Here is a 56,306-nt window from a genome sequence, read left to right on the forward strand (position 1 = left end):
CTCGTAGTGGCCGATGTCGAGGTCCGTCTCGGCGCCGTCGTCGGTGACGAACACCTCGCCGTGCTGGAAGGGGTTCATCGTGCCGGGGTCGACGTTCAGGTAGGGATCGAGCTTCTGCATCGTGACGCGGAGGCCGCGAAGCTTGAGGAGACGACCGAGGCTGGAGGCCGTGAGTCCCTTGCCGAGACTGGAGGCGACGCCGCCGGTGACGAACAGATGCTTGGTTTGTGCGGCGCTGCGCAAGAAGAGCTCCCGTGGTCGATGTCGATCCGGCCGTCCGGTTTGGACGCCGCGATGCCCACGGGCTCTCAGAATATCAAACGCTGGGCAACATTGGGCTTGCCACGTGCACTAACCCGCCATAGCGGACAAGCCGACCTAACGGTAACTTGTCGCGTTATGTCGTTCGTGAAGCGCACCGTCGGCCGTCTGGTCCACCTGGGGTGGGCCTACGTGCGGGAGGCCGCAGCGATCAGCCCGGCCGCCCCGGGCGGTTACCGGTTCCGCAGCATGGGCGAGGGAGTGTGCCTGTCCTTCCCGCAGGGCGCCATCTTCGGGGAGCAGTGGATCGAGATCGGCCCGCACACGCTCGTCGGAGAGCGGGTGTCGATCTCGGCGGGCATGGGTCCCGGCGTGGATCTCGGGCCCGACTCGATCGTGCGGATCGGCCGGGGCTGCTCGATCGGCAGGGGCAGCCACATCGTCGGCCACCAGTCCATCGACATCGGCGACGACGTCTTCACCGGCCCCTACGTCTACATCACCGACCAGAACCACGTGTACGACGACCCCGAGACGCCCATCGGACGGCAGTGGCCGCGCAACAGGCCGGTCTCCATCGGTTCGGGGTCCTGGATCGGGACGGGGGCGATCATCCTGCCGGGGACGCGGATCGGCCGCCAGTCGGTGGTCGCCGGCGGCGCCGTGGTGCGCGGCGAGTTCCCCGACCACTCGGTCATCGCCGGCGTCCCGGCCCAGGTCGTCCGCCGGCACTCCCCCGATCTCGGCTGGCACAGCCCTTCGGCCGCCCGCCGCACCTCCCCGCTGCCCGCCGACCCCCGCCCCCGCGCCGAGCACGAGTCACGTACGGCCTGACCGAGCGCCGGCGACCTTCCGGAGAACGAGTCGCCCATGACGACGGTGGGTGGCAGGACTGTCATGTCGAGTGATCGCTCCAGGGAGAGGAGGACACCGGATGACTACGGCTTTCCCCGAGTGGTTCTATCCCGGTCCGCCGGGCGGATGGACCGCCGACATGCTCGATCACCTTCCCCCCGACGCCCCCGCGCACGTCGAGCTGATCGACGGGTCTCTCATCATGGTGTCTCCCCGGACCGCATTTCACATGTTCGCGCTGAGGCTTCTGGAGAGAGAGCTCTCGCCTCCCCAGGGCTTGTGCGTCGTGCGCGAGATGAGCGTCACTCTGGGCCTGCGGCAGCGGCCCGAGCCCGATCTCATGATCGTGCAGCGCAGCGCCCTGCCCAACCTCACGACGACGTCCTTCAAACCTGAGGACGTTCACCTTGTCGTCGAAGTGGTGTCGCCCGAATCGGCGGACCGGGACAGAGTGACGAAGCCAATCAAGTATTCCAATGCCGGCATCAAATACCTATGGCGGGTGGAGCCGGAAGACGAGCAGGCGGTCGCGTACACGTTCGAGCTGGAGCCAAGCGTGAAGGCGTACGTGCCGACCGGGATCCACCGCGAGCGCCTCGCGACCTGCGTCGGCTTCGACGTGGACATCGACCTGGACCTGAGCCGCTTTCTCGGCTGATCCGGCCTGTGCGGCGCCGGCGCGAGACGCGGGTGCCGTGCCCCGCCGTCAGCCGGGCGACGCGGCGGCACGGGCGCGGCGGGCCGCCCGGAAGCGCCGCACCCTGCGGATGAGCCGCCAGGCCACGAACGCCAGCAGCGCCAGCGCCACCACCACCAGGACGGGCAGGAAGATCGCGATCAGGCTCATGCCGAGTGAGCCGACGTCTTCGGCCGTGCTGACGACCGGCGCGCCCACACCCGCCGTGGTGGCGTTCACCACCGGCCGCGCGGTGGCCTTGATCGCGTGCACGGCGAGGGCGACCGCGATCCCCAGCACCCAGCCGACCGCCGGGTGTTCGGCCATCCACGCCGACTCGTCCAGCCGCTCCGCCGCGGCGGTGGCGCTGAACACCACGCCGCCCGCGGCGGGCCGCACCGCCGTCTGGATCAAGTCGTTGACGTGGTCGACCACCGGCACCTTGTCGAGCACGAACTCGGCGACCAGCAGCACGGCGATGATCGCGAGGACCCATGTGTCGGACAGCCAGGCGTACTCGTGCGGCAGCCGTACGGCGTCGGTGAGCCGCGCGAGCACGCCGACGAGCAGCAACGGGATGTACGCGTTGAGCCCGGCCGCGGTCGACAGCCCGAGCCCCGTGAGCGCCGCGAACATCGGCAACCTCCTCCGGCGGGCGGGACGATCCCGCCTTCCCGTCAACGGACGGCCCCGGCTCCGTGTCCCCGTCCACTACCGCGAATCGCGCCCCCGGAACCTCTGCCGGCACGTGACGGGCGCCTGCCGTGTCAGGCGCGGGCGGCCACGGCGTCTAGCCCTCCGCCCGGGAGTCACTCTTCACCGGCCCGCTGGAGCACCAACAGGGCGCTGTCGCCCTCCACCCGGGTGAGTCGCAGTCCGACGTCGCCGATGCGGCCCGGCCTGCTCGTGCTGATCGTCAACGCCCCTCGGACCCGGCAGCGGTCGTTGTAACAGCTCCGGCTGATGCTGGTGTTCGCGCCGTCGACGACCGTCGAGGTGCCGGTGAAGGCGATTCTGGCGGCGTCTCCCCGCAGGCCCACCACGGAGATCTCGTCCACGCCCAGCGCCGGGTCGATGGGGATGCTGTCCCCCACACGCACCCGCGCCTCGCAGTCGCCGTCCCGGCAGCCGGCGAAGTCGCCCGGCGTCGCCGACGGGCTGGGCGACGGCGACGACGATGGTGCGGCCGTCACGAAAGGTTCGGCGGAGGCCGAAGCGAACGTGACCGGCCGGCTCACCGGCTCCGCCGCGAACGAGTGCGCGGGAGCCTCGCCGCAACCGGCGAGGAGCGCGGTCACCGACCCGGCGGCGAGTGCGAGGCGAACGGCAGGCCCTGACGCGTTGGTCGTCGAACGCATGATTTCCCCGATTTGTCACAAATGGATTCGCTTAGTCGGGAGCCGCTTCAATCGAGCCACTCCCATCACGCGTGGATCCACGCGGCAGCGAATGCCTTCCCCGCAACGAACCAGGTCAACCGCGTTCGGAGCCCGTACCCCGCCCGTCTCCTCGCAACCGGCGGCGGTTCCGTCACGTCGCCGAAACGGCGAATTCCGTCCCTCACACAGCGAGGGTGCCAATGCACAATCCACTGCGCTCGGCCGAATTTCGAATTCGGTCGCATCGGCGCCGGCCCGGGGAGGTGCCGACGCCGCGCCGTCACTTAACGCCGGCCTCGCGCATGTCGCGGACCTCCCGCTTGAGCTCCTTGATCTCGTCGCGCAGCCGGGCCGCCACCTCGAACTGCAGATCGGCGGCGGCGGTGTGCATCTGCTCGGTCAGCGACTCGATCAGCGATTCGAGCTGGGCGCGGGGCATCTCCCCCGCGATCGCCTTCGCGTGCTGGCCCGCGCCCCGGGACGCGAGACCCGGCACCGGCGACTTGCCGCGCGACTGCTGACGCCCGGCGCCGCCGAGAAGCTGCGCGGTGTCGGCGTCCTCACGGACGAGGCTGTCCAGGATGTCGGCGATCTTCTTGCGCAGCGGCTGCGGGTCGATGCCGTGCGCCTCGTTGTAGGCGATCTGCTTGGCCCGGCGCCGGTTGGTCTCCTCGATCGCCCGCTCCATGCTGGGCGTGATCTTGTCGGCGTACATGTGGACCTGGCCGGACACGTTTCGGGCCGCTCGGCCGATCGTCTGGATGAGCGAGGTCTCCGAGCGCAGGAAGCCCTCCTTGTCGGCGTCGAGGATCGCCACCAGCGAGACCTCGGGCAGGTCGAGGCCCTCACGCAGCAGGTTGATGCCAACGAGCACGTCGAACTCGCCCATGCGCAGCTCGCGCAGCAGCTCGATGCGGCGCAGCGTGTCGACCTCGCTGTGCAGGTAGCGGACCCGGATGCCGTTGTCGAGCAGGTAGTCGGTGAGGTCCTCGGCCATCTTCTTGGTCAGGGTGGTGACCAGGACCCGCTCGTCCCGCTCCGCCCGGGCGCGGATCTCCTCCATGAGGTCGTCGATCTGGCCCTTGGTGGGCTTGATGATCACCTCGGGGTCGATCAGACCGGTGGGGCGGATGACCTGCTCCACCACCTCGCCCTTGCTGCGGCCCAGCTCGTACGGCCCGGGCGTCGCGGACAGGTAGACGGTCTGGCCGATGCGCTCCAGGAACTCCTCCCACTTGAGCGGGCGGTTGTCCATCGCGGACGGCAGGCGGAACCCGTGGTCGACCAGCGTCCGCTTGCGCGAGGCGTCACCCTCGTACATCGCGCCGATCTGGGGGACGGTCTGGTGCGACTCGTCCAGCACCAGCAGGAAGTCGTCGGGGAAGAAGTCGAGCAGCGTGTGCGGCGCGGTGCCGGCCTCGCGGCCGTCGATGTGCCGCGAGTAGTTCTCGATGCCGGCGCAGGTGCCGACCTGCCGCATCATCTCGATGTCGTAGGTGGTGCGCATGCGCAGCCGCTGGGCCTCCAGCAGCTTGCCCTGCCGCTCCAGGTCGGCGAGCCGCTCGGCGAGCTCCGCCTCGATGCCGGCGATGGCCCGCTCCATCCGCTCGGGGCCGGCCACGTAGTGGGAGGCGGGGAAGATGTGCAGTTCGTCGTCCTCGCCGACGACCTCGCCGGTCAGCGGGTGCAGCGTCGCGAGCTTCTCGATCTCGTCGCCGAACATCTCGATGCGGACGGCCAGCTCCTGGTAGACCGGGATGACCTCGACCGTGTCGCCGCGCACCCGGAACGTGCCCCGGGTGAAGGCCAGGTCGTTGCGGGTGTACTGCATGTCGACCAGCCGCCGCAGCAGCTGGTCGCGCTCGATCTGCTGGCCGACCTTGAGCCCGACCATCCGGTCGACGTACTCCTGCGGCGTGCCCAGGCCGTAGATGCAGGAGACGGAGGCGACCACGACCACGTCGCGGCGCGACACCAGCGACCAGGTCGCCGAGTGACGCAGCCGCTCGACCTCCTCGTTGATCGAGGAGTCCTTCTCGATGTAGGTGTCGCTCTGCGGGACGTACGCCTCGGGCTGGTAGTAGTCGTAGTACGACACGAAGTACTCGACCGCGTTGTTCGGCAGCATCTCGCGCAGCTCGTTGGCGAACTGGGCGGCGAGCGTCTTGTTCGGCTGCATGACCAGCGTCGGGCGCTGCACCCGCTCGATCAGCCAGGCGACCGTCGCGGTCTTGCCGGTGCCGGTCGCGCCGAGCAGGACGCTGTCCTTCTCCCCGGCCCTGACCCGGCGCTCCAGCTCCGCGATCGCCGTGGGCTGGTCGCCGGACGGCGTCATGTCGGTGACGACCTCGAAGGGCGCGACCTTGCGCTTCAGGTCCATCATGGATGTCATCGCCCGCTCAGCTCCTCACTCGCCCCGTCCACCGGCGCGGGGCGGCACAGAGGTGCGCGACGCCCGCTCCGGTTCACCTCCATAACCTACGCGCGGCGACCGACAATTCCGGTCCCGATACCCGCACCGCCTCTCGCCCGCGACGCCTCCGGCCCGCCCACGGCCGACCCTTGGCCGGACCATGACCCTGTCGTTACGATTCCAGTCGGGGGCCGACACTGACGGGATGGCGGGGCTGACCATGGCGGGGTTGCGGAATGCCGTCGGCCAGTCGCTCGCGTGGGCGGCCAAGAACGTCGACGGGGCCATCGCCCTCGTGCTGGCCGTGGCCGTGGGCGTGCTGGGCGTGCTGCCCGACGACGTGATCTCCGACAAGGTGAAGTCGCAGCTCGTCAGCGGCACCACCCTCGTCGTCCTGGCCCTGGTCGCGACCGCGCTGCTGCGCGACCGGGCCCGGCAGGAGCCGGTCGAGGAGGCCATGCACGCGACCTCCGGCGTCCTCACGCGGCTCCCCGAGCGCCTGGACCGCCTCGACGAGCTGGAGGACCTCGTCGCGGGCACCCGCCGGGCCCTCGAGGACATGGCGGTCATCCGCATCCTGGGCAGTCAGCACGAGATCGCGCAGGCGCACGCGGACGCGCGGCGGGGCACCGACCGCTGGGCGTTCAAGGGCGGCACCGGCACCTATATGCGCGCCGTCACGCTGCCCGAGTGCGTGGCCGCCGCGCGGCGCGAGAAGCGGCACCTCACGGTCCGCCTGGAGATCATCGACCCGACGGACGAGGCGGTGTGCGAGAGCTACGCGCACTACCGCAGGTCGCTGTCGGACCGGCCCGACGGCACCGGCGAGGTGTGGACGACCGACCGCGCGAGGAAGGAGTCCTACGCGAGCGTCCTGGCCGCGTTCTGGTATCGCCAGCGGTACGGCCTGCTCGACATCGCGGTGGGGCTGTCGCCGGTCATGACGACCTTCCGCTGGGACATGTCGGGCCGCGCCCTGATCATGACGTCCGAGGACCCCAACCGGGCCATCATCGCCTTCAGCGGCTCGTTCTTCTACGAAAGCTGCGGCACCGAGCTGCGCACGAGCTTCGAGCAGGCCCGGCGCGTGGCGATCGACCGGTACCGGTCGGTGCCGCTGAGCGAGGAGCCGACCGTCGAGGAGGTCCGCAGGCTGTTCGACCGCGTCGATCTCCCGCTGCCCAAGTCGTTCACCGACCGGGACGTCGTCGAGGTCACCCGTAAGGCGCTGCGCGCCAAGGACCCGTACGCGCAATGAGGTACGGGGACGTGACCGACGCGCTCGCCGGAGGGAAGGCCCGCGAGTGGGCTCTCGGCGTGCTCGGGGGCATCGCCGCGGGCGGCTCGGACGTGCGGGGCGTGCGGCACCCGCTCGGGTTCCTCTGCCTGCCGCTGGTCCGCGAGGGAGACCTCGGGGTGTGCGTGCACGTCTGGACCGCCGCCGCGCGGCGCGCCCGCAGCACCACCTCGCAGGTCCACTGCCACAGCTGGGACCTGGTCAGCCACGTCCTGTACGGCCAGGTGCGCAACGTCCACGCGGTCGTGACCGACACCTCGCGCTCTCCCACCCACCGCGTCTTCGAGGTGGTCAGCACGCCGTCGGGCGACGTCGTCCGCCCCACTTCCAGGACCGTCGCGTACGCACCGGGACGCGCGGAGCTGTTCGGCGCCGGGGAGACCTACACGCTCGCCGCGGGCGCCTTCCACAGCAGCGTCATCCCCGAGGACGGCGAGGCCGCCACCGTGGCGCTCGGCCGCGGCCGGCCGGGCCTGGGCGATCTGTCGCTCGGGCCGCTCGCCACGCCCCTCCACCACGTCAGGCGGGAACGCCTCGACGCCACCGAGACCGCACGTGCCGCCGAGCTGGCCAGGAGGAGCCTGTGGACCTCGAACACGCCAGGCGGGTAGCCGTCGAGGCCGCCCTGTCCGCCGGCGCCGTGCTGCGCGAGAGCGCGCCGGGAACGGTCGCCGTCCACGCCAAGGGCGGGTCGGGCGACGTCGTCACCGACCTCGACCTGGCCGCCGAGAAGCTGATCCTCGACCGCATCCGGGCCGAGTTCCCCACCCACCGGATCGTGGCAGAGGAGTCGGGCGTCCACGACGGCGACCTGGCGGACGGCGGGTGGACCTGGCTCGTCGATCCCCTCGACGGTACGAACAACGTGGCGATCGGTCTCCCGGCGTACGTCGTGGGCCTGGCGCTGTGCGCGGGCGGCCGCCCGGTGCTCGGGGTGGTCCACGAGCCGCTGTCCGGCCGCACCTGGTCGGCCGTCACCGGGTCGGGGGCCCGCGGGCCGGCGGGGCCGCTGACCGGGCCGCCGCGGCGGAAGCTCCCGCACGGGCCGGTGCTGGCCTGGACGCAGGGCCACGGGGTCTCCCGGCTGGACCCGGCCGCGCGGTCGCTGAAGATGACGATGGACGCCCGCGCCCGGCGGGTGCTCCAGCTCTGGGCCCCGCTGCTGTGCTGGGCGATGCTCGCCCGCGGCGACATCGACGGCATGATCGGCTACCGCGCGGAAGGGCTCGACCTGCCCGCCGGGGCCCTGATCGCGCGGGAGGCCGGCGTGGAGATCCGGCGGCTGGACGGCGGGCCGTTCGAGGCGTCCGCCGAGGGCCCGTCCGAGGACCGCAGCTTCGTCGCCGCGCCGCCCGGACTGATCGATGAGCTGCTCGACCTGGTCGCCGAGGCCCGCCGCCTGGCGTCCGCGCTTCCGCCGCTCTGAATGGGGCGTCAGTCGTCGAGGCCGCGCGCGGCGAGCGCCTCGCCCAGCGCGTCGGCGTGCCGCAGGGCGCCGACCACCAGCGGGACGGCGAAGGCGCGCGCGCTGCGCTCGACTCCTCTGGCGCGCTGGGCGTCCCGCACCCGGGTGACCAGGTCCGCCATCACCGGCACGCTGCGCAGCGTGAGGGACAGCAGCAGCGACACGCGGAACGGGTCCAGCCCGGCGAACCTGACGGGGGCGAGGCAGCGCTCCAGGCAGGCCATGAGCGCGCCGGTGCGCGTCGTGAGCGTGACCAGTCCGGCCAGGGCGACGGCGAGCACGACGCGCAGCGTGGAGGACGCCGCCGCGGGCAGGTCGGCGAAGACCAGCTGCACGCAGAACAGGGCCACGGCGAACCAGCGGACGGGCCGCACCTGCGCCCAGGCCGCCGCGGCGCCGACCCCGGACACGGCGTACAGCAGCACCACGGCGCCCGCGGCGGCCGCCAGCGCGGCGGGCGAGCGCAGCAGCAGTAGCGCGGTGCAGGACACGGCGAGCCCGGCGAGCTTGGCGCCCGCGGGCAGCCGGTGCAGGAGCGATCCGCCCGGCACGTAGGCGCCGGTGAGCCCGGTCACGCCATCGTCTTCCGGTAGTGGCCGATCGCGGTGACGGGATCGGCGTCGGCGACGATCCGGCCCTCGTCGATCACGAGCACACGGTCGAAGTCCTCCAGCAGCGCGAGGTCGTGGGTGACCACGACCACCTGCTGCGGCAGGTCCCGCAGCAGCGCCGCGACCTGCCGGGAGTGGCGCAGGTCGAGCAGCGTGGTCGGCTCGTCCATGACCAGGATCTCCGGTTCGAGCACCAGCACCGAGCAGAGGGCGAGCAGTTGCTTCTGACCGCCGGACAGGTGGTGGGCGGGATGGTCGGCGTGCTCCGCGAGGCCGTACCTCTCCAGGACCTCCCGCACCCGGCGCTCGACCTCCGCGCGCGCCAGCCCCTTGCGGCGCAGCGAAAAGGCCACGTCCTCGGCCACCGTGGGCATCACGATCTGCGCGTCCGGGTCGGTGAACAGGAACCCCACGCCGCGCCGGATGCGGGCCGCGTGGCGGCGGGTGTCGAGCCCGGACACCGTCACGGTGCCCGAGGACGGCAGGACCAGCCCGTTGACCAGGCGGGCGAGCGTGCTCTTGCCCGAGCCGTTGGCCCCGACCACGCCCACGCGGCGCTCGCTCAGCGAGGCCGTGACGCCGCGCAGCACCTCCCGCTGCCCGAGCCGCACATGGACGTCCTCCAGCCGGATCACTCACACCACCTCGAACAGGGCGGCGATCCCCAGACCGCCGCCGACCGCGACCGCCGCCAGGCCCAGTGTCCCCTTCGGCGCCCCGGCCAGCCGGCTGAACAGCCGGGTCACCACCACGGCGCCGCTCGCGCCCCAGGGGTGGCCGAGGGCGAGCGCGCCGCCGTCGGCGCACACGCGCTCGGAGTCCGCGCCGAGGGGATCGAGGCCGAGCGCGTCGGTGACCGCGAGCACCTGCGCCGCGAACGCCTCCACGATCTCCACCGCCGCCACCCTCTCCAGGTCCGCTCCGGCCCGCCGCAGCACCCGCCGTACGGCGGGCACCGGTCCCCACCCGGGCAGCGCGGGGTCGCAGCCGGCGACGGCGCCCGCTAGCAGGCGCAGACCGGGCAGACCGGCCGCCGCGCGCAGCCGCTCGGGCACGACCGCGACCGCCGCGGCCCCGTCGCTGACCGGGGAGGAGTTGCCGGCCGTCACCGTACCCCCCGGCACGAACGCGGCGGGCAGCCGGGCCAGCGACTCCGGCCGCAGCACGCGCGGGCGCTGGTCGTCCACGCGGCCGCCGATCGGGACGATCTCGCGCGCGAACCGGCCGGCCTCCCGCCCGGCCAGCGCCCGCGCGTGGCTCCGGCAGGCGTACGCGTCCTGGCGCTCCCTGGTCACGCCGCGCGCGGCGGCGAGCGCCTCGGCGGCCGGGCCCATGTCCGGGTCGGGGTGCCCCTCGGGGGCGAACGGCGCCCGCTCGTACGGCACGGCCGGCTCACCCTCGTGCCGGTGCGCCCGCAGCGGCGCGGTCGAGGCGCTCTCGACGCCCCCGGCGACGACCAGGTCCGCGTCGCCGCAGCGGACCGCCTGGGCGGCCAGCAGGATCGCCGCGAGCCCACTGCCGCACTGCCGGTCGACGGTGACGCCGGGCACCTCGTGGCCCATCCCGGCGGCGAGCGCGCTGACCCGCGCCAGGTTGCCCCCGGGTCCCGTGCAGTTGCCCAGCACCACGTCGTCGACCGGGACGCCGAGGTGCGCCACGTCGCGGGCGACCGCTCCGATGACGGGCGCGGCGAGCCGGTCGGCCGTCAGGGCCCGGTACGCGTGGCCGGCGGTGCCGATGGGAGTGCGGCGGGCCGCCACGACGACCGCCTGCTCGTCCATGTCAGCCGAGCCTTCGCAGGCCGGGGTCGCCGCCGGCGGCGAGACGGGCGGCGACGAGGCCGCGGGCCGGCTTGCCGGTGGGGGTGCGGGGCAGGGACCGGGTCGCGTACCAGCGGCGGGGGCGCTGCGCCGGGTCGAGCTCGGCGCGCGCCGTCGCCTCCAGCGCCGCCCGTGACGCGTCCTCGCCCTCGACGACCGCGGTGACCACGGCGCCCAGATGCGGGTGCGGCGTGCCGACCACGACCACGTCGTCCACTCCCGGCACCTTCCGCAGCACCTCCTCGACGTCCTCGGGCACCACAGTGGCGCCGCCGGTCTGGATCGCGCCGTCGCCCCGGCCGCGCAGCCGCAGGACCTCGCCCGGCCGGTACGGCTCCGCCAGGTCGCCGACCGTCATCCAGCCGCCGGCGTCCCGCCGGAGGGGGCCCGTCGCCCCGGCCAGGTAGCCCGCGCAGAGCCACGGGGAGCGCACCCACACCTCGCCGAGGGCCTGCCCGGGCAGCGCCCTGACGTCGACCTCGACGCCCGGGAAGGGCCGCAGCCCGGATCCGTCGGCGTCCACGGCGACGAACGACAGCTCGGTGGCGCCGTAATAGGACACCACACGCACTCCGGCCGCCGTCGCCCGGGTCCGGGCGGCGGCGTCCATCGCCGCACCGCCGACCACGGCGGTGCGCAGCGGGCCCCCGGCCGCGGCCAGGGCGTCCAGCACGGCGGGCAGCCGGTGCGGCACCACATGCACCACGGTGGCCCGCCGCAACTGCCCCGCCAGCGCGCCCGGCGACCACCGGCCGGGCACCACGGCCGTCGCGCCCGCCGCCAGCGTGTGCACGGCGGCGAAGCCGTACAGAGAGGAGACCAGCGGGCCGGGGATCAGCACGACGTCGCCGGGGCCGATCCCGGTCAGCTCGTCCAGGTGGGCGAACGACCCGGTCCACGAGGCGCGGCCGCGCACCACGGCGCGTGGCCTGCCGGTGCTGCCGGAGCTGAAGCAGGCCCAGGTGAGGTCGTCCGGCCCGGGGCGGTGCCGTACGGGCGGGCCGTCCGCCTCGGGGAGCGGGTCGTCGAAGCGGGCGGCGACCGGCACCGCGGCCATGACCTGCGCCCGTCGTTCCTCGTTCCACGCGTGGGCGCACAACAGCGGCGTGACCCCCGCCAGGTCGGCGGCGAGCACGGCGACGAGCAGGGCCGCCGGATCGGCCTGACCGGCAGCGACGAGCGCGTCGCGCCCGATCCCGTCGTCGGCGAGGCGGCGAGCGGCACGGGCTGCCCGGGCCGCGAGCTCGGCATAGGTCAGGTCTCCCCCGGGACCGGACACCGCGAGCCGCCGGGGGCGGACGGCGGCGTGCCGCATGACCTGCGCGGCTACCGGCACGGGCAGGTCACCCCCCTGCCTTGAGCCGCTCGCGGTGCACCGCCGGGACCGCGTCCGGGTAGGCCCGCTGGGTGCCCCGCGCCACGATCGACGCCAGCACGGCCTTGGCCAGGTCGCCCGGCAGGAATGTGGCGCTGAGCAGCGCGGTCTTGCCCAGGGACAGCCCGGTGACCAGGGCCTGCACGGGGATGCCGAACAGGTAGACCACGCCGACGCCGCCGGCCAGGCAGGCGGTCACCAGCCGGAGCGTGCCCGGCGCGCGTCCGCCGCGTTCGACGATCCACCCGGTCAGGGCCGCGCCGGGGAGCCAGCCGAGCAGGAAGCCGGCCGAGGGACCGGTGAAGACGCCGAGCCCGCCGCGTCCGCCGGCCAGCAGGGGCAGCCCCGCGGCGACCAGCACGAGCAGGACCGCCACGGCGAGGGCGGAGCGCCACGTCCCCAGGATCGCCCCGGCGAGCATGACGCCGAGTGTCTGCAGCGTGATCGGCACCGCGTCGCCGAAGACGTTCAGCGCGCCCGGCAGGCCGAGCACGGCGATCAGCGCGGCGAACACACTGACTCTGGCGATGTCCGCCGCGGGGAAGCGTCGCTTCGGCGTGCTCTGTTCATCTGTCACGAATCGATCCCATACCAAGACCCTCCATCCGGCGAATGAGGAAACCCACAACTTTTCGCCGTGTCGTTCTCAGCGGCGGCCATAGCCGTGGGCCGGCTCCCCGCCGGGCGGCGGCTCAGGCGGTGAGGACCAGAACGGTGACCGTGGCGGCGAGGCCGGCCAGGGCGAGGCCCGCGCCGGTGGCGACGAACTTGGCCAGCGGCACCCGCACGTCTCCCCGCCGGCACCACTCGAACCACAGCAGCGTCGCGAGCGAGCCCCAGGGCGTGATCACGGGGCCCAGGTTGGTGCCCGCGAGCAGCGACAGCAACTGCGTGTGGTTGGCCGCGGGGATGACCTGCTCGCCCGCGACGTACGCCGGGAGGTTGTTGAGCACGTTGGACAGCGCGGCTCCGGCGGCGGCCGCGCGGTAGGCGCCGTCCCCGTCGCCGCCCGCGCCGACGAGCGCGCGCATGACGTCGGCCAGGCCGAGGCGGCTGAGCGTCGGGACCACGAGGAACAGCCCGGTGACGAAGACCAGCAGCCGCCAGGGGATCAGGCCCCACACGAGCTTGGCCCGGTCGCGCCAGGCGAAGGCGGCGACCACCGCGACCGCCGCGACGAGGGCCGCGACACCGATCTCCACCCCCGCCAGGATCGCGGCGATGAACAGCAGGCACGCCACCCCGGCGACGCCGAACAGCACCCGGTCGGCCACGGGAACCGGTGGCGGCGGCTCGTAGCGGTCCTCGCCCCGCTCTCCCCGCCGCCAGTAGAACGCCCACAGGAACGCCATCGTCACCGCGATCGACGCGGCCTGCGGGGCCCACATGCGCGCGGCGAACTCCTGCGTGGTCAGCGCGACCCGGTTCATGGCGAGCAGGTTGGTGAGGTTGGAGACCGGCAGCAGCAGGCTCGCGGTGTTGGCCAGCCAGACCGTGGTCATCACGAGCGGCAGCGGCGCGATCTTCGCGCGCGGCGCCAGGGCCAGCATGACCGGCGTCAGCAGGACGGCCGTCGTGTCCAGGTTCAGGAAGATCGTGACGAGCGAGGCGAAAGCCGTACAGAACAGGAAGAGAACGGCGTAGCTGCCCCGGCCGACGATCGCGATGCGGGTCGCGATGACGTCGAAGACCTGCGCCTCTTTGGTCAGCTCCGCCAGCACGATCACCGCGCCGAGGAACAGCAGCAGAGGGGCGATGCGTTCGATGCTGTCCCTGGCCTCCTCGGCCGGCAGCAGGCCGGTGGCCACGAAGACCAGGCCCGCCGCGAGCAGCCCGAACCTGATCCAGTCGAGAACGCTCAGTCGCCGCAGCCCGGTCGCCACGCGCACACCCTATATCGGCTGCCGGATGATGATCGAACCCCCTCCAAACCGTCGGCGGCAGCGGTAATACTGGGCCTCATGACGCACAGCGGGCGGGGGGACGCGCGGACCGAGATCTTCGTCAGCTACTCCCCCGCCGACGAGCGGTGGGCGACCTGGATCGCCTGGCAGCTCGAAGCCGCCGGCTACCGCACGATGCTGCAGGCGTGGGACTTCGTGCCGGGCACCAACTTCATCGACTTCATGGACCGCGGGGTGAGCGAGGCCGACCTGGTCGTCGCGGTCCTCACCCGCAACTACCTGGGTTCCCGGTACGGCAGGCTCGAATGGCAGGCGGCGCTGCGCGCCGATCCGGACAACCCGTCCAACAAGCTCGTGACGGTCCGGCTGGAGGACTGCCCGCTCGACGGCCTGCTGTCCACGATCACCTGGGTGGACCTCCTCGGCGTGACCGATCCCGCCGAGGCGCGGCGGCTGCTGCTGACCCGGATCCGGCAGGCGCTGGCCGGCCGGGCCAAGCCGGCCGAGCCACCCCGGTTCCCGGCCGGGCCGAACAGGCAGGCCCTCCAGCCCGCCGCCGACCCCGCGCCCCCCGCCGTACGGGTGCCCCGGGCCCGGCGCACCCCGGCCGCCGAACCGTCCTTCCCGACGGCCGAGCGCGCGGGCGGCGCCTCCTCGGTGACCGTGCTGCACGTCGCCGGGCCGCGGTTCGGACGCGGGCTGGCGGAGGCCGACGAGCCGCTCGACGCTAGCGAGCTGCAGGCGAGCGTGTGGGCCGACCTGACCCGCCTCGCCGACGCCGGGGTCCCCCGGCCCGACCTGCTGATGGTGACCGGCGACCTCACCGAGTCGGGCAGCATCCGCGAGTGCGAGCAGGCCCTCGCGTTCCTCACCGGGCTGCGGGTGCTGCTGGGGCTGGAACCCGGACGGCTGGTCGTCGTCCCCGGCCCCCGCGACGTCACCAAGGCGGCCTGCCGGGCCTACTTCGCGACCTGCGAAGCGGACGACGTGCGCCCGCAGCCGCCGTACTGGCCGAAGTGGCGGCACTTCTCCACGCTCTTCGGCGAGCTGTACCAGGGCCTCGACGGCCCGGCCTTCGACAGCGCCCAGCCCTGGACGCTGTTCGATCTGCCCGAGCTGCGCACCGTCGTCGCCGGGATCAACTCCACGATCGCGATGAGCCACCGCGAGGAGGACGACTACGGCTTCGTCGGCGAGGCCCAGGCCGCGTGGTTCGCCGAGCGGCTGCGGCCGTTCGAGGGATGGCTGCGGATCGGCACCGTCGCCCATCCGCCGCGCCCCGGCCTGCGTGACGCCGCCACCCTGGAACGGCTGCTCGGCTCCCGGCTCGACCTGCTCGTCCACGGGCGCGACGCGCGGCGCGGCGGGCCGGAGGAGGTCTGGGAGCTGGAGGGGCTGCCGTGCGTGCCCGCGCTCGCCCCGGGCCGTCACCAGATCCTCCAGCTCACCCCGGAGGGACTGCGCCGGTGGGCCCGGGACCGCCCCGAGCTGCGCGACCCCGAGGTCCTGCCGTACGTCTGGCGCGGCTGGCGGCCCCAAGCCACCGCGGCGGCCGCTCCCGAGCCGGCGCCGGAGCCCGAGGAGCCCGCGGGCCCGGCCGACCTGCTGCTGGACCGGATCGCCGAGGTCTGCGAGACCCGCTTCGAACGGGCCAAGATCCGCCGCGTCGCGGGCGAGCCGCCGCGCCTGCTCGTCACCCACCCCGAGGACGGGTTCGTACGCCAGGTCCTGATCGGCGCGCACGCCGGGGAGCTGAGCCAGGAGCGGGTCGAGGCGTTCCTCGGCCACGTCCACGCGGCGGGGCTGGAACACGCCGCCGAGCTGGTCTACCAGGGACCCCAGGTGCCCCGGGCGTTACGCGACGACGCTCTGCGGCGCGGGCTGCGGCTGCGCAGCTTCACCGAGTTCCAGGGCCTGCTCGACCTGTCGTCCTACGTGGCGGGGCAGACGGCCAGGCTGCGCGGCGACCGCCGCTATCCGCCCGAGCTGTACGTGCCGCAGCGGTTCCGGGAGCTCGACCGGACCGGTGGCGAGGTGCGCGACGACCTGACCGGCGAGCTGATGCGGCTGCTCGCGGCCGACCACGGGCGGTTCGCGCTCGTGCTCGGCGACTTCGGGCGCGGCAAGACGTTCTCGCTGCGTGAGGTGGCCCGGCGCATCCCCGCCGAGCTGCCGCACCTCACGCCGATCCTGATCGAGCTGCGCGCCCTCGACAAGGCGCACTCGGTCGCCGGGCTGGTCGCGGCGCACCTCGCCAACCACGGCGAGGAGCTGATCGACCTCAAGGCGTTCCACTACATGCTGCGCCAGGGCCGCATCGTGCTGCTGTTCGACGGCTTCGACGAACTGGTCACCCGCGTGACGTACGAACGGGCGGCCGACCACCTCGACACGCTGCTGCGCGCGGCGGAGGACAAGGCGAAGATCGTCGTGGCCGGGCGCACCCAGCACTTCAAGTCGCGCAGCCAGGTGATGACCGCCCTCGGGGAGAAGGTCGGCCTGCTGCCCAACCGCCGGGTGCTCAGCATCGAGGAGTTCACCGAGGAGCAGATCCGCGCGTACCTGGTCAACCGGTACGGCTCGCAGCAGGCGGCCGACGAACGGATGGCCCTGCTCACGGGCATCGCCGACCTGCTCGGCCTGGCGCACAACCCGCGCATGCTCAGCTTCATCGCCGACCTGCCCGCCGAACGGCTGCGCGCCGTGGCCCAGGCCGGGGAGGCGATCAGCGCCGCCGGTCTCTACCAGGAGATCCTCGACACGTGGCTCGCCTTCGAGGAGGACCGCGTACGCGGCGTGGCCGGGGCCCCCGGCGGGCTGACCCGCGAGGAGCTGTGGCGGGCCGCGACCACGCTCGCGCTGCGGCTGTGGGAGACCGGCGAGACCTACCTGCGGCCGGCGGAGCTGGCCGAGGCCGCCGACACGCTCACCGGCCTGGCCGCCGACGCGCAGACCCGCGTGCCGTACGGACCGGGTGCGGACCCGGGATCCTCCCGCCCGCCGGACGCGGACGGCGCCGGGACCGCGGGAGGGCAGGCAGTCACGCGGCTGACGCCCGAGCAGGCCGTGCACGCCGTCGGAGCCGGCAGCCTGCTGGTGCGCACGGACGAGGGGTTGTTCGGGTTCATCCACGCCTCGGTCGTGGAATGGCTGGTGGCCCGGCACCTCGCGGACTCGCTCGGCACCGGCCACGCGGGGGGCCTCGGCCTGCGGCCGCTGTCGGCGCTGGCCGTCGACTTCCTGTGCGACCTGGCCGACGCCTCGCGGCTGCAGGCGTGGGCGGCCCGCACGCTCGCTTCCCCCGGCGCGGGCGACGTGGCGCGGGCCAACGCCATCAAGGTGACCACCCGGTTGCGCACCTCGGCCAGGACCGACCTGCGCGGGGCACGGCTCAGCGGCGAGGACCTGTCGTACCGGGAACTGCAGGGCGTGGACCTCACCGGCGCCGACCTGACCGACGCCCGGCTCGTCGGGGCCGACCTGTCCCACGCCGTGCTGCGGGACGCCCGGCTGGCCGGGGCACGCCTCGACGAGGCCGTCCTCGTCGGCGCCGACCTGCGCGGGGCCGATTTCACCCGGGCCCGGCTCGCCCGCGCCGACCTGCGGGACGCCGCCGTCGAGGGCAGCCGCTGGGACCGGGCCGCGCTCATCGACGTGACCGGCGTCCCCCGGGGAGCGCCGGAGCTGCGCGGCGCCGCCGTCGCGCCCGGCGACCCCGGTGCCGCCGGCGGGCGGGTCGGCGCCGAGCCGGCCCCCGCCGTCGTCGGCGTGCCGTACGGCTACCACTTCGAGAGCAGCCGCCTGCCCGAACCGGTCGCCTACCGCCCCGACGGCGGCGTGCTCGCCCTGGGCGGGGAGGACGGCGGCGTCCTGATCTGCGACAGCGTCACCGGGTCCGTCCTGCGCACGCTGCAGGGCCACCGGGGCCGCGTCTACAAGGTCGCCTACGGCGAGGCCGGGCTGGTGACCGGTGCGAGCGACGGAACCGTCCGGGTGTGGGATCCGGCCACCGGCGAGCCGTCGCACGTCCTGCGCGCTCATGCCGAGGGAGTGTGGCCCGTCGTCACCTCCGGTGACCTCGTCGCGGCCGGCGGCGCGGACGGGATCATGCGGGTCTGGAGGTCCGGGGAGCCGGAGTGGGAGCTGCCGGGCCACACCGCCCCGATCTACACGGCCGTGTTCCTGCCGGGGCTGCTGGTGACCGGCGACAGCGCGGGGGCGATCCGCGTGTGGGACCTCGCCACCGGACGGGTGCGGCACCACCTGCACGGCCACAGCGGGGCCGTCTACCGCCTGGCCCCCAGCCCCGACGGCACCCGCCTGGCCGCCGGGGACGGTCAGGGCGTGCTGCGCATCTGGGACCCCCGCACCGGCGCCGCGCTGCACGAGCTGACCGGTCATCCCGGACGGATCTACACCCTCGCCTTCCATCCGGAGGGCCGGCTGCTCGCCTCCGGCGACACCGAGGGAGCCGTACGGCTCTGGGACCCGGTCACCGGCGCGGCGGCCGGCAGCCTGCCCGGGCACCGCGGCGCGGTCTACCAGGTGCTGTTCGATCCCACCGGCGATCTGCTGGCGACCGGTGACAGCGACGGGGTCGTCCGGCTCTGGGACCACCGCACCGGCCAGTCGCGGGCCGAGCTGACCGGGCACCGGGGATCGGTGTGGCCGTTCGCGTTCCGCCCGGACGGCCGGCAGCTCGCGACCGGCAGCAACGACGGCACCGCCCGGCTGTGGGACCCCCACACCGGCCAGTGTGTCCAGACGCTGCGCGGCCACGGCCGCCGTGTCACGTCCGTGCGGTTCTCCGCAGACGGCGGCATGCTCGCCGCCTGCGGCAACGACGGTTACGTACGGCTGTGGGACCCGGTCACGGGCCGCCGCCTGCGCTCGCTCACCGGAACGGCCGACCGGTTGGTGTCGGCCGTCTTCAGCCCGGCCGGGCCGCTGCTCGCCACCGCGAGCAACGACGGCGGCGTCTACCTGTGGAACCCGGTCGCCGGGACGTACGAGCGCGAACTCAACGTGGAGACCGACCATGTGTGGGCGGAGGCGTTCAGCCCCGACGGGCAGCTGCTGGCCACCGCGAACGACGACGACAGCGTCCGGCTGTGGTATCGCCCCTCCGGACGCCAGGTCGCCAACCTCAGCGGGCACCGGGGACGGGTCAGGTCGATCGCGTTCGGTCCCGACGGCCGGCTCGTGGCCACCGGTTGTGACGACCGCAAGGTCCGGCTGTGGGACGTGCCGACCGGTCGATGGGTGGCGACGCTGAGCGGGCACGACGACCGGGTGTACGCGGTGGCCTTCTCCCCGTCGGGCGACCTGCTGGCGAGCGCGAGCAACGACGGCACCGCCCGCCTGTGGGACGCCGCCTCCGGCGAGTGCCTGCGTGCGCTCGACGGGGGCGGGCGGCTGTGGACGGCGGCGTTCAGCCCTTCGGGCGACCTGTTCGCCACCGCCGGGGACGACCTCGCCGTCCACCTGTGGGACCCGGCCTCCGGCGCGCGTGTCGGGTCCCTCGCCGGGCACGGCCGCCGGGTCTGGTCGGTCGCCTTCCACCCCTCCGGCGACCTGCTCGCCAGCGCCGGGGACGACGGCGTGGTGATCGTGTGGGACGTCGCCCGCCGCGAACGCCGCGCCACCCTGCTCGGCCTGTCGGAGGGCTGGGCCGCGTTCTCGCCCGGCGGGCTGTACAAGCTGGAGGGCGACGTGACGGGCCAGTTCTGGTACGTGATCGGCATGTGCCGGTTCGAACCCGGCGAGCTGGACGAGTACCTGCCCGAGGTCAGGCGGCTGGCCCTGGACGAGCCGTTCTAGGAAGGGTCCGGAGCCCGGAGACGACCATGTGCGCCAGCAGGGCGTGGCTCTCGTCGAGGTCCTCGCCCAGTTGGAAGGCGCCCGCCGCCTCCAGGACCGCGAAGCCGTGCATGGCGGCGCGCAGGCAGCGGACCGCGTGGATCGCGGCCGAGCCCTCCAGCCCGTACGCCCGCAGCGCGGCGAGGATGATGCCGATCAGCCGGTCCCCCGCCTCGGCCGTCTCCGGCCGAGGCGCCTGGATCAGGGCCGAGTAACGGTGCGGGTGCCGGGCGGCGTAGGAGCGCCAGCCGTCCATCAGGGCGCGCAGCGCTACGTCGCCGGACCGGCCGAGCACCGCCTCTCCCGCGACCTCCGTCAGCTCGCCCAGCACCCGCCCGGAGACGAGGGTCCGCAACTCGGCGAGGTTGCGCACGTGTTTGTAGAGCGAGGGGGTGGCGACCCCCGCGCGCCCGGCGACCGCGGACAGGGTGAGCGCGTCGGGGCCCTCCTCGTCCACGATCCGCAGCGCGAGGTCGACGACGGCGTCCGGGGACAGCGGCACCCTAGCCACGGGCCCGCTCTCCGAGGAAGGCGAGCATCGCGGCGGCGACCTCGTCGGGGTACTGCGCGTGCGGGTAGTGCCCGGCGCTCTCGATCATCACCACTTTCCCGAGCCCGGCCGGCATGCCGGCGACGATCCCGTCCGCCTCGGCGCGGGGGTCGGCCCAGTCGGGGTCGCGGGTGCCCATCACCACCAGGGCCGGGCACCGGATGCCGTCGAGGTGCGCGCCGGCGTCCGCGGGCGCGGACGCCCCCATGGCGCTGACCACGGCCATGCGGCCGGGCCTGCGCAGGTCCTTGTCCACGGCGGCCAGATAGTCCGTCCAGTCGGCCGGCTTGACGCCCGGGTAGGCGTGGTCGAGGTAGCTCTTCCAGAGCCCGATGCTGCGAAGGAGCGCCACGCCCATGAGCCGCGTCATGCCCGTGCGGTAGCGGCCGTTGCGCAGCAGGGCGCCCAGGTCGGGCTTCTGCGGCCGGGTGAACGGGGCGATCTCCACCAGGGCGGTGACCAGTTCGGGCCGCCGCGCCGCCGCGATCGTGGCCGATCCCCCGGCGAAGGAGTGCCCCACGACGACGGCGGGCCCGCCCAGGTGCTCGATCAGGGCGACGATGTCGTTCGCGGTGTCGGTGCGGGTGTAGGAGTCCCAGCCGAGGCTCGACTCGCCGTGCCCACGCAGGTCGGTGGTCGCCACGCGATACCCGGCGGCGGTCAGCACCGGGGCGAGGAATCGGTAGGTGTTCCGGGTGATCCCCATGCCGGGGACCAGCACGACCAGCGGGCCCTCCCCGGTCACGTCGTACGCGATCTCGCCGCCGTCGATTTTCAAGAACTCCGTCATGCCGCCCTCCAGGCTCAAGTACATAGCCCAAAGGCTAATGCCATTAGCCGACGGCCGTCAAGATCGAGGCGGCGACGATCCGGGCCGACGCCTTTACGTTGTAGATTCGGGGAGCGTCAGCCCTCCGTGGCGACCCGGGCGCTCAGGTCCTGCCAGACCTTGTCGACCCGGGCGTCGAGCTCCTCCAGGGAACCCTCGTTGCCGACGACGATGTCGGCGATCCTCAGCCGTTCCTTCCGGGAGGCCTGAGCGGCGATCCGGGCACGGGCGTCCGCCTCCGGCATGCCGCGGAAACGCCGCAGGCGGTCCAGCCGGACCTCGTCCGGCGTGTCCACCACGACGATCACGTCGTACAGGGGGGCCAAATTGTTCTCCGCGAGCAACGGCACGTCGTAGACGACGACGGCGTCGTCCGGGGCCTCCCGCTGGAGCTGCTGGGTGCGCTCGCCCACCTTCGGGTGGACGATCCCGTTGAGGACCTTCAGCTTCTCCGCGTCGGCGAAGACGATGGCGCCGAGCCGCTCCCGGTCGAGCGTGCCGTCGGGACGGAGCACGTCCTCGCCGAACGCCTCGACGATCTCCGCGAGCCCGGGGGTGCCCGGCTCCACGACCTCCCTGGCGATCTTGTCCGCGTCGATGACGACGGCGCCGCGGGCCGCGAGCCGGCGCGACACCTCGCTCTTGCCCGAACCTATGCCGCCCGTGAGGCCAACCTTCAGCACGTGCCGCAGCCTATCGGGCGGTTCGCGGTATGCCCGACTCGGTCGTGCGGGGGTCGCCGCGGCGCCGGGCACGCTGTCATCGGTGCGCGGGCCGCTCCCCCGGCGTGCGCTTCACGGCCGGCCACACGACCGCCGCCGTGTACGCGCACAACACGGCGAAGCCCGCCCAGCCGGGGAGCGGGAAGTAGCCGGCCGACGGCGCGTAGTGGGCGACCACCTGCGGATATTCCACCGCCGTCTGCTGGACGGCGAAGCCCGCGGCCGGGGTGAGCCGCAGCAGCCATCGCGACACGTCATCGGGCAGGAACGGGAACGCGGTCACCACGTAGGGCACGGCGACGAGCGACAGCGCGAGGGCGATCGCCGCCCGGCCGCGCCGCAGCAGAACGCCCAGCCCGTACGCCAGGACGGCGCAGAGGGCGAGCACCGCCGCGGTCCCGGCGACGACCCGGACGCCGGTCAGCGCGGAGACCGGCTGCACGGGAACGCCGTTGCCGCCGAGGATCGCGACGCCGGCCGGCAGGACCACACCGACGGCGGCGAGCCCGGCCGCGAAGGTCGCGGCGCCGACCACCACGGCCCGGGCGGTCAGGACCCGGCGAGACACCGCCGTGTCCGGCCGGGCGCCGAACCCGGCGGCCAGGACGATCACGACGATCAGCATGATCACCAGACCGGGCGACGTCCGCTCGACGGCGACGGCGCCCTCGCTCCCGATCGGGCCGATGTCGCCGGTCCCGCTCACGGTGACGACGCCGTCCCTCTCGACCGCACCGGAGGCGTTGTGATACTTCTCCCAGTCGGTCTGGTTCATCTCGCCGACCGCCTCGCCGCGCCACGGGCCGGCGGACCCGCCCACCACCGTGACGTGGTCGAAGACGCCGGTGGCCTGCGTGAAGCGGCTCTCCTCGACCGCCCCGCCGAGCCCGACCTCTCGTAGCGTGAGGTCGCCGGGGGACGTGGCGAACAGCCCGGCCTGCGCCGTCGCCGGGAGACCGGCCAGTGTCACCGTTCCCACGGTGTGCCAGCGCCGGCCGTCGGCCGACTCGGAGCCGGTGACGGTGTCGCCGGACCGCGTCAGGCGCAACCAGCGCGGGAACCGCGGCACGAGGGCGGCCTCGCCCGCGGCGATGTCGTGCCGGTAGTCGTACTGCATCCGCACGCCGTGCCCGCCGGTCATCATGAGCGCCGCGTAGGAGGAGCCCTGCCGGACGCCGTCCTTGATGATGATCCCGGCCTTCGCCCACGGCACCAGGCCCGTGACGATCCGGTCATGGTGGGGCGGTGGATAGGTGATCGTGCCGGTCATCGAGGTCATCCGCACGGTGATGGCGCCCTCCCTGCCGAGGTCGCGGTGCAGGAACCAGAACCGGTCGCCGACGTTCGAGCCGTCCGCGGCGGCCGGATCGGCCGGGCACGGCCCTTGGCAGGACACCCTGTTTCCGGCGGCGGACAGCAGGCCGGCGGCGATCACGGCGAGGGCCGCCGCGGCCAGGGCGATCAGCCGGGCGGGGCGCCGGAAGGCCGCCCACTCCCGGTGGAGGAGTTGTCTGGTGAGCATGCCGCCGTTCTACGGGTGCGGGCCTGATACCGCCCGAACCGTCCCTGTCACCCCGTTGTTAGGTCCGGCCCGGCATGCTGGAGGCGTGATCAGGTTGCGCAACGGGACCGTGGGACTCCGGTTCACGATCCTGTACGCCGGGGTGTTTCTCGTCTCCGGAATCGGACTGCTGTCCCTCACCTTCCTGCTCGCCGGCGGGGGAAGGCACAGCGTCCCCGTCGGCCCGCCGCCCCCGTCCGCGGCCGGCCTGGACGAGCTGCACCAGCGCGTTGGCCTTCTGCGGGAGCAACTGGCCGAGGTGCACGCGCAGCACTCCCGGCAGTTGCTGGTCGGTTCCCTGCTCGCGCTGATCGTGATGGCGATCGTGTCCGTGCTGGCCGGCCGGGCGCTCGCCCGCCGGGTGCTGCGCCCGCTGCGGATGATCACCGCGGCGACCCGGCGCATCACGGCCGACAACCTGGACCGGCGGCTGGGCGTCAGCGGCCCGTCGGACGAGGTGAAGGACCTCGCCGACACCATCGACGCCCTGCTGGGACGGCTGGAGGCGTCGTTCGCAGCCCAGCGCCGGTTCGTCGCCAACGCCTCGCACGAGTTGCGGACCCCGTTGGCGACCATGCGCGCGTCGCTGGACGTCGCCGTGGCCAAGCCCGGCGCGGCGCGGCAGACGCTCGTCCTGGGCGACCGGCTGCGTACGCAGCTGGACCGGGTGGATGAACTGCTCGACGGCTTCCTCGTGCTGGCGAGGGCCCAGCACTGCGCGATGACAGGCGCGATGACCGGGCCCGCCGACGTCGATCTGGCCCGGCCGGCCGCGCGGGCGATCGCCGATCGCGCCACCCGGATCGCGGCGAAGCGGCTCGGCGTGACCCAGGATCTGCGGGCGGGCGCGGTCACCCGGGGCGACGCCGCGCTGCTCGCCCGCCTGGTGGAGAACGTGGTCGACAACGCCGTGACGCACAACGAGGACGGCGGCTGGATCCGGCTCGAGACCTTCCGGGAGGACGCCGAGGTCCGGCTCGTCGTGGAGACCGGGGGGCGCGTCCTCGACCAGCGGGATGTGGACCGGCTCGCACAGCCCTTCGAGCGGCTCGGCGCGGATCGCACCGGCTCCGAGAACGGCTCCGGCCTCGGGCTGTCCATCGTCGCGGCGATCGCGGCCGCGCACGGCGGGCGGCTCGAACTGCTCGCGCGGCCGCGGGGAGGCCTGCGTGTCTCGGTCGCGCTGCCGTCCGTCCCGGTCCCGGCCGAGGTCCCCGCCGAGGTGCCGGCGTGAGGGTCCTGGTCGTCGAAGACGCACGTCCGCTCGCCGAGGTGGTCGCCGAGGGCCTGCGCGATCAGGGGATGGCCGTCGACATCAGTCACGACGGGCTGTCCGCCGCCGCCAAGCTCGACCTCACGGCGTACGACGTGGTGGTCCTGGACCGCGATCTGCCCGGCCTGCACGGCGACACGCTGTGTCAGATGATCACCGAGCGGCCCGACCGCCCGATGGTGCTGATGCTGACGGCCGCCGGGACGCCCGGTGACCGCGTCACCGGCCTGACGCTCGGAGCCGACGACTACCTCACCAAGCCGTTCCACTTCCCGGAGCTGATCCTGCGTGTCCAGGCGCTGGCCCGGCGCAAGCCGCACGCGCGCCCGCGGACTCTGCGCGCGGCCGGGATCGAGCTGGACCCGGTACGCCGGACCGTCGTGCGCGACGGCCGGCAGCTCGACCTGTCGGTGAAGGAGTTCGCCCTGCTGCGGGCGCTGATGCGGGCGAGCCCCGGCTTCCTGAGCGCGGAGGCGCTGCTGGAGCAGGTCTGGGACGAGAACGCGGACCCGTTCACCAATACGGTGACGGTGACGATCGGCCGGCTGCGCCGCAAGCTCGGCGAACCACCGGTCATCACCACGCAACCCGGCGTGGGGTATCGGCTCGCCTGAGCACCGTGACGCCCGTGCGCCGGCCGAGCGCAGGACGACCCAGGACGACTCAGGACGTGCTCGTCTCGGGCATCCTGCGCAGGTGGACCAGCGTCAGGTGGTCCTGCACGCGCTCGCGCTGGGTCTCCCGGTAGCCGAGGCGGCGGTAGAGCCGGAGGTTCCCCTCCGACAGGTGCCCGGTGAACAGGTCGAACGCCGCCGCCTCCGGCACGGCCTCGTGCATCGCGGCCAGCAGCGCGGTGCCGATCCCCTGCCCCTGCCGGTCCGGCGCGACCACGAGGCGGCCCACCAGGCAGGTCGAGCCGGACACCTGGCCCCGGACGGCGCCGACCACCCGGCCGCCGTCCGTCGCCTTCAGCACGACCGCCGTCTCGATCACCGTACGCATCTGGTCGAGCGACTCCACCAGCGGCCCGATGAACGGATCGCCGTAGAGCTGCGCCTCGGTCACGTACGCGGCCCGCTGCAGGGTCAGGATCTCGCCGGCGTCCTCGGGCAGGGCCCGCGTGATCTCCACCACGGGGGCCACCCTATCGGCACATCCGCCTCCGTCAGGCGCGAGCCTTCCGGACCTCACTCACCGGCGCGGCCCACGGCGTACCGCAGGACCACGTTCTCCGAGCCGTCCCGGCGACGGGTCCCCAGGAGCCGCAGCGGCGGGACCCGGCCGGCGCCGAAGGCCGGGGTGCCCCCGCCGAGGACGGCGGCGCCGACCATGAGGTGGAGTTCGTCGACGAGCCCGGCGGCCAGCAGGTCGTTCCAGAGCGTTCGGCTTCCGAACATCAGGATGTCCCTGCCCGGCCGTTCCTTCAGCTCCGCGACGACCTTGTGCGCGCCTGCCCGCCGCACGATGGTCGTGGTGCCGGTCCACGGCGCCGTGTCCTCCTCCGTCAGGGAGTCGGACACGACGACCTTCCGTATCTCGTTGTTGCGCCGGCCGATCTCCCGGTGCAGTTCCGCCACGCCGGGGTTGTTCACCACCGCCGGGGACAGCGCGGGGTCGTCCGCCACGGCCGGCCAGTACGCCTTGAGGCCCAGGTACGTCGTCGCGCCGAGCAGCAGCGTGTCGGCCTCCCGCTGCCGCTCGAGGTTGTGCTCGTCGAAGAAGTCGTCCATCGGCAGGGCCATGACGTCGCGGCCCGGCCCCTCGACGTACCCGTCGAGCGACATGACGGCGGAGACGATCAGCTTGCGCATGGTGGGTGTCCTTCGGGTCGGTGGTGGAGAACCGTCACCCGAACAGAGACACCTGCGGCGCCGGATTCATCGCTGCGGCGGAAGAATTTCCACGGGCACGGGAAAACGCCGGGTCACCTGGGGATCGACGAAGCCGGCGATCCACGAGACCCGGCCGTCCCGCAGGCTCAGCACGTTGACCGCGCCCAGGCGGAACCGCTCCCCGTCGTACTGGTAGCAGGCGAACGCGGGCTGCCCGTTGGCCGCGATCGGCACCAGCCGCCACGGCGTGGCGAACACCCGCTCGGCCAGGAACCGGCCGACGTCCTCGCGGCCGTCGAACCAGGCGGGCAGCGGCGGCATGGTGAACCGGGCGTCCTCGGACAGCAGGTCGAGCAGCGCCGGGACGTCGGCCCGCTCCCACGCGGCCATGAACGCGTCGACCAGCGCACGGCGTCCGCCGGGGCCCACCGCGGCCAGCTCGGCCTGCTGGGAGCGCTCCGGCATCCGCTGCCGTACGACCGCCCGGGCGCGCTGGGACGCGCTGTTCACCGACGCGGGCGTGGTGCCGAGCATCTCGGCGACCTCCGCCGCGCTGAAACCGAGCACCTCGCGCAGGATCAGCACCGCGCGCTGGGTGCCCGGCAGGTGTTGCAGCGCGGCGACGAAGGCGAGCTCGACGCTCTCCCGCCGGAGGTAGGCCGCCGCTGGATCGGGCTCGTCGTCCGCGGGCAGGTCGTCGGGCCACGGCTCGAGCCAGACCGGTCCGGTCACCGGCTCCCCGAGATCGCGGGTGCCGGAGCGGGCCGGGCCGTGATCGGACGACAGCATCCGGCGGGGACGCCGCGAGGACAGCCGCAGGCAGACGTTGGTGGCGATACGGAAGAGCCAGGTCCGCGGTGAGCTACGGGCCTCGAATCCGGCCGGGCCCCGCCACGCCGCGAGCAGCGACTCCTGGACCGCGTCCTCGGCGTCCTGGACCGAGCCGAGCATCCGATAGCAGTGGGTGTAGATCTCCCTGCGATGCCGCTGCACCAGCAGTCCGAACGCCGCCTCGTCCCCCGGCGCAACCGTGCCCTCGATCATGGGTTCATCATGCCGTCCGGCCCGCCGCCGCGCCGACGAGACGACGGTGCCGGGAAAGCGGAAAGGCCCCGCCGGAGCGGGGCCTTTCGTCATGCTGTGGAGGCTGGAACACGACCTCCGGTCAGGAGACCGGGGTCAGCTCTGGCCGCCGGCCAGCTTCTCGCGCAGAGCGGCGAGGGCCTCGTCGGAGGCCAGGGCGCCGCCACCACCGCTCGTCTGCGAGGTGGTCTCGCCGCTGTAGGACGACGGAGCGGCCTCGCTGGCCGCCGCCTCCTCCTGGCGGGCCTTCTCGATCTGCGAACGGTGCGCCTCGAAGCGGGCCTGGGCCTCGGCGTACTGCCGCTCCCACTCCTCACGCTGCTTGTCGAAGCCCTCGAGCCACTCGCCGGTCTCCGGGTCGAAGCCCTCGGGGTAGATGTAGTTGCCCTGGTCGTCGTAGGTCGCCGACATGCCGTACAGCGTCGGGTCGAACTCGACCTCGGCGCCGACGCCCTCGTTGGCCTGCTTGAGGGACAGCGAGATGCGGCGGCGGTCCAGGTCGATGTCGATGATCTTCACGAAGATCTCGTCGCCGACCTGCACGACCTGCTCCGGAATCTCCACGTGGCGCTCGGCCAGCTCGGAGATGTGGACCAGGCCCTCGATGCCCTCCTCGACCCGGACGAACGCGCCGAACGGCACCAGCTTGGTGACGCGGCCCGGCACGACCTGGCCGATCTGGTGGGTCCGGGCGAACTGCTGCCACGGGTCCTCCTGCGTCGCCTTGAGCGACAGCGAGACCCGCTCGCGCTCCATGTCGACGTCGAGAACCTCGACGGTGACCTCCTGGCCCACCTCGACGACCTCGGACGGGTGGTCGATGTGCTTCCAGGACAGCTCGGACACGTGCACCAGGCCGTCGACGCCGCCGAGGTCCACGAACGCACCGAAGTTGACGATCGAGGACACGACGCCCTTGCGGACCTGGCCCTTCTGCAGGGTGTTGAGGAACGTCTGGCGAACCTCGGACTGGGTCTGCTCCAGCCAGGCACGGCGGGACAGGACCACGTTGTTGCGGTTCTTGTCCAGCTCTATGATCTTGGCCTCGAGCTCACGGCCGACGTACGGCTGCAGGTCGCGGACGCGGCGCATCTCCACCAGGGAGGCGGGGAGGAAGCCGCGCAGGCCGATGTCGAGGATCAGGCCGCCCTTGACGACCTCGATGACGGTACCGGTGACGATGCCGTCCTCGTCCTTGATCTTCTCGATCGTGCCCCAGGCGCGCTCGTACTGGGCGCGCTTCTTGGAGAGGATGAGGCGGCCTTCCTTGTCCTCCTTCTGGAGAACCAGGGCCTCGACGTGCTCTCCGACCTCGACGACCTCGGCCGGGTCGACATCGTGCTTGATCGAGAGCTCGCGCGAAGGGATGACGCCCTCGGTCTTGTAGCCAATGTCGAGCAAGACCTCGTCTCGATCGACCTTGACAACGGTGCCTTCAACGATGTCGCCGTCGTTGAAGTACTTGATGGTCTCGTCGATCGCGGCGAGGAAGGCCTCCTCGGAACCGATGTCGTTGACCGCTACCTGCGGGGTGCTCGAGGTGGCCTCAGTGCTGCTCGTCATGTGTGGAATTGCTCCGAACCGGACAGATGTCGTTGTGACAGGAGCGCGGCGGGCCGTTTTTCGTTCACCGGATGATGCTGTTTCCTGGTAGCCACCAGATGACCGAGCGCGAGCCCTCTCCGTCCGTGACGCGCGCGAGCCCACAACGCAGCGATCAGCATATGAGACGGAGCGAGCCGGGTCAATCCGAGGCAACCAGACGGGCCTCTAGTACGTGATGACCGACTTCGCCCGGGACGGCGAGAGCGTTACCCGGAGTTTGCGCGGCACAGACACGCGGGCGGGATCCCCGTCCGACGTATAACGCTCCCGTGGGTGTTTGTCGAGCCAGTCGAGCCAGTAGGTCGTGCACCAGCGCCGGCAGTCCCCTTGTTTCCCGTTGGACTGGATCCTCGGGATCGCGAAACGCGGGAAACTTTTCGCGTACGGCGAAACCGCCGGCTCCGCACCGGCCAGGAAGACGCCGTCGAAGTGGTACTCGCCGCCGTCCCACTTCCCGTCGTGGGCCCTGCTCAGCTTCCTCGGCCGCGACCCGTACGGCAGCGCCATGGTCGTCGAGCCCGGCACGCCGATCTTCTTCAGCAGCCGCTCCTGCCGGACGATCTGCTCGCTGACCTTGCTGTTGGAGAGCCGGCGGAGATCGGGGTGGGCGTAGGTGTGGTTGGCCACCTCGAACCCGTGGTCGAGCAGCCACTTCACCGCCTGCCGCTGCCGTTCGCGGTCGCGCAGGCCGAACGGGTCGCGGTTGACCCAGAAGGTGGCCGTGGGCCGGAAGTTCGGGTACTTCGCCGCGATCTCGTAGATGACGCCGACGGCCGTGTCGTTCTTCGGCATGCCGTTCTGGTCCATGGCGAAGTGGCTGGGGTGGCCGTCGTCGAAGGTCAGGACGACGGGATGGGTCCCCGCCGGGATGTCGATCTTCCTGGCGACCAGTTCGGCCGCGGTGATCGGCACGTAGCCGCCCTTGGCCAGGCGCTCCAGTTCCTTGCGCAGCTGGTCGGGGGTCCGGTCGATGGACGCCCTCCGCTTGGGCACGATGCGGTGATACATGATCACGGGCACCAGGCCTGCCTCGTTCGCCTTGACCTTCCTGGCCGATTCGGCGGTCGCCCGGAGCGGGGCGGCGCTGGGCTTGGGCGACGGTGTTCGCGGGTGCGCCGGCGCCTGCGCCCGCTCCTCGCCCGAGGAGCGGGGCAGCAGCACAAGCGCGACAAGTCCGATCACGACAACGACGACATTGGCGATTGCGGTCATCCGGGCAAGATTGCGCACAGTTATTTGACCTTACTGCCCGGCGTGTCCGCATTCGTATGTGTTGCAATTTTCCTGTGGACTGGAGCCTGCGTGCCTGCGGACGGCACGGGCACGTCACCTACGCCCCGGACGAGGAGGCGCTGCGCGGCCGCCTGCGCGCCGAGACCGCGCTGGGCGAGGCGTGGCGCTGCCTGCGCTGCGGCGACTTCACGCTCGGCCCGCCACGGGCGGCCGGACCGGCCGGCGACGCGCCCGTCGTGCTGCGGGGCCGGGCGCTGCGGGACGCCGCCGTGCTACGGCTGATCGCCGTCCTCCGCTGGACCAAGGCCGTGCTCGTGCTCGCCGGAGCGTACGGCGTGTGGCGGTTCCGGGCCCACCACGACGCCGTACGGCGGGCGTTCGACCAGGACCTCCCGCTGGTCAGGCCGCTGGCGCACAAGCTCGGGTGGAACCTCGACCAGTCGGGCGTGGTGCACACGCTGCGGACCGCGCTGGGCGCGCGGACGACGACCCTCACTTGGATCTTCCTCGCCCTGCTCGCCCTCGCGGCCCTGCTGCTGACCGAGGGGATCGGCCTGTGGCTGCTGAAGCGGTGGGGTGAGTACTTCTCGGTGATCATCACCTCGGCGTTCATCCCCGTGGAGATCTACGAGATCGCCGAGAAAGTGAGCCCGCTCCGGATCGCGGTCCTCCTGGTCAACATCGCGGCCGTGCTGTACATCGCGCTGAGCAAGCGCCTGTTCGGCCTGCGCGGCGGGCGGGCGGCCTTCGAGTCGGAGCGGCACGAGGCGAGCCTGCTGGAGGTCGAGGAGGCGGGCCTGGCCGTGCACGGGCGGGACCACCGGGCCGCCCGCTCCACCGGCCACCCCTGACCCCTTCGACCTCTGATCCGGCGCACCCCGCCCAGTCGCCCTGCAAGGCGATGGTCCCCCGGAGCGCGAGCGGGGGCGGCCGGGCCGGCGAGGATCAGTGGCCGGCGTCCTCCCAGGTGGTCCCGACGCCCACGCTGACCTCCAGCGGCACGCTCAGGTCGTAGGCCCGGCACATCTGCGTGCGCACGACCTCGGTCAGCTCCTCCAGCTCGCCCGGCGCGACCTCGAACACCAGCTCGTCGTGGACCTGAAGCAGCATGCGAGAGCGCATGCCCTCGATCGCCTTCTGCACGTTCAGCATGGCGACCTTGATGATGTCGGCGGCCGAGCCCTGGATGGGCGCGTTGAGCGCCATCCGCTCGGCCATCTCCCGGCGTTGCCGGTTGTCGCTGGTCAGGTCGGGCAGGTAGCGGCGACGGCCCAGGATCGTCTCGGTGTAGCCGTCCTTGCGGGCCTGGGCGACGATCGACTCCAGGTAGTCGCGGACGCCGCCGAACTCCTCGAAGTATTCCTCCTTGAGCGCCCTGGCCTCCGCGACGGGGATATTGAGCTGCCCCGACAGGCCGAAGTCGGACAGGCCGTAGGCGAGGCCGTAGTTCATGGCCTTGATCCGGGCGCGCAGGTCGGCGTCCACCTGCTCGGGCGGCAGGTCGAAGACGCGGGACGCGGTGGCCTGGTGGAAGTCGTGGCCGGATTCGAAGGCCTCGATCAGCGACTCGTCCCGGGACAGGTGCGCCATGATCCGCAGCTCGATCTGGCTGTAGTCGGCCGTCAGGAGCGTGTCGAAGCCCTCCCCCACCACGAAGCCCTTGCGGATGCGCCGGCCCTCGACGGTGCGGATCGGGATGTTCTGCAGGTTGGGCTTCTCACTCGACAGCCGCCCGGTGGCCGCCACGATCTGGTTGAACGTGGTGTGGATCCGCCCGTCGTCGGCGATCTCCTTGATCAGGCCTTCGACCGTGGTGCGCAGCTTGGTCTGGTCGCGGTGGCGGAGCAGGATCACCGGCAGCTCGTTGTCGGTCTGCTCGGCCAGCCAGGCGAGCGCGTCGGCGTCGGTCGTGTAGCCCGTCTTGATCTTCTTGGTCTTGGGCAGGCCGAGCTTGCCGAACAGGATCTCCTGCAGCTGCTTGGGCGAGCCGAGGTTGAACTGCTCCCCCACCGCCTGGTGGGCGGCCTCGACCGCCTGCTTGACGGCCGCGCCGAACTCCGCCTCCAGCGCCGCGAAGTACTGCCGGTCGGCGGCGATGCCGTCCCGCTCCAACTCGGCCAGCACCCGCACCAGGGGCAGCTCGACCTCGGTCACCAGCCGGGTGCCGCCGCGCTCGGACAGGTGCGCCTCCAGCGCGTCGGCCAGGTCGCGCACCGCCTGGGCCCGCAAGGCCAGGTCCCGGGCCGCACCCTCGTCGGCGTCCTCGAACAGGGAGGTCTGCCCGCCGGGCGCGGACTCCGCCCGCAGCTCGCGATGGAGGTAGCGCAGGACCAGGTCCTCCAGCGGGAACGACCGCTGGCCCGGCATCGCCAGATAGGCGGCGAGCGCCGTGTCGCAGGTGAGACCGCGCAGGTCGAGGCCGTGTGCCCACAGCGCGAGCAGCGGCCCCTTGGCGTCGTGCAGGGCCTTCGGCCGGTTCTCGTCGGCCAGCCAGGCGCCGAGCGCCGCCTCGTCCTCCTGCGTCAGCCGCGTGGGGTCGAGATAGGCGGCGCCGTCCGGCCCGGCGATCGCGACGCCCTCCAGCCGCCCGGTGCCGCTGCCGTAGGAGCCCTGGAAGGCCAGCCCGGCGCGGCCTTCGGGGAGGGCCGCCAGCCAGCCGGGCACCTGGCCCGGCTCCAGCACCGTGACCTCGAGCTCGAAGCCCTCGCCGGCCTCCGGCTCGGTGGTGCCGAGGACCTTGAACAGGCGCTCGCGCAGCTCGCCGCGGATCTGCACCGCGTCGAGGAGCTTGTTGACCTCCTCGCGGTCCCACAGGCCCATGGTGAGCGCGGACACCTCGGCGTCGACCGGGGCGTCGCGCTTCAGCTCGGTCAGCATCCGGTTGTGGATCACCTGTCCGAGGTGCTCGCGCAGCTTGTCGCCGACCTTGCCCTTCACCTCGTCGGCGCGCCGGACCAGCTCGTCCAGCGAGCCGTACTCGACGATCCACTTGGTGGCGGTCTTCTCCCCCACGCTCGGGATGCTCGGCAGGTTGTCGCTGGGGTCGCCGCGCAGCGCCGCGAAGTCGGGGTACTGGGCCGGGGTGAGGCCGTACTTGTCCATGACGGCGTCGGGGGTGAAGCGGGTCATGTCGCTGATGCCCCGTCTGGTCATCAGCACCGTGACCTTCTCGTCGACGAGCTGGAGCGCGTCACGGTCGCCGGTCACGATGAGCACGCTCATCTCCTCGCCGGAGGCGCGCGTCGCCAGCGTCGCGATCAGGTCGTCCGCCTCGAAGCCCGGCACCGACAGGCGCGGGATCCGCAGCGCGTCGAGCAGTTCGAAGATGAGCTGCATCTGGCCGCGGAAGTCCTCGGGGGTCTCCGCCCGGTTGGCCTTGTAGCCGTCGTACGCCTCGTGCCTGAAGGTGGGCTCGCTCCGGTCGAAGCAGACCGCGACATGACTCGGCTGCTCGTCGCGCAGGATGTTGGCCAGCATCGAGGTGAAGCCGTAGACGGCCTCGGTGTGCTGACCGTCGGTGGTCATGAGGTTCGCGTCCTTCAACGCGTAGAACGCGCGATAAGCAAGAGAATGCCCGTCCAGAAGCAGCAGACACGGACGGGTGGGGGTCGCTTCACTCTTCGGCACACCCGCAGCCTAGTCTCCCTGTACGACAGAAAACCCGTGCTCTTCCCACAGGAGGCGTCCCCTTGACCTTGACGAATCCCGAGGAGTTCGTGGCGTTCATGAACGCGCCCGGGGACCACCTGCACCGGCGGATGGGCATCGAGATCCTGGAGGCGAGCGCGGAGCGGGTCGTCGGCCGCATGCCCGTCGGAGGCAACACCCAGCCGTACGGCCTGCTGCACGGCGGCGCCTCCTGCGTGCTGGCCGAGACGCTCGGCTCGACCGGCGCCGCCCTGCACGCCGGTGCGGGCAGGATCGCCGTCGGCATCGAGATCAACGCCACCCACCACCGCTCCGCCACCTCGGGGCACGTCACCGCCGTCGCGACCCGGGTGCACGGCGGGCGCACGCTCGCGACGTACGTCATCGAGATCACCGACGACGAGGGCGGCGCGGTCTGCACGGCCCGCCTGACCTGCATGCTCAGGGACGCCCGCTGAGGCCGGGAGGCGCGCGGGCCGGACTCGCCCAGGCACCGGCCGGGCAAGCACCACGAAAACCTCTTACGACGCATTGAGCCTCATAACGGAACGGCTTGCGACTCTCTTTGCACGGGAGTCGCTCCGGTCGCTACCGTTGTGGCTCCAGAGCCCGTGGGAAGACCGAGTAGACAACGTGCGGAGCCGGGGAAGCTGTGTACGGTCCCAAAGGTCCTCCCACGGGCTCATGACTTCTCGGCACCAAATCTCAGCACCGATGCCCGGTTGACTCCTTACATGCCCTGACCTGCGAACCCTTTCTCACGTCAGTGACACACCATGGTCACCAATTGGTGACGAACGACCCCGAAACGGGCGTCTCAGGCTTATGCTCCGGCCACAACATCGCAGCAACCTGACCGATGTTGCGCGTCCGCAGTGGGGGCACGACCCCGCCATGACCTGAACCAGAGGGAGCACCATTGCGCAGAGCCGTGATCGCGTTCACGGCCTTCCTGGGTGGACTCGTCTTTCTCCTCTCCTCCCCCGCCTGGGCGGACGGGGAGGCCCTGAAGGGCACACTCCAAAACCAAGGCCAGCCGGTGAACGGCGTGAAGATCAGCGTGGCGGGCGAAGACGGCAAACCCGTCGGCGACGCCACCACGGGTGCCGACGGCAAGTGGGAGGTGCCGGTCCCCGAGGCGGGCACATACAAGGTCACGCTTGACCAGTCGACGCTCCCGCAGGGGGTCGCGCTCAAGTTCAAGGACCGGGCCACCCTAAACGTCCAGGTCTACGACGGGAGCGAGCGCAACGTCCTGTTCGCCCTCGCCCCCGCGGGCCAGCAGGGCGGGGCCGCCGCGGCGTCCTCGGACTCCTCCTCCTCCTTCTGGGACCGGGTCGCCCAGCTCACCTTCGAGGGCTTCAACCTCGGACTCATCATCGCCCTCGCGGCCATGGGCCTCTCGCTGGTCTTCGGCACCACCGGGCTCACCAACTTCGCCCACGGCGAGCTGCTCACGTTCGGCGCGATGTGCGCCTACTTCTTCAACGTGGTCGTGGGGATTCCGCTCGTCTGGGCCGCGGTGATCTCGGTCGTGATCGGCGGGGTCTTCGGCTACGGCCAGGACCGCTTCTTCTGGGGGCGGCTGCGCAAGCGCGGCAGCAGCCTGGTCGCCATGATGATCATCTCGATCGGCCTGGCCCTGTTCCTGCGCTACGTCTTCCTCTTCTTCTTCGGCGGCGAGGGCGCCCCGTTCGCGGACTACAACGCCCAGCCCGGCATCCAGGTCGGCCCGATCTCCGCCGCGCCGAAGAACTTCATCGCGATGGGCATCGAGCTCGCCGTGCTCATCGTCGTCGGGGTCGCGCTGCTCAAGACCCGTGTCGGCAAGGCGGCCCGCGCGGTCGCCGACAATCCCGCCCTGGCGGCCTCCTCGGGCATCAACGTCGACGGGGTCATCAGGATCATCTGGACCGTCGGCGGCGCCATCGCGTCGCTCGCGGGCGTCATGCTGGGCCTGTCGCAGAACGTCAGCTACCAGATGGGCTTCCAGATCCTGCTGCTGGTCTTCGCGGGCGTCACGCTCGGCGGCCTCGGCACCGCGTTCGGCGCCCTGGTCGGCTCCATCGTCGTCGGCCTGTTCATCCAGCTGTCCACCGTCGTGGTGCCGACCGAGCTGAAGACGGTCGGCGCGCTGCTGGTGCTCATCCTCGTCATGCTCTTCCGGCCGCAGGGCATCCTCGGCCGGCGCGAGCGCATCGGCTGATCGGAGACCACACGTGGACTGGAACACCATCCTCATCACCACGGTCAAGGCCTCGATCGGCCTGGAGACCGTCGTCTACGCGCTCGCCGCGATCGGCATCAACATCCAGTTCGGCTACGCCGGGCTGCTCAACTTCGGTCAGGCGGCCTTCCTCGGCGTCGCCGCGTACGGCATGGCCGTCACCGTGGCCACCTTCCACCTGCCGTTCTGGCTCGGCATCGTGATCGGCCTGGCGGCCACCATCGTGCTGGCATTCCTGCTGGGCATCCCCACCCTGCGGCTGCGCGCCGACTACCTCGCCATCGTCACCATCGCGGCGGCCGAGATCGTCCGGCTCATCTTCAGGTCGGTCAAGTTCAGCAGCGTCTTCGGCGGCTCGGACGGCCGGCAGAACTTCTCCGGCGACTTCTTCGCGATGAACCCCTACTCCCCCGGCACGTACGGCATCGGCCCGATCAGCTTCAACGAGCGGGTGACGTGGGTGCTGACCGTCGGCTGGGTGCTCATCGCGATCGCCTGCGGACTGGTCTACCTGCTCATGAAGAGCCCCTGGGGCCGCGTGCTCAAGGCCATCCGCGAAGACGAGGACGCCGTGCGCAGCCTCGGCAAGAACGTCTTCTCCTACAAGATGCAGGCCCTCGTGCTCGGCGGCGTGGTCGGCTGCCTCGGCGGCTTCCTGTTCGCGCTCGGGCAGGCGTCGGTGCAGCCCGACCTGTTCAGCACGGAGTTCACGTTCTACGCGTACACGATCGTGATCCTCGGCGGCGCGGCCCGCGTCTTCAGCCCCGTCGTCGGCGCCGCGATCTTCTGGGTGCTGCTGGTCTTCGTCGGCAACACGCTCAGCGAGGCCGTCTCCGCCGGCCTGCTCCCCTCGTTGTTCACCGTGAACAACATCGGCGCGGTCCGCTTCATGCTGGTCGGTCTCGGCCTGATGCTCCTGCTCATCTTCCGGCCTCAGGGCATCTTCGGCGACAAGAGGGAGATCGCGCTCGATGCACGCTGACACCACCCCGTCCAGGAAGGCGGCGGCGCTGGCCGCCTTCACGGGCCTCGACCGCGAGCCCGGCGTTCCCAAGCCGGACCCGATCCTCGTCGTCGACAAGGTCGTACGCCGGTTCGGCGGCCTCACCGCCGTCAACGTCGACCACGTGGAGATCCAGCGCGGGTCCATCACCGCGCTCATCGGCCCGAACGGCGCCGGCAAGACGACGTTCTTCAACCAGCTCACCGGCTTCGACAGCGCAGACGAGGGGTCCTGGACCTTCAACGGCAAGCAGCTGAAGGGCGTGCCCGCCCACCGGGTGGCCCGTTCGGGCATGGTCCGCACGTTCCAGCTCACCAAGGCCCTGTCGAAGCTCACCGTCATGGAGAACATGCGGCTCGGCGCGCAGAACCAGCGCGGCGAGAACTTCTTCCGCGCGCTCGTCCCGGGCAGCTGGCGCCGTCAGGAGGACGAGATCACCGAACGCGCCGAGGAGCTCCTCGAGCGCTTCAAGCTCGCCGCCAAACGCGACGACTTCGCCGGCTCGCTGTCCGGCGGCCAGCGCAAGCTGCTGGAGATGGCGCGGGCCCTGATGGTCGGCCCCGAGCTGGTCATGCTGGACGAGCCCATGGCGGGCGTGAACCCGGCCCTGACCCAGTCGCTCCTCGGGCACGTGAAGGACCTGCGCGAAGAGGGCATGACGGTGCTCTTCGTGGAGCACGACATGGACATGGTCCGCGACATCAGCGACTGGGTCATCGTGATGGCCCAGGGCGCCGTCATCGCGGAGGGCCCTCCGGACACCATCATGTCGGACTCGCGCGTGATCGACGCCTACCTGGGCGCCCACCACGACGCGCCGATGTCCGCCGAGGAGTTCGAGGAGCAGCTGCAGGAGGCCGAGGCCGAGCTGGAGGCCGGGATCGAGGAGAAGGCATGACCGCCCCCACGCCGGACAACGGCGCCGAGCCGGACCGCGTCCCCACTGCGGAGGACGCCGCGGAGCCGGACCGCGCCTCCACACCGGGCAACCCCGAAGAGCCGGTCTCCCAGGCGGCCGTCGTCGACCGCTCCGACCATCTCGCCGGAGCCGAGACGGCGCTCCTGCGGGCCGACGAGCTATACGCCGGCTACATCCCCGGGGTCAACATCCTCAACGGCGCCGACCTGTACGTGAAGAAGGGCGAGCTGATCGGCATCATCGGCCCCAACGGCGCCGGGAAGTCGACCCTGCTGAAGACCCTGTTCGGGCTCGTGCCGGTGCGCAGCGGCTCGGTCGTCCTGAACGGCGAGGACATCACCAGCCTCAAGGCCCACTCGCTGGTGGCCCGCGGGGTCGGCTACGTCCCGCAGACGAACAACGTCTTCCCCAGCCTCACCATCGAGGAGAACCTGGAGATGGGCGCCTACCAGGTGCCCGGCAAGTTCAAGGAGCGGTTCGAGTTCGTCTGCGAGATCTTCCCCGCGCTCCGCGAGCGCCGCAAGCAGCGCGCCGGTTCGCTGTCCGGCGGTGAGCGGCAGATGGTCGCCATGGGCCGTGCGCTCATGACCGAGCCGTCGGTCCTGCTCCTGGACGAGCCGTCCGCGGGTCTGTCGCCCAAGCTGCAGGACCTGGTCTTCATCCAGGCCCAGCAGATCAACAAGGCCGGCGTGACCGTCATCATGGTCGAGCAGAACGCGCGCCGCTGCCTGCAGATCTGCCATCGGGGCTACGTGCTCGACCAGGGCCGCAACGCCTACATGGCCAGCGGTCGCGACCTGATCAACGACCCGAAGGTCATCCAGCTCTACCTGGGCACCCTCGCCCGGGCCTGAGCCTTTCCCCGAGGGCCCCGGCGCACCCCGCGCCGGGGCCCTCGTCGTACGTCTGTGACGTCATCCGCGCCTGATCGGCAATCACCGGGGTCACAATGAGCCGTATGACCCGAACCCCCCTCCGGGCGGCACTGGTCGTCGCGGCGCTGGCGGCGGGCCTGAGCGCCTGCCAGGCGCCGCCCCCCGGGCCGCCGGCCTCCTCCGCGTCCCCCGCCGCCTCGCCGGCCGCCACCGGCGCGATCTACGTGACCGGCGCCGAGGCCGGGGACGACCCCTGCGCCCGCGTGGTGTCGGCCATCGGCTACCTGGGGCTGTCGCTGCTGCCGCCGGGGCGGGAGGAGGCCCAGCACTGGGACGGCGACGTACGCGGCCGGTTCGGTTATCTGCGCGGCACGCTGGAGATGTACGGCCCTCGCCTGCCGGCGTCGGCCGCGGACGCCGTCGCGGCCGTCGACGGCGTCGCGGAGACCCTGTCCCGGGCCGGCACGGCCGCCTCCCGGCGTCCGGGCCTGTTGCGCCGGTATCGCGCGGCGTCGGACGCCGTCCTGGCCGCCTGCGGCCGTTCCTGAGAACGCGGAAGGGGCCCGCTCCACCGAGCGGGCCCCCTCGTACTGTGAGTCGGTCGCGCTGTGGATCAGCCGGCGATCTTGCCGGTGTTGAAGGCGACGTTCTTGTTGGTGTTGTCGGCGCCGTACTCGTAGATGCCGATCGTCGCCTCGGCCGGGTCACCGGCCTCGTTGAACTCGATCGGGCCGGACGCACCGTCGAAGTCGATGTCCTTGCCGGCCGACAGCAGGTCGTTGCAGGACTTGAAGTCCTTGCACTTCTCGCCGCCGCTGGAGACCTCCTGCAGCTTGGCCGCGATGTCCTTCGGCGCGTCGCTCTTGGCCGCGATGGCCGCGAGCGCGCTGAGGATCGTGGCGTCGTACGACTCGGGGCCGTAGTTGAAGTCCTTGAGGTTCGGGTCGACCGTCATCAGCTTGGCCTTGAAGTCGTCGGAGACCTGGGCGCCCGGCTGGGTGCCCTTCGCGCCGTCGAGCGTCCCCTTGGGGAAGCCGTCCTTGCCCGTGCCGTAGTTGGACAGGTTGCCGTCGACGAAGTAGTACTTGACCTTCTTGGCGGTCAGGCCCTGCTTGACGAGCTCAGGAATGATCTTCTTGGTCTCGTCGAAGCCGATCAGCGCGATGGCCTTCGGGTTGGCTTCCTTGATCTTGGCGACGTCCGCCGAGTAGTCGGCCGCCTTCGGGTCGTAGATGACCTTCTCCACGACCTGGCCGCCGCCGCCCTCGACCGCCTTCTGGACGTTGTCCGCGAGGCCCGTGCCGTACGCGTCCTGGAGGGCCAGGATGCCGACCGTGTCGTTGCCGTCGGCGAGGATCAGGTCGCCGAGGACACGGCCCTGCAGCACGTCCGGCGGAGCCGTACGGAAGTACAGGCCCTTGTCGTTGTAGGTGGTGAACTGGTCGGAGGTGTTCGCCGGCGAGATCTGCACGACGCCCGCACCAGTGATCTTGTCGATGACCGACAGCGACACCGAGGACGAGGCGGCACCCACGACCACGTCGGCCTTCTGCTGCAGCAACTTGTCGACAGACTGGGACGCAATGTTGGTCGACGTGTCACCCGAGTCGGTGTCGATCTGGACCACCGGCTTGCCGAGGACGCCGCCGGCGTCGTTGATCTCCTTCACCGCCAGCCCGACACCCGCGAACTCCGGCGGACCGAGGAAGGCGAGCGAACCGGTCTGCGGCAGCAGCGTGCCGACGGTGAGAACGCCGTCGCCCTGCGCCGTGTCGGCGGCGGGCGCCGAGGACGACTGCGCCGCCGGCGCCGAGGAAGCCGGCGCGGCGCTGTCCTCACCACCGCCACAGGCCGTCAGCGCGAGGCTGGCGGCCGCGGCGACGGCCAGCGCCCGCCCGAGGGGGGCAATGCGGATCATGAAAGCATCTCCTTCATCCAGGCCCGGGAATCGTCAGCGCAGCCGACTGGTCCCGATCGAATGGCTGAAAGGTACATAGGCCGGGCACGGCCCGACCAGGGATGCATCAGAACTGTCCGCACTTGGATGCGGAGTCGTAATAACTCCTCAACTTAGCGGGACGGCCCCTGACCAGGAGTCTTCTCCTCCGGGTCCGGCAGGGGGACGTTCAGGCCGGCGGCTGGGCCTCGCCGCCGCTCTCGTTCACCACGATCTGGGCGACCTGGCGCATGCTCAGACGCCGGTCCATGGACGCCTTCTGGATCCACCGGAAGGCCTGCGGCTCGGTCCACCCGTGCTGGGCCATGAGCAGGCCCTTCGCCCGCTCCACGAGCTTCCTGGTCTCCAGCCGCTCCGACAGCGTGGAGACCTCCTTCTCCAGCGCGGCGATCTCCTCGTGCCTGCTGACCGCCATCTCGATCGCGGGAACCAGGTCGCCCTTGGTGAACGGCTTGACCAGGTAGGCCATCGCGCCCGCGTCCCTGGCGCGCTCGACCAGGTCACGCTGGGAGAACGCGGTGAGGATGAGGCACGGCGCGATCCGTTCGGAGACGATCCGCTCGGCCGCCGAGATGCCGTCGAGCACGGGCATCTTGACATCGAGGATCACCAGGTCGGGGCGGAGCTCCATGGCGAGCTTGACCGCCGTCTCTCCGTCGCCGGCCTCGCCGACCACTGCGTAACCGTCCTCTTCGAGCATCTCCTTCAGGTCGAGGCGGATCAGCGCCTCGTCTTCCGCGATCACCACTCGCCGCTGCGTACTCACGCACAAGAGGTTACCGAGGTCCGCTACATTAGGAACACGGCAGGGGATGCCCTAAGCGATCTCCAAGAAGATCGACCGTTAGGGTGCCACCCTCCGCCAAAACCGGACAAATCTGGAAATAGCCCCGATAGACCAATCGGCAGAGTCGATGGCCTCAAAATCCATTCAGTGTGGGTTCGAATCCCACTCGGGGCACTCTCACCCTTCGCGGTCACCCGAAAACCGTCAGTGGTCACCGCCACGATCCGTCGGCCCCAAGTACTGACCGTCTTCACGACTCGGGATGGAGCCGGACGGCGTCGAGGGCGAGGGAGAGCTCGACGACGTCCAGCGGCCGGGCCAGCGACCGGCCGGTGAGCTGCTCGATGCGGCGCACCCGGTTGAAGACGGTGTTGCGGTGACAGTAAAGCTCGGCCGCCGCCCGGGCCGCGGACCCCTCGCAGCGCAGCCACGCCTGCAGCGTCGCCAGCAGCACGCCGCCGTCGGGTGAGGCGAGGATCGGGCCGAGGACGCCGCCCGCGAGATGCCCGGCCAGCTCCGGCTGGCAGACCACCAGGGCGGCGGGCAGCCGCCGGTCGAGCCGCGCGACCTCCGGCGCGCTCCCCGAGCAGGTGCGCATGGCCACCTCCGCCAAGCGGCGGGCCGTGCCGAGGTCGGCGAGGCTCTCCACCACCGGGCTGACACCGGCGCTCGCGCAGACGACCGGGGTGATGGCGGCGACCAGGTCGTCCAGCTCCCGGTCGCCGAGGTACACGACCGCCATCTCCAGGTCCGGGCGCATGCGCCACAGGAAGCGCAGGCCGCCGATCTCGTCGGGGCGGTGCACCCGGTCGGGCTGCGCGGGCAGCCGCGTTGTGACGACCGCATAGCGGCCGTGCTCCGGCAGGCCGAGGGCGCCGGCGGCCACGCCGGCCACCGCCGGGTCGGCGCGGCCCTCCAGGAGGGCGTCGAGCATGGCGTTGACGCGCTGGTTGGTCCGGCCGAGCAGCTCGTTCTCCCGGCGGCGGTAGGCGTCGGCCGCCGCCACGGCCTGGCGGTCGATGGCGTGCCACACGTGGGTGGCGCTGCGCAGCAGGGCGGGCAGCCGCTCCTGGCCCTGGTCGCCGATGATGTCGATCACACCGTTCCAGGTGACCTGCGCGGCCAGGCGGTAGCTGCGCATGAGCGAGTCCAGCGGAAGCCCGAACTCGGCCCGCCTGCGCCCGACCGTCTGGGCGTAGGCGACGTCGCGCCGCTCGTGCCGGGGCTGCAGGATCGCGGTGATACCGATCCGCAGCCCTTCATGGGTGCTCTTCCAGTGGTCCTCGTAGGGGACCGTCATGCGGTAGGCCTCGTCGCTGTCCCTGCCGCGCTTCACCAGCTCGTCGGCGAGCTGGGGAAGCCGTTCCAGCAGTCCTGCGGCGGAGGTCCGCAGCAGTTCCCGGACCTCGGAGTCCGTCCTGGACCTCATGTCCCCGAATGTGCCAGCCGACGGCGTCCGGAACAAGGTTCGGTTCTCGTTTCGTGATGCGGGATTGTGCTGGAGCACAGGACACCACCGGCGGGCATGGGCTGGGGTCCCGACTTGACTCCCGGCGCTGGACGGCCCTCGACCGCGCTGGGTTGGGTGTGCCTTCATCGAAGTCACAGGAGGCGCGGATGTCTGGTGAGTCGGGCCCGGGAACCGGTGGCCCAAAGACCGGGGGCCTCGAGATCAAGGGTCTGGAGGTGCGGTACGGCCCCGTGCGCGCCCTGCGCGGCGTCGACCTGGCCGTGCCCCGGGGCGCGGTGGCCGCGGTGCTCGGCGCGAACGGCGCGGGCAAGACGACGCTGCTGCGCGCGGTGTCGGGGACGCTGCGGTTCCACCGAGGCGCGATCACGTCGGGAACGGTCTCCTTCGGCGGGTCCCGCCTCGACGGCGCGCAGGCGGCGGCCGTCGTACGGCGCGGCGTGGTCCAGGTGCCCGAGGGACGGCGGGTGTTCGCCCGGATGACCGTGGCGGAGAACCTGCGCGCCGGGGCACTGGGCGTGCCCGGCAGGCGCGCGGCGGCGGCCCGCGAGCGGGTGCTGGAGCTGTTCCCGGTGCTGGCCGAGCGGACGCACCAGCGCGCGGGCCTGCTGTCGGGCGGCGAGCAGCAGATGCTGGCGATCGGCCGGGCGCTCATGGCCGGCCCCTCGCTGCTGCTGCTCGACGAGCCCACGCTGGGTCTCGCGCCGTTGGCGGCGGCCCGGATCGCCGACACCGTGCGGCAGATCAACGCCCAGGGCACGTCGGTGCTGCTGGTGGAGCAGAACGCGGCGATGGCGCTCGCGCTGGCCGAGCGGGCGTACGTGCTGGAGGTGGGCGAGGTGACGCTGGCGGGACCGGCGGCGGACCTGGCGGCCAGCGACGAGGTGCGCCGCCGCTACCTCGGCGTCGGCGCGCCCGACACAGACCGACCGGTCGGTACCGATGCCGGCGCCGCCGACGGCCACGAGAGGCACGAGAGGACCAGGCTGGCGAGATGGACGGCATGACCCGCCACCGCGGCGCATCGCACACACTCCCCGTGAGGCGCCTCCGCACGCCCTCTGCAAACCAACCGGTCGGTACGTCCGGCGGGGACGGCCCGGCGGAGCTCGTGGTCAACGAGGTGACGGTCCGCTTCGCCGGGCTCACCGCGCTCGACGCGGTCGGCTTCACCGTGGCTCCGGGCAGCGTGCACGCGCTGATCGGCCCGAACGGCGCGGGCAAGTCCACCTGCTTCAACGTGCTGTCGGGCGTCTACCGCGCCACCTCCGGCAGCGTGCGCTTCGGCGACGCCGAGCTGACCACGCTGCACCCGCACCAGGTGGCGGCGCTGGGCGTGGCCCGGACCTTCCAGAACATCGCCCTGTCCCCGCATCTCACGGTCCGCGACAACCTCATGCTCGGCCGGCACCGCCTGACCAGGGCGGGATTCGTCTCGGCCGGTCTGCGGCTGCCCTCGGCCAGGCGCGAGGCCGTACGGCACGGCGCGCGGGTCGAGGAGATCGCCGAGTTCGCGGGCGTCGGCGAGGCGCTGCCCGTGCCGGTGGGCCTGCTGCCGTACGGCGTGCAGAAGCGGGTGGAGCTGGCCCGGGCGCTGTGCATGGAGCCGCGGCTGCTCCTGCTGGACGAGCCGGTCGCGGGGATGAACGGCGGCGAGCGGCGGGAGATGGCCGCCCTCATCCAGTCGGTGCGCGAGAGCCTCGGCATCTCGATCCTGCTGGTCGAGCACGACATGGGCATGGTCATGCGGATCGCCGACGCGGTGACCGTGCTCGACTTCGGCAGGCGGATCGCGGACGGCCCGCCCGCGCAGGTCCAGCGCGACCCCGAGGTCGTCCGCGCCTACCTCGGCGACTTCGGCTCCGGCGGTTCGGGCGGGGAGGCGTGATGGCGGTCTTCCTGGAGCTGCTCGTCAACGGGATCTCGGTCGGGGCCGTGTACGCGCTGATCGCGCTCGGCTTCGTGGTGATCTTCAAGGCGACCGAGGTGGTCAACTTCACGCACGCGTCGCTGCTGCTGGCCGGCGGTTATGTGGTCGCCAGGCTGCACCCGCTGGCCGGGTTCTGGGCGGCGCTGGCGGCGGGGATCGCGGCGGCGGCGGTGGTCGGTGCGCTGGTGGAGTTCCTGATCCTGCGCCGGGCGCACGTCGGCTCGCGCGGCGTGCTGGCCATCGTCACGATCGGCGTGGACATCCTGCTCACGACCGAGCTCACCCGTCGGATCGGCACCGAGGTGCTCGCCCTGGGCGACCCCTGGGGCGACCGGGTGCTGCGTCTGGGCCCGATCACGGTCGCCGAGACCCGTGTCGTGGCCCTCGCGGTCGCCGCCGCGCTGATCGTGGTGTTCCTGCTCGCCTTCAAGTTCACCGGCTGGGGCGTGGCGATGCGCGCCACGGCCGAGGACGCCGAGACCGCCGCGCTGATGGGCGTACGGCTCGGCCGGGTCTCGCTCAGCGCGTGGGCCGTCGCCGGGGCGCTGGCCGCGGTCGCGGCGATGTTCCTGTGCGTCTTCCCGACGCCGGGCCTCGACCGGGGCACGGCCGCGGCGGCGATGAAGGCGTTCCCCGCGGCCATCCTCGGCGGGCTCGACTCGACCACCGGGGCGCTGGCCGGAGGGCTGATCGTGGGCGTCACCGAGACGCTGATGAGCGGCTACCAGAGCGAGCTCGCCTTCCTGGGCCGCGGCATCGGCGACGCGGCGCCGTTCCTCGTGATGATCGTGATCCTGCTGCTGCGGCCCTCCGGGCTGTTCGGCACGAAGGAGCGGGCCCGTGTCTGACTCCACACCCACAGCCGCGACGTCCACCCCCGGTACGCCCGCACGGCGCGCGTACCGGACCCTCCGCGCCGCGCTGTGGCTCACGGTGCTCGCGGCGGCCGTGGCGGTGCCGTTCTACCTGGAGGGGTTCTGGCTGCAGGCGGGGCTGTTCGCGATGTCGGCGGCGATCGGCGCCATCGGGATCAATCTGCTGACCGGGGCGACCGGGCAGCTGTCCCTGGGGCATGCCTTCTTCCTCGCGGCCGGCGCGTACTCCTACGTCTACCTGTCGTCGGACCTGGGGCTGCCCACACCGCTCGCGGCCGTGGCGGCGGTGGCCGTCGCGGGCGTGTGCGGCGGGCTGTTCAGCCCGATCGCGGGCCGCCTCAGGGGCGCCTACCTCGGCATCGCCACGCTCGCCCTGATCTTCGTCGGCCAGCACATCCTGTTCAACGCCGAGCCCGTGACCGGCGGCTTCAACGGGCGGCCGGTGCCGCCGATGGAGCTGTTCGGGTTCGTCTTCGCCGACACCCCCGAGCTGGTGGTGCTGAACGTGCCGTTCGGGTCGCTCGAACGGCTGTGGTTCCTCGGGATCGCGCTGCTCGCGGGCGCGGCGGCGTTCGCCCGGGGCGTGCTGCGCGGCCGTCCCGGCCTGGCGATGAACACGATCAGGGACCACGAGATCGCCGCGGGCGTCATGGGCGTCCCGGTCGCCCGGTACCGCGCGGGCGTGTTCGTCCTGTCGTCCATGTACGGCGGGCTCGCCGGGGTGCTGGTCGCCCTGGTCTTCCAGCAGGTCGTGCCGGACTACTTCGGCATGCTGCTGTCGCTCGACTACCTCGCGATGATCGTGATCGGCGGCCTGGGATCGGTCGCCGGGGCGGTCGCCGGGGCCGCGTTCGTCTCCCTGCTCCCCCAGTTGCTCACCCGCTACAGCGACGCGCTGCCGCTGGTGGCCGAGCCGGGTTCCGGCGGGGTCTCCCCCGCCGAGGCCGCGCGGATCCTCTACGGCGCCGCCGTCGTCGCGGTGGTGCTGTTCCTGCCCGGCGGTCTGGCCGGGCTCGCCACGCGGCTGGGCCGCGTTCGACTCAAGGAGCTCAAATGGGCGAAATCGGCACCCGCGCCGGCATCGCGGCGTTAGCCCTGCTGTCCCTGGCCATCGCGACCTCGGCCGCGGGGTGTGCCAGCGACAAGGCGACAGGCGGCGGCGCGGACGCCGGGGCGGTGAGCGGGGACGGGGTCAAGACCGGCCCCGGCGTCACGGCCACCACGATCACCGTGGGCGCGCTCACCGACCTGACCGGCCCGTACGCGTCGTTCGGCAAGAGCCAGACGCAGGCGCAGCAGCTGTACTTCGACCAGGTCAACGCCGGCGGCGGGGTCTGCGGCCGCAAGTACGAGCTGGTCGTCCGCGACCACGGCTACGACACGCAGAAGGCGGTGGCGGCCTACACCGAGGTCGCGCCCAGGTCGGCGGCGATCGCGCAGTTCATCGGATCCCCGATGATCACCGCGCTGAAGCAGCGCATCGACGGCGACAAGCTGCTGACGATCCCGATGGCGTGGGCGACCACGCTGCTCGGCAGCCGGGCCATCCAGGTGACCGGCACGACGTACGACATCGACATGATCAACGGGGTCGAGTTCCTCAGGAAGGAGAAGGGCGTCAAGTCCGGCGACAAGATCGGGCACCTGTACTTCGAGGGCGACTACGGCGAGAGCTCGCTGAACGGCTCGAAGTACGCCGCGGACAAGCTCGGCCTGCAGCTCGTCGAGCAGAAGATCAAGGCGACCGACCAGGACATGAGCGCGCAGGTGGCGGCGTTCAAGGCGGCCGGGGTGAAGGCCGTGCTCGTCTCGGTGGGCCCCCGTCAGACGGCCTCGCTGGTCGGCGTGTCCCTCGCCAAGGGCATGGACGTGCCGTTCGTCGGCAGCAACTCGGCGTACTCGCCGCAGCTGCTCGGCACGCCGGCCGCGCCGGCCCTGCTCAAGGACTTCTACTACGTGACGGCGGGGACGCCGGTCAGCGCGAAGAACCCGGCGATGCAGAAGCTGGTGGCCGACTACCAGGCGAAGTACCCCGGCGAGACGCTCGACAGCGGGGTGGCCAGCGGCTGGAGCGCCGCGATGATCGTGGACGAGGCGATGAAGAAGGCCTGCGAGGCCAAGGACCTCAGCCGGGACGGCGTCCTGACCGCCCACCGCTCGCAGTCGAGCTTCGGCGGCGACTTCGGCACGCCGATGGACTTCACGTTCTTCGACAAGCCCGCCTCCCGCTCGTCGTACGTGCTCAAGCCCGACAAGGCGGCGCTCGGCGGCGCGGTGGTCTTCAGGGAGCCGGAGGTCTCCGAGCTGGCGAAGGACTACCCGGTGCCGGTGGGCTGACCCGCGAGGGGCCACGTCCGCGCCGGTGGGGCACTGGCTAGTATCCCCATGCCGAACAATCGTCTGGAGAATCGATGCGACGCACCATCTACGGCGAGGACCACGAGGCCTTCCGCGACTCCGTGCGGCAGTTCGTGATCCGCTCGGTCGCCCCGAGGGCCGAGGAGTTCATCGAGCGCCGGCTGATCGACCGCGAGGTGTGGCGGGAGGCCGGCCGGCAGGGACTCCTCGGCCTGGAGGTCCCCGAGGAGTACGACGGCGCGGCGGCGGGCGACTACCGCTTCAACGCCGTGCTCACCGAGGAACTGGCCGGGGTGGGCATGGCTCTGGCGTCCAGTTTCAGCATCCACTTCGACGTGGTCGCGCCGTACCTGGTGGAGCTGACGACGGACGAGCAGAGGAAGCGCTGGCTGCCGCCGTTCTGCTCGGGAGAGATGATCACGGCGATCGGCATGACCGAGCCGAGCGGCGGGTCGGACCTGGCGGCACTGCGCACCACCGCCGTCAGGGACGGCTCCGACTGGATCGTCGACGGCTCCAAGACGTTCATCACTAACGGCTACCAGGCCGACCTCGTCGTGATCGCGGCCCGGACCAGCCCGGAGAAGCGGGCCAAGGGCATCACGCTGTTCGCGATCGAGGAGGGCATGCCCGGCTTCCACCGAGGGCGCAAGCTCGACAAGGTCGGACAGCCGGAGGCCGACACGGCCGAGCTGTTCTTCGAGGGCGTGCGGGTGCCGGCCGCCAACGTGATCGGCGAGGTGGACCGGGGGTTCGTCGCGATGATGGAGCGCCTCCCCCAGGAACGGCTCGGCAGCGCGGTCACCAACATCGCGCACGCCGCCGCCGTGCTCGCCGAGACCCTGTCGTATGTGAAGGAGCGCAAGGCGTTCGGCCAGGCGATCGGCAGCTTCCAGTACAACAAGTTCACCCTCGCCGACCTCGTCACCAAGGTCGAGGTGACCCGGGCGTACGTCGACCAGTGCGTGGCCGCCCACGCCGACGGCGAGCTGACGGCGGTCGACGCGGCCAAGGCCAAGATGTGGACCGCCGAGGTGCAGAACCAGGTGATCGACGCCTGCGTGCAGCTTTACGGCGGCTACGGCTACATGAAGGAGTACCGCGTGGCGCGGGCCTGGATGGACGCCCGGGTGACCCGGATCTGGGCGGGGTCCAACGAGATCATGCGCGAGATCGTCGGCCGGGATCTGGGCCTGTGAACGACCGGACGGCTTACCCCCACTGGCGGGACGTGCCCACCCGGTGGAAGGACAACGACGTCTACGGGCACGTCAACAACGTCGTGCACTACTCGCTGATGGACACCGTGATCAACACCTGGCTGATCGAGGAGGCCGGGCTGGACATCCACGAGGGCCCGGCCATCGGGCTGTGCGTCGAGTCGCGCTGCTCCTACCGGGCCTCGGTGTCCTTCCCCCAGGTGATCAGCGTGGGCCTGCGGATCGGCCATCTGGGCCGCTCCAGCGTCCGCTACGAGCTCGGCCTGTTCACCGGGGACACACTGGTCGCCGAGGGCGACTTCACCCACGTCTTCGTGGACCGGCACACCCGCCGCCCCGTGGAGATCGGCCCACCCCTGCGTCCCGCCATGGAACGCCTCCTTCTCCGGCCCCCGGCGTGATCGCGTGGCCGGCTCAGCGGGTACGCGGGAAGCAGGTCAGGCGAGGCTGTCGAGCCAGGCGCGGTGGAGACGGGCGAACCGGCCGGCGCCGGCGATGAGACGGTCGGGCGGGCCGTCCTCCACGATCCGGCCGTGCTCCATGACGAGCACCCGATCGGCGATCTCCACGGTGGACAGGCGGTGGGCGATGATCAGCGCGGTCCGGTCGGCGAGGATCGTCCGCAGCGCCCGCTGCACCAGCCGCTCGCTCGGTACGTCGAGGCTGGAGGTGGCCTCGTCCAGGATCAGCACCGCTGGGTCGGCGAGGAAGGCCCGGGCGAACGCGACGAGCTGCCGCTGCCCCGCCGACATGCGGCCGCCGCGCTTGCCGACCTGCGTCTCGTACCGGCCGGGGAGCGCCGAGACGAACGTGTGGGCGCCGATGGCCTCGGCGGCCCGCTCGATCTCCACGTCCGGCGCCCCGGGCCGCCCGAACCGCACGTTGTCCGCGATCGTCCCGCTGAACAGGTAGTTCTCCTGGGTGACCATCACCACGTGGCGGCGCAGTGTGTCCTCGTCCAGGTCGCGCAGGTCGACGCCGTCGAGCAGCACCCGCCCGGCGACCGGGTCGTGGAACCGGGCGATGAGCTTGGCCAGCGTGGTCTTGCCCGCGCCCGTGGTGCCGACGACGGCCACGGTCTGCCCCGCGGGGATCTCCAGGTCGAGCAGCGGCAGCACCGGCGGGCCGTCGCCGTAGGCGAACCGGACGGCCTCGAAACGCAGCGCCCCGGCGGCGCGCGGCAGCGGCACCGGGCGGCGCGGTTCGGCCACCGAGGGCCGCTCCTCCAGCACGCCCGACAGCTTCTCCAGCGCCGCCCCCGCGGACTGCAGGGCGTTGTAGAACTGCGAGATCTCCTGCATCGGCTCGTAGAACTGCCGCAGGTAGAGAAGGAACGCGGCCAGCACGCCGACCGTGACCGTGCCGCGCAGCGCGAGCAGGCCGCCGTACAGCAGGACGGCGGCGACCGTCACGTTGCCGATCAGCTTGATGCCGGGCATGAACACCGCGACCAGGCGCATGCCGCGGGTGTTGGCGGCCCGGTAGCCGTCGTTGAGCCGCTCGAAGATCTCCTGGTTGCGCGGCTCCCTGCGGAACGCCTGCACCGCGCGGATCCCGGTCATCGACTCCACGAAGTGGACGATGACCAGCGCGACCGCCTCCCGCGTACGGCGGTAGACGACGCTCGACTGGCGGCGGAACCACCGGGTGAACAGCAGCAGGACCGGCAGCGGCAACAGCGCCACCAGACCGAGGCGCACGTCGAGCACGAGCAGCATGACCGCGGTGCCGCACAGCGTGAGCACGGCCGTGACCAGGCCGTCGAATCCGGACTCGAGCAGCTCCGCGATGGCGTCCACGTCGGAGGTGAGCCGGGAGATGACCCGCCCCGAGGTGTACTTCTCGTGGAACGGCAGCGACAGCCGCTGGAAGTGGTCGAAGACCCGGCGGCGCAGCTCCAGCAGGATGTCCTGGCCGATCCGGCCCGACATCTGCAGGAACGCCTGCCGGGTGAACGCCTGCGTGAGCGCCGCGGCCAGCACCGCGCCGACGATCGCGAGCAGCGTGCCCGCGCCCTGCCCGCGCAGCATGGGCGGAATGCCGTCGTCGATGCCCGCCTTCACCAGGTACGGCAGGGCCAGCCCGGCCACGTTGGACACCACGATGACCGCGGTGAGCACGGCGATCGCCCGGCGGTGCGGGCGCAGCAGGTCGCCGAGCAGCCGGCGCGACCGGGTGCGCAGCAGCAGGGAGACGCGCTCCGGGATCTCGTCCCGGTCCTCCGCCGCCACCCCCCGCCACGCTGTGTTTCCCGCTCGCTCGTCGGGGCGCTCGCTTGCGGCTCGCTCGGTGTTGTCCGCTTCGCGGGTCATCGGATCAAACCCTCGGGGTCGAGGTCGGCGTCCTGGGCGAGCAGTTCGCGATACTCCGGCACGTCCGACAGCAGGTCGCCGTGGCGGCCGACGTGCGTGACGGTGCCGTCGCGCAGCAGCGCCACCCGGTCGGCGAGCAGCACGGTCGAGGCGCGGTGCGCCACGACGATGCCGGTGGCCTCCGCGAGCACCCGCCGCAGCGCCTCCTCGACCAGCGCCTCGGTCTCCACGTCGAGCGCCGACAGGGTGTCGTCGAGGACGAGCACCCGCGGCCTGCCGAGCACGGCCCTGGCCAGCGCGAGCCGCTGCCGCTGACCGCCCGACAGCGACATCCCCTGCTCCCCGATGCGGGTGTCGAGGCCCCACGGCAGGTCGTAGGCGAACGTCGCCTGCGCGATCTCCAGCGCCTGCCCGATCTCCTCCTCGGAGGCGTGCCCGTGGCCGAGCGTCACGTTCTCGCGCACGCTCATCGAGAAGAGCGTGGGCTCCTCGAACGCGGTGGCGACCACCGAGCGCAGCGAGGTCAGCGACAGCTCCCGCACGTCGCGCCCGTCGATCGTGACGCGGCCGGCGGTGACGTCGAGCAGGCGGGGCACGAGCGCGGTCAGCGTCGTCTTGCCCGACCCGGTGGCCCCCACGAGCGCGACGGTCTCCCCCGGCCGCACCTCCAGCCACACGTCGCGCAGCACCGGACGGTCGGCTCCCGGGAAGCGGAACCCCGCGCCCTCGAACCGCACGTGACCGCGCGGACGATCGAGGACGGCCGGGCCGCCGCTGATCGCGGGCACCGTGTCGAGCACCTCGACCACCCGGTCGGCCGAGGTCATCGCCTCCTGGCCCATGGCGAGGATGTATCCGAGCGAGGCGACCGGCCAGACGAGCTGGAGGACCAGCGTGGTGAAGGCGACCAGCGTGCCGAGCGTCAGCGCGCCGGCGCCGACCGCGATCGCGCCCAGCAGCAGGACCAGGGCGAGAGTGACGTTCGGCACGACCTCGAGGAAGGTGAAGAACCGCGAGGCCAGCCGCACCTTCGCCAGCGAGATGCGGCGGATCTCGCGGGCGGCGGCGGCGAAGTTCGCGAAGACGTACTCGCGCCGGCCGAACGCCTTGACCGTGCGGATTCCCACGGCCGACTCCTCGACCAGTGTGGCGAGGTCGCCCTGCTGGTCCTGCACCTGCCGGGAGATGACGATGTAGCGCCGCTCGAACCGCAGCGACAGGGCCACGACCGGGACGGCGGAGACGGCGACGACCAGGCCGAGCGGCCAGTACATCCGCAGGAGCACCACGGCGACCGCGGTGAGCTGCAGGATGTTCATGATCAGGAACAGCACGCCGAAGCCGAGGAAACGGCGGATCGTGGACAGGTCGGTCGTCGCCCGGGACAGGAGCTGGCCCGACTGCCACCGGTCGTGGAAGCTCATCGGCAGCCGCTGGAGGTGCCGGTAGAGGTCGTCGCGGATAGCGGTCTCCAGGCCGAGGACCGGCCCCGCCTGCGACCATCGGCGGACGAACGTGAGGACCGCCTCGGCGACGCCGAGGCCGAGGGCCAGCAGCCCCAGCGGGACCAGCCCGCCGTGATCCCCGTGGGCCACGGGCCCGTCGATGATCTCCTTGCCGACGAGCGGGATCACCGTGCCGGCGGCGATCCCGAGCAGCGCCGCGATCCAGGACACCACCAGGCTGCGCCGGTACGGGCGCAGGTAGGACCGCAACCGCCACAACGAGCCCCACGAGGACCGGCGGACACCGGGCCCCAGTGCCTGTTCCAGTGCCTGTTCCGGTGCCTGTGCCTGTGGGGAGTCCATCAACGGGCGCAGCGCTCCTCCGGCGTCTGACAGGACAGGACGACTCGCTCCTGCCATGCTCCGTCGAAGGGCGCCGCGCCTTCAAGGGGTTTTCGCCCGCCGCCGGGTGTCACAGCCCGGCGGAGCCGGGCCGGGGCACAGCCCGGCGGAGCCGCCTCAGCGCGGGTGGGCGACCGCCGACCCGATGGTGTGGACGCGCAGCGAGTTGGTGGAGCCGTGGTTGCCGGGCGGCGAGCCGGCCACGATGACGATCTTGTCGCCCTTCTCGCAGACGCCGAGCGACAGCAGCGAGGCCTCCACCTGGCGGACCATGTCGTCGGTGTGGTGGACGAACGGCACCTCGAACGTCTCCACGCCCCACGTCAGCGCGAGCTGGCCGCGCACCAGCGGGTTGGAGGTGAACGCCAGCAGCGGGATCGGCGAGCGGTAGCGGGCCAGTCGCCGGGCGGTCTCACCGGACATCGTGAACGCCACCAGGGCCTTGGCGTTGACGATCGCGCCGACCTCGGCCGCGGCGCGGGCGATGGCGCCGCCGGTCGTCTCCGGCAGGCGCTCCAGGGTGTGGGTGGCCTGAAGGTAGGTGCCCTCCGCGGCGACCGCGATGCGGGCCATGGTGGCGACCGACTCGATCGGGTAGGTGCCCACCGAGGTCTCGCCGGACAGCATCACCGCGTCGGCGCCGTCCATCACCGCGTACGCGACGTCGGACGCCTCGGCGCGGGTGGGCCTGGGGGCGCTCATCATCGAGTCGAGCATCTGGGTGGCCACGATGACCGGGTGGGCCTTCTCCCGGCACAGCTCGATGATGCGGCGCTGGACGATCGGCACCTGCTCCAGCGGAAGCTCGACGCCAAGGTCGCCGCGGGCGACCATCACGCCGTCGAAGGCGTCGACGATCTCCTCGAGACGGTCGACGGCCTGCGGCTTCTCGATCTTGGCGAGGAGCGGGAGCCTGACGCCCTCCTCCTCCATGATCGCGTGGACGAGCGCGGCGTCCTCCGGCGACCGGACGAACGACAGGGCGATCATGTCGAAGCCGGTGCGCAGCGCCCAGCGCAGGTCCTCCTCGTCCTTGTCCGTGAGCGCGGGGGCGCTGACGGCGACGCCGGGGAGGTTGAGGCCCTTGTTGTCCGAGATCATGCCACCGATGACGACGCGGGTGACGACGCGCGGCCCCTCGACCGCGGTCACCTCGAGGTTCAGCCGGCCGTCGTCCACGAGGATCGTGTCACCGGGCTTGACGTCGCCCGGCAGGCCCGAGTACGTGGTGGAGACGATGTCCCGGTCGCCGGGGACGTCCTCGGTCGTGATGGTGAAGACGTCGCCGTAGCCGAGACGTACGGGACCGGAGGCGAAGCGGCCGACACGAATCTTGGGCCCCTGCAGGTCGGCGAGGACGCCGACGGCGCAGCCCAGCTCGTCGGCGGCGGCCCTGACCCGGTCGAACACCTCCTTGTGCAGCTCGTGGCTGCCGTGCGAGAGGTTGAAGCGGGCGACGTTCATGCCCGCCTTGATGAGCTCGCGTAGGCGCTCCGGTGAGGAGGTGGCGGGCCCGAGGGTACAGACGATCTTTGCTCGACGACTCACAGCACTACCCTAATTGGTACAGACCACTTGCAGTGACGGCGCACACAGCCGTCGCCTGATGTTCAGACACTTCACGCGATCATCCGCGTGCCCTAGCCTTGGCAGCCATGGGACGTACCCGGACCTGGGGGGTAATAACGGCGCTGTTCACCCTGGCCGCGTGCGGAGGCCAGGGTACCGAATCGACGGCCCCTCCGACGGGCGTTTCGGTATCGCTCAACCAATGGCGCAGCGACGAGGCGTCCCACGCGCTGGAAGTCTCCGTGCGCAACGACACCACGACGCCCGTCCGCTTCCTGGACGTCCAGCTGGTCACCGGCTCGTTCGCGACGCTCCCGCCGGCCCGCGTGGACGCCACCCTCGGCAGGACGCCGCGCACGGACCTGCGGATCCCGTACGGCGAGGCGCGTTGCGATCCGGTGACGATCCCGCCGGTCGAGCCCGCCACGGTGGTCGCGCACGTCCAGATCGCCGGCGGACCGACGCGTAAGGCGGTGTTCCCGGTCCGTCACCCCGACCCCACCCTGGACGGCCTGGTGAAGGCCGAGTGCGGGGCGTACATCCTGCGCCGGTCGGTGGACGTGACGTTCGGGGACGCGTGGACCAGGGCGGGCCGGGCCCTCCACGGCGACCTCGTCGTCACCAGGAAGGGCGGATCGGAGCCGGTCACGATCGACGACCTCGGCGCCACCACGCACTACACGCTGCTGCCCCGCTCCGGGAAGCGCC

49 protein-coding genes and 1 tRNA gene (2 of these 50 only partly in view) are annotated in these 56,306 nt (G+C 72.0%); 24 read left to right on the forward strand and 26 right to left on the reverse strand.

Annotated elements, in window-relative coordinates:
- On the reverse strand, positions 1–243 hold the 5' end (the start) of the coding sequence (locus ACWEQG_RS21785) for a CTP synthase (RefSeq protein WP_346227772.1). It extends 1,428 nt beyond the left edge of the window; the window shows 243 of its 1,671 coding nt (coding positions 1–243); it begins with the start codon at positions 241–243; its stop codon lies off the left edge, out of view.
- A gap of 156 nt (positions 244–399) precedes the next feature.
- Between ACWEQG_RS21785 and ACWEQG_RS21790 the strand changes: the two genes are divergently transcribed.
- A complete protein-coding gene (locus ACWEQG_RS21790; RefSeq protein WP_452287145.1) occupies positions 400–1,095 on the forward strand; it encodes an acyltransferase in 696 nt (231 codons plus the stop codon).
- Positions 1,096–1,195: 100 nt separating this feature from the next.
- On the forward strand, positions 1,196–1,774 hold the full coding sequence (locus tag ACWEQG_RS21795; protein ID WP_452287147.1) for a Uma2 family endonuclease: 579 nt from the start codon (positions 1,196–1,198) through the stop codon (positions 1,772–1,774).
- A 48-nt stretch (positions 1,775–1,822) separates the two neighbouring features.
- On the opposite strand, the gene ACWEQG_RS21800 is transcribed toward ACWEQG_RS21795, so the two are convergent.
- The 3 genes from ACWEQG_RS21800 to uvrB all read right to left on the reverse strand — a co-directional run bounded on the left by ACWEQG_RS21800 (position 1,823) and on the right by uvrB (position 5,563).
- A complete protein-coding gene (locus ACWEQG_RS21800; protein WP_452287149.1) occupies positions 1,823–2,428 on the reverse strand; it encodes a DUF4126 domain-containing protein in 606 nt (201 codons plus the stop codon).
- A gap of 173 nt (positions 2,429–2,601) precedes the next feature.
- Positions 2,602–3,150: a hypothetical protein gene (locus ACWEQG_RS21805; protein WP_452287151.1), complete on the reverse strand. Its 549-nt coding sequence runs from the start codon at positions 3,148–3,150 to the stop codon at positions 2,602–2,604.
- Positions 3,151–3,451: 301 nt separating this feature from the next.
- Positions 3,452–5,563: an excinuclease ABC subunit UvrB gene (gene uvrB, locus ACWEQG_RS21810; RefSeq protein WP_452287153.1), complete on the reverse strand. Its 2,112-nt coding sequence runs from the start codon at positions 5,561–5,563 to the stop codon at positions 3,452–3,454.
- 226 nt (positions 5,564–5,789) lie between these two features.
- Between uvrB and ACWEQG_RS21815 the strand changes: the two genes are divergently transcribed.
- The 3 genes from ACWEQG_RS21815 to ACWEQG_RS21825 are packed head-to-tail and all read left to right on the forward strand — an operon-like array spanning position 5,790 to position 8,307.
- Positions 5,790–6,842, forward strand: coding sequence for a hypothetical protein (locus ACWEQG_RS21815; protein WP_452287154.1), 1,053 nt, complete (start codon positions 5,790–5,792; stop codon positions 6,840–6,842).
- Positions 6,839–7,492, forward strand: coding sequence for a hypothetical protein (locus ACWEQG_RS21820; protein ID WP_452287156.1), 654 nt, complete (start codon positions 6,839–6,841; stop codon positions 7,490–7,492). Before ACWEQG_RS21815 ends, ACWEQG_RS21820 begins: the two co-directional genes overlap by 4 nt.
- The gene (locus ACWEQG_RS21825; RefSeq protein ID WP_452287158.1) at positions 7,465–8,307 is read left to right on the forward strand and encodes an inositol monophosphatase family protein; all 843 of its coding nucleotides are present in this window, start codon (positions 7,465–7,467) and stop codon (positions 8,305–8,307) included. The genes ACWEQG_RS21820 and ACWEQG_RS21825 overlap by 28 nt, the downstream gene beginning before the upstream one ends.
- An 8-nt stretch (positions 8,308–8,315) precedes the next feature.
- Here ACWEQG_RS21825 and ACWEQG_RS21830 read toward each other — a convergent pair whose 3' ends face one another.
- From ACWEQG_RS21830 to ACWEQG_RS21855, 6 genes are all read right to left on the reverse strand, one after another.
- A complete protein-coding gene (locus ACWEQG_RS21830; protein WP_452287160.1) occupies positions 8,316–8,921 on the reverse strand; it encodes an energy-coupling factor transporter transmembrane component T family protein in 606 nt (201 codons plus the stop codon).
- Positions 8,918–9,592, reverse strand: a complete 675-nt coding sequence (locus ACWEQG_RS21835) for an energy-coupling factor ABC transporter ATP-binding protein (RefSeq protein WP_452287162.1) — start codon at positions 9,590–9,592, stop codon at positions 8,918–8,920. The genes ACWEQG_RS21830 and ACWEQG_RS21835 overlap by 4 nt, the downstream gene beginning before the upstream one ends.
- Positions 9,593–10,738 (reverse strand): thiolase family protein, encoded by a 1,146-nt coding sequence (locus ACWEQG_RS21840; RefSeq protein WP_452287164.1) that lies wholly within the window; start codon positions 10,736–10,738, stop codon positions 9,593–9,595.
- A gap of 1 nt (position 10,739) precedes the next feature.
- Positions 10,740–12,113: an AMP-binding protein gene (locus tag ACWEQG_RS21845; protein ID WP_452287166.1), complete on the reverse strand. Its 1,374-nt coding sequence runs from the start codon at positions 12,111–12,113 to the stop codon at positions 10,740–10,742.
- 7 nt (positions 12,114–12,120) lie between these two features.
- On the reverse strand, positions 12,121–12,729 hold the full coding sequence (locus ACWEQG_RS21850) for a biotin transporter BioY (RefSeq protein ID WP_452287168.1): 609 nt from the start codon (positions 12,727–12,729) through the stop codon (positions 12,121–12,123).
- Between the two features lie 115 nt (positions 12,730–12,844).
- The gene (locus ACWEQG_RS21855; RefSeq protein WP_452287170.1) at positions 12,845–14,035 is read right to left on the reverse strand and encodes an SLC13 family permease; all 1,191 of its coding nucleotides are present in this window, start codon (positions 14,033–14,035) and stop codon (positions 12,845–12,847) included.
- A gap of 78 nt (positions 14,036–14,113) precedes the next feature.
- Here ACWEQG_RS21855 and ACWEQG_RS21860 point away from each other — a divergent pair, with 78 nt between their 5' ends.
- Positions 14,114–19,876, forward strand: a complete 5,763-nt coding sequence (locus ACWEQG_RS21860; RefSeq protein ID WP_452287172.1) for a WD40 domain-containing protein — start codon at positions 14,114–14,116, stop codon at positions 19,874–19,876.
- On the opposite strand, the gene ACWEQG_RS21865 is transcribed toward ACWEQG_RS21860, so the two are convergent.
- From ACWEQG_RS21865 to ACWEQG_RS21880, 4 genes are all read right to left on the reverse strand, one after another.
- Positions 19,845–20,426 carry a TetR/AcrR family transcriptional regulator gene (locus ACWEQG_RS21865; RefSeq protein WP_452287174.1) on the reverse strand — a complete coding sequence of 194 codons (582 nt, stop codon included), beginning with the start codon at positions 20,424–20,426 and terminating at the stop codon, positions 19,845–19,847. The genes ACWEQG_RS21860 and ACWEQG_RS21865 overlap by 32 nt on opposite strands.
- Positions 20,419–21,279, reverse strand: coding sequence for an alpha/beta fold hydrolase (locus tag ACWEQG_RS21870; RefSeq protein ID WP_452287176.1), 861 nt, complete (start codon positions 21,277–21,279; stop codon positions 20,419–20,421). The genes ACWEQG_RS21865 and ACWEQG_RS21870 overlap by 8 nt, the downstream gene beginning before the upstream one ends.
- Before the next feature lie 92 nt (positions 21,280–21,371).
- Positions 21,372–21,977 (reverse strand): dephospho-CoA kinase, encoded by a 606-nt coding sequence (coaE, locus tag ACWEQG_RS21875; RefSeq protein WP_452287177.1) that lies wholly within the window; start codon positions 21,975–21,977, stop codon positions 21,372–21,374.
- Positions 21,978–22,053: 76 nt separating this feature from the next.
- Positions 22,054–23,538: a hypothetical protein gene (locus tag ACWEQG_RS21880; protein ID WP_452287179.1), complete on the reverse strand. Its 1,485-nt coding sequence runs from the start codon at positions 23,536–23,538 to the stop codon at positions 22,054–22,056.
- Between the two features lie 85 nt (positions 23,539–23,623).
- Between ACWEQG_RS21880 and ACWEQG_RS21885 the strand changes: the two genes are divergently transcribed.
- Together ACWEQG_RS21885 and ACWEQG_RS21890 are read left to right on the forward strand one after the other, a co-directional pair.
- Complete coding sequence (locus ACWEQG_RS21885) at positions 23,624–24,811, forward strand: sensor histidine kinase (protein ID WP_452287181.1); 1,188 nt, start codon at positions 23,624–23,626, stop codon at positions 24,809–24,811.
- Positions 24,808–25,464, forward strand: a complete 657-nt coding sequence (locus ACWEQG_RS21890; protein WP_452287183.1) for a response regulator transcription factor — start codon at positions 24,808–24,810, stop codon at positions 25,462–25,464. The genes ACWEQG_RS21885 and ACWEQG_RS21890 overlap by 4 nt, the downstream gene beginning before the upstream one ends.
- 49 nt (positions 25,465–25,513) lie before the next feature.
- Here ACWEQG_RS21890 and ACWEQG_RS21895 read toward each other — a convergent pair whose 3' ends face one another.
- The 5 genes from ACWEQG_RS21895 to ACWEQG_RS21915 form a co-directional block, all read right to left on the reverse strand.
- The gene (locus tag ACWEQG_RS21895) at positions 25,514–25,984 is read right to left on the reverse strand and encodes a GNAT family N-acetyltransferase (RefSeq protein ID WP_363471812.1); all 471 of its coding nucleotides are present in this window, start codon (positions 25,982–25,984) and stop codon (positions 25,514–25,516) included.
- 53 nt (positions 25,985–26,037) lie between these two features.
- Positions 26,038–26,661, reverse strand: coding sequence for a dihydrofolate reductase family protein (locus ACWEQG_RS21900; RefSeq protein ID WP_452287185.1), 624 nt, complete (start codon positions 26,659–26,661; stop codon positions 26,038–26,040).
- 66 nt (positions 26,662–26,727) lie between these two features.
- Entirely contained in the window at positions 26,728–27,726 is a 999-nt protein-coding gene (locus ACWEQG_RS21905; RefSeq protein ID WP_452287188.1) for an RNA polymerase subunit sigma-70, read from the reverse strand.
- 135 nt (positions 27,727–27,861) lie between these two features.
- Entirely contained in the window at positions 27,862–29,328 is a 1,467-nt protein-coding gene (gene rpsA / locus ACWEQG_RS21910; protein WP_169978289.1) for a 30S ribosomal protein S1, read from the reverse strand.
- Positions 29,329–29,535: 207 nt separating this feature from the next.
- On the reverse strand, positions 29,536–30,552 hold the full coding sequence (locus ACWEQG_RS21915; RefSeq protein ID WP_452287190.1) for a polysaccharide deacetylase family protein: 1,017 nt from the start codon (positions 30,550–30,552) through the stop codon (positions 29,536–29,538).
- A 104-nt stretch (positions 30,553–30,656) separates the two neighbouring features.
- Here ACWEQG_RS21915 and ACWEQG_RS21920 point away from each other — a divergent pair, with 104 nt between their 5' ends.
- Positions 30,657–31,454, forward strand: coding sequence for a DUF2127 domain-containing protein (locus tag ACWEQG_RS21920; protein WP_452287192.1), 798 nt, complete (start codon positions 30,657–30,659; stop codon positions 31,452–31,454).
- Between the two features lie 94 nt (positions 31,455–31,548).
- Here the strand turns inward: ACWEQG_RS21920 and polA are convergent, their stop codons facing one another.
- Positions 31,549–34,230, reverse strand: a complete 2,682-nt coding sequence (gene polA / locus ACWEQG_RS21925) for a DNA polymerase I (RefSeq protein ID WP_452287193.1) — start codon at positions 34,228–34,230, stop codon at positions 31,549–31,551.
- A 98-nt stretch (positions 34,231–34,328) separates the two neighbouring features.
- On the opposite strand from polA, the gene ACWEQG_RS21930 reads away from it, so the two are divergent.
- From ACWEQG_RS21930 to ACWEQG_RS21955, 6 genes are all read left to right on the forward strand, one after another.
- Positions 34,329–34,709 carry a PaaI family thioesterase gene (locus ACWEQG_RS21930; RefSeq protein WP_452287283.1) on the forward strand — a complete coding sequence of 127 codons (381 nt, stop codon included), beginning with the start codon at positions 34,329–34,331 and terminating at the stop codon, positions 34,707–34,709.
- A gap of 461 nt (positions 34,710–35,170) precedes the next feature.
- Positions 35,171–36,457, forward strand: a complete 1,287-nt coding sequence (locus ACWEQG_RS21935; protein ID WP_452287195.1) for an ABC transporter permease subunit — start codon at positions 35,171–35,173, stop codon at positions 36,455–36,457.
- Positions 36,458–36,470: 13 nt separating this feature from the next.
- Positions 36,471–37,460, forward strand: coding sequence for a branched-chain amino acid ABC transporter permease (locus ACWEQG_RS21940; protein WP_363471821.1), 990 nt, complete (start codon positions 36,471–36,473; stop codon positions 37,458–37,460).
- On the forward strand, positions 37,450–38,379 hold the full coding sequence (locus ACWEQG_RS21945) for an ABC transporter ATP-binding protein (protein ID WP_452287197.1): 930 nt from the start codon (positions 37,450–37,452) through the stop codon (positions 38,377–38,379). The genes ACWEQG_RS21940 and ACWEQG_RS21945 overlap by 11 nt, the downstream gene beginning before the upstream one ends.
- Complete coding sequence (locus ACWEQG_RS21950) at positions 38,376–39,254, forward strand: ABC transporter ATP-binding protein (RefSeq protein WP_452287199.1); 879 nt, start codon at positions 38,376–38,378, stop codon at positions 39,252–39,254. The genes ACWEQG_RS21945 and ACWEQG_RS21950 overlap by 4 nt, the downstream gene beginning before the upstream one ends.
- 104 nt (positions 39,255–39,358) lie before the next feature.
- The gene (locus ACWEQG_RS21955) at positions 39,359–39,823 is read left to right on the forward strand and encodes a hypothetical protein (protein WP_452287201.1); all 465 of its coding nucleotides are present in this window, start codon (positions 39,359–39,361) and stop codon (positions 39,821–39,823) included.
- 65 nt (positions 39,824–39,888) lie between these two features.
- Here the strand turns inward: ACWEQG_RS21955 and ACWEQG_RS21960 are convergent, their stop codons facing one another.
- Positions 39,889–41,193, reverse strand: coding sequence for an ABC transporter substrate-binding protein (locus ACWEQG_RS21960; protein WP_452287203.1), 1,305 nt, complete (start codon positions 41,191–41,193; stop codon positions 39,889–39,891).
- A 208-nt stretch (positions 41,194–41,401) separates the two neighbouring features.
- Positions 41,402–41,998 (reverse strand): ANTAR domain-containing response regulator, encoded by a 597-nt coding sequence (locus ACWEQG_RS21965; protein ID WP_363463925.1) that lies wholly within the window; start codon positions 41,996–41,998, stop codon positions 41,402–41,404.
- A 121-nt stretch (positions 41,999–42,119) separates the two neighbouring features.
- On the opposite strand from ACWEQG_RS21965, the gene ACWEQG_RS21970 reads away from it, so the two are divergent.
- Positions 42,120–42,193: transfer RNA gene (locus tag ACWEQG_RS21970), tRNA-Leu, on the forward strand.
- A gap of 76 nt (positions 42,194–42,269) precedes the next feature.
- On the opposite strand, the gene ACWEQG_RS21975 is transcribed toward ACWEQG_RS21970, so the two are convergent.
- Positions 42,270–43,448 (reverse strand): PucR family transcriptional regulator, encoded by a 1,179-nt coding sequence (locus ACWEQG_RS21975; protein WP_452287205.1) that lies wholly within the window; start codon positions 43,446–43,448, stop codon positions 42,270–42,272.
- 188 nt (positions 43,449–43,636) lie between these two features.
- On the opposite strand from ACWEQG_RS21975, the gene ACWEQG_RS21980 reads away from it, so the two are divergent.
- From ACWEQG_RS21980 to ACWEQG_RS22010, 7 genes are all read left to right on the forward strand, one after another.
- Positions 43,637–44,494 (forward strand): ABC transporter ATP-binding protein, encoded by an 858-nt coding sequence (locus ACWEQG_RS21980; RefSeq protein ID WP_452287207.1) that lies wholly within the window; start codon positions 43,637–43,639, stop codon positions 44,492–44,494.
- Between the two features lie 104 nt (positions 44,495–44,598).
- Entirely contained in the window at positions 44,599–45,375 is a 777-nt protein-coding gene (locus tag ACWEQG_RS21985; RefSeq protein WP_452287209.1) for an ABC transporter ATP-binding protein, read from the forward strand.
- Positions 45,375–46,265: a branched-chain amino acid ABC transporter permease gene (locus tag ACWEQG_RS21990; protein WP_363463916.1), complete on the forward strand. Its 891-nt coding sequence runs from the start codon at positions 45,375–45,377 to the stop codon at positions 46,263–46,265. Before ACWEQG_RS21985 ends, ACWEQG_RS21990 begins: the two co-directional genes overlap by 1 nt.
- 73 nt (positions 46,266–46,338) lie before the next feature.
- Positions 46,339–47,385, forward strand: a complete 1,047-nt coding sequence (locus ACWEQG_RS21995) for a branched-chain amino acid ABC transporter permease (RefSeq protein WP_452287285.1) — start codon at positions 46,339–46,341, stop codon at positions 47,383–47,385.
- On the forward strand, positions 47,346–48,629 hold the full coding sequence (locus ACWEQG_RS22000; RefSeq protein ID WP_452287211.1) for an ABC transporter substrate-binding protein: 1,284 nt from the start codon (positions 47,346–47,348) through the stop codon (positions 48,627–48,629). The genes ACWEQG_RS21995 and ACWEQG_RS22000 overlap by 40 nt, the downstream gene beginning before the upstream one ends.
- A 74-nt stretch (positions 48,630–48,703) precedes the next feature.
- Positions 48,704–49,849, forward strand: a complete 1,146-nt coding sequence (locus ACWEQG_RS22005) for an acyl-CoA dehydrogenase family protein (RefSeq protein ID WP_452287213.1) — start codon at positions 48,704–48,706, stop codon at positions 49,847–49,849.
- The gene (locus tag ACWEQG_RS22010; RefSeq protein ID WP_452287216.1) at positions 49,846–50,271 is read left to right on the forward strand and encodes an acyl-CoA thioesterase; all 426 of its coding nucleotides are present in this window, start codon (positions 49,846–49,848) and stop codon (positions 50,269–50,271) included. Before ACWEQG_RS22005 ends, ACWEQG_RS22010 begins: the two co-directional genes overlap by 4 nt.
- 36 nt (positions 50,272–50,307) lie before the next feature.
- On the opposite strand, the gene ACWEQG_RS22015 is transcribed toward ACWEQG_RS22010, so the two are convergent.
- From ACWEQG_RS22015 to pyk, 3 genes are all read right to left on the reverse strand, one after another.
- Positions 50,308–52,182 (reverse strand): ABC transporter ATP-binding protein, encoded by a 1,875-nt coding sequence (locus ACWEQG_RS22015; RefSeq protein WP_452287217.1) that lies wholly within the window; start codon positions 52,180–52,182, stop codon positions 50,308–50,310.
- Entirely contained in the window at positions 52,179–53,990 is a 1,812-nt protein-coding gene (locus tag ACWEQG_RS22020) for an ABC transporter ATP-binding protein (RefSeq protein ID WP_452287219.1), read from the reverse strand. The genes ACWEQG_RS22015 and ACWEQG_RS22020 overlap by 4 nt, the downstream gene beginning before the upstream one ends.
- A 156-nt stretch (positions 53,991–54,146) precedes the next feature.
- On the reverse strand, positions 54,147–55,577 hold the full coding sequence (gene pyk, locus ACWEQG_RS22025) for a pyruvate kinase (RefSeq protein ID WP_452287221.1): 1,431 nt from the start codon (positions 55,575–55,577) through the stop codon (positions 54,147–54,149).
- A gap of 107 nt (positions 55,578–55,684) precedes the next feature.
- Here pyk and ACWEQG_RS22030 point away from each other — a divergent pair, with 107 nt between their 5' ends.
- Positions 55,685–56,306, forward strand: the 5' portion of a protein-coding gene (locus ACWEQG_RS22030) for a hypothetical protein (RefSeq protein WP_452287223.1). 233 nt of this gene lie beyond the right edge of the window; only the first 622 of its 855 coding nucleotides appear in the window; it begins with the start codon at positions 55,685–55,687; its stop codon lies beyond the right edge, outside the window.

This window comes from Microbispora sp. NPDC004025 (assembly GCF_053604425.1).

What these genes read in the sequence shown, in the direction of transcription:
- ACWEQG_RS21790 (WP_452287145.1), top strand. Translation starts at nt 400, where the DNA reads ATGTCGTTCGTGAAGCGCACCGTCGGCCGTCTGGTCCACCTGGGGTGG.
- ACWEQG_RS21795 (WP_452287147.1), top strand. Translation starts at nt 1,196, where the DNA reads ATGACTACGGCTTTCCCCGAGTGGTTCTATCCCGGTCCGCCGGGCGGA.
- ACWEQG_RS21800 (WP_452287149.1), bottom strand. Translation starts at nt 2,428, where the DNA reads ATGTTCGCGGCGCTCACGGGGCTCGGGCTGTCGACCGCGGCCGGGCTC.
- ACWEQG_RS21805 (WP_452287151.1), bottom strand. Translation starts at nt 3,150, where the DNA reads ATGCGTTCGACGACCAACGCGTCAGGGCCTGCCGTTCGCCTCGCACTC.
- uvrB (WP_452287153.1), bottom strand. Translation starts at nt 5,563, where the DNA reads ATGACATCCATGATGGACCTGAAGCGCAAGGTCGCGCCCTTCGAGGTC.
- ACWEQG_RS21815 (WP_452287154.1), top strand. Translation starts at nt 5,790, where the DNA reads ATGGCGGGGCTGACCATGGCGGGGTTGCGGAATGCCGTCGGCCAGTCG.
- ACWEQG_RS21820 (WP_452287156.1), top strand. Translation starts at nt 6,839, where the DNA reads ATGAGGTACGGGGACGTGACCGACGCGCTCGCCGGAGGGAAGGCCCGC.
- ACWEQG_RS21840 (WP_452287164.1), bottom strand. Translation starts at nt 10,738, where the DNA reads ATGGACGAGCAGGCGGTCGTCGTGGCGGCCCGCCGCACTCCCATCGGC.
- ACWEQG_RS21860 (WP_452287172.1), top strand. Translation starts at nt 14,114, where the DNA reads ATGACGCACAGCGGGCGGGGGGACGCGCGGACCGAGATCTTCGTCAGC.
- ACWEQG_RS21870 (WP_452287176.1), bottom strand. Translation starts at nt 21,279, where the DNA reads ATGTACTTGAGCCTGGAGGGCGGCATGACGGAGTTCTTGAAAATCGAC.
- ACWEQG_RS21880 (WP_452287179.1), bottom strand. Translation starts at nt 23,538, where the DNA reads ATGCTCACCAGACAACTCCTCCACCGGGAGTGGGCGGCCTTCCGGCGC.
- ACWEQG_RS21900 (WP_452287185.1), bottom strand. Translation starts at nt 26,661, where the DNA reads ATGCGCAAGCTGATCGTCTCCGCCGTCATGTCGCTCGACGGGTACGTC.
- ACWEQG_RS21905 (WP_452287188.1), bottom strand. Translation starts at nt 27,726, where the DNA reads ATGATCGAGGGCACGGTTGCGCCGGGGGACGAGGCGGCGTTCGGACTG.
- rpsA (WP_169978289.1), bottom strand. Translation starts at nt 29,328, where the DNA reads ATGACGAGCAGCACTGAGGCCACCTCGAGCACCCCGCAGGTAGCGGTC.
- ACWEQG_RS21930 (WP_452287283.1), top strand. Translation starts at nt 34,329, where the DNA reads ATGAACGCGCCCGGGGACCACCTGCACCGGCGGATGGGCATCGAGATC.
- ACWEQG_RS21945 (WP_452287197.1), top strand. Translation starts at nt 37,450, where the DNA reads ATGCACGCTGACACCACCCCGTCCAGGAAGGCGGCGGCGCTGGCCGCC.
- ACWEQG_RS21950 (WP_452287199.1), top strand. Translation starts at nt 38,376, where the DNA reads ATGACCGCCCCCACGCCGGACAACGGCGCCGAGCCGGACCGCGTCCCC.
- ACWEQG_RS21955 (WP_452287201.1), top strand. Translation starts at nt 39,359, where the DNA reads ATGACCCGAACCCCCCTCCGGGCGGCACTGGTCGTCGCGGCGCTGGCG.
- ACWEQG_RS21960 (WP_452287203.1), bottom strand. Translation starts at nt 41,193, where the DNA reads ATGATCCGCATTGCCCCCCTCGGGCGGGCGCTGGCCGTCGCCGCGGCC.
- ACWEQG_RS21975 (WP_452287205.1), bottom strand. Translation starts at nt 43,448, where the DNA reads ATGAGGTCCAGGACGGACTCCGAGGTCCGGGAACTGCTGCGGACCTCC.
- ACWEQG_RS21980 (WP_452287207.1), top strand. Translation starts at nt 43,637, where the DNA reads ATGTCTGGTGAGTCGGGCCCGGGAACCGGTGGCCCAAAGACCGGGGGC.
- ACWEQG_RS21990 (WP_363463916.1), top strand. Translation starts at nt 45,375, where the DNA reads ATGGCGGTCTTCCTGGAGCTGCTCGTCAACGGGATCTCGGTCGGGGCC.
- ACWEQG_RS22000 (WP_452287211.1), top strand. Translation starts at nt 47,346, where the DNA reads ATGGGCGAAATCGGCACCCGCGCCGGCATCGCGGCGTTAGCCCTGCTG.
- ACWEQG_RS22005 (WP_452287213.1), top strand. Translation starts at nt 48,704, where the DNA reads ATGCGACGCACCATCTACGGCGAGGACCACGAGGCCTTCCGCGACTCC.
- ACWEQG_RS22015 (WP_452287217.1), bottom strand. Translation starts at nt 52,182, where the DNA reads ATGACCCGCGAAGCGGACAACACCGAGCGAGCCGCAAGCGAGCGCCCC.
- ACWEQG_RS22020 (WP_452287219.1), bottom strand. Translation starts at nt 53,990, where the DNA reads ATGGACTCCCCACAGGCACAGGCACCGGAACAGGCACTGGAACAGGCA.